This is a genomic window from Streptomyces sp. NPDC047014, assembly GCF_040644195.1.
GTDB lineage: Bacteria > Actinomycetota > Actinomycetes > Streptomycetales > Streptomycetaceae > Streptomyces.
Genome location: NZ_JBEYVX010000050.1, coordinates 1 through 42,511, shown reverse-complemented (window position 1 = coordinate 42,511; position 42,511 = coordinate 1). Strand labels below are relative to the sequence as shown.

Here is a 42,511-nt window from a genome sequence, read left to right as displayed (position 1 = left end):
CAGCCCGCCCTGCCCGGGCCCGCCGGCAAACGCCGGGCGGGCAAACCCAGCCCCGCCGGCGTTTGAGGCGCGGGGCTCGGGGCCGCGCCCCGCAAACTCAGCCCCGCCGGCCCCGGGCCCCGCGGGTTCGGCTATGCCGGCGTCAGTTCCGGGTGCCAGCGGCGGGCCACCGCGGGATGGGCCCGGACCCAGCCCTTGAGCTCGTTGCGCCCGTACTCCGCGTGCAGCGGATTCGACGCGTCGTGCGCCACCCCCGGCGCGTCCCGCAGATAATCCCCCGGCACCGTCTCGATCACCGCGTCCAGCCGCGGGTTGTAGAAGAACGGCACCGAATACCGCTCCACCGCCCCCGGCGGACTCACCACCCGGTGGTCGGTCGCCGTCAGATACCCCTCCGTCGCGATCTCCAGCAGCTCACCCAGGTTCACCACGAACGCCCCCGGCAGCGGCGGCACGTCCACGTACCCCCCGTCCCGGACCACCTGGAGCCCGCCCACCGCGTCCTGGAGCAGCAGCGTCAGGAAGCCGTAGTCCTTGTGCGCGCCCACCCCCTGGTCCGCCCCCGACGGCGCCGACCCCGGGTACCGGATCAGCTTCGTGTGCAGGTGCGGCCGCTCGGCGAAGGCGTCGTCGAAGAAGTCGGCCGGCGCGCCGATGGAGACCAGCAGCTCGCGCAGCAGCCGGTGCGCCACCGCCGCCAGCCGCGCCTGCCAGTCGAGCACCACCGTACGGAGCTCCGGCAGCGCGGCGGGCCACTGGTTCGGCCCCTCCAGCCACAGGTACGCCGGGTCCCCCGGCCCCAGCTCCGGCGCCGGCCGCTCCGCGCCGACGTCCAGCTGGTCGCGCCAGTCCGAGGCCCCGCCGGTCAGCTCGTGGCCGATCCGCGTGTAGCCGCGGAAGTGCGGGGAGTTCAGATTGCTCACGGCGAGCCGGTCGGCCTCCGGGAGGGCGAAGAAGGCCCGGGTCAACTCCAGGATGCGCGCGCTCTCGGCGGCGGTCACACCATGCCCGGTCAGGTGCAGGAAGCCGGTGTCCCGGGCGGCCGCGTGCAGGTTCTTGAGGAAGTCGGCCCGCTGGGCCGGGTCGTCGGCCTGCGAGAGGTCCAGGACGGGGAGGGAGTGCGCGGACGGCATGACGGCTCCGTTTCGGATGTCACGGGGTCCTGTTCCCCAGAGGTGGCGGGGGCCGCGGGTGGGTGGGGCCGCCGGCACGGGTGGCGCCGGGACCGCGTGGGCCGCGTACAGGACCAAGTCGGATCGGGGTGGATCAGGCTTGGGTTCGGTCCGGCGGCAGACAGCTCGTCGTCGTGACGCGCATGTAGTCCACATGGCGGCGCTTGACGAGGAGAACGGTCATACGGTGAGCGTACGCCCGTGCGAGCCGTCATCAGAACGGGTGATCCGGCCTGCCCGGACGGGCGGGCCGGCGGACCGGCTACGCTGGACCCGTGGCAGTCGTCGATGTTTCCGAAGAGCTGAAGTCCCTCTCCTCGACCATGGGGTCGATCGAGGCCGTCCTGGACCTCGACAAGCTGAGGGCAGATATCGCCGTGCTCGAGGAGCAGGCCGCCGCGCCGTCCCTGTGGGACGACCCGGAAGCCGCCCAGAAGATCACGAGCAAGCTTTCGCACCTCCAGGCCGAGGTCCGCAAGGCCGAGACCCTGCGCGGGCGCATCGACGACCTCGCGGTGCTGTTCGAGCTCGCCCAGGAGATGGACGACGCGGACACCCTCGCCGAGGCCGAGGCCGAGCTCGCCTCCGTCCGCAAGGCGCTGGACGAGATGGAGGTCCGGACCCTGCTCTCCGGCGAGTACGCCGAGCGCGAGGCCCTGGTCAACATCCGCGCCGAGGCCGGCGGCGTCGACGCCTCCGACTTCGCCGAGCGCCTCCAGCGCATGTACCTGCGCTGGGCGGAGCGCCACGGCTACTCCACCGAGATCTACGAGACCTCGTACGCGGAAGAGGCCGGCATCAAGTCGACCACCTTCGTGGTCAAGGCCCCGTACGCCTACGGCACCCTCTCCGTGGAGCAGGGCACCCACCGCCTCGTGCGCATCTCGCCCTTCGACAACCAGGGCCGCCGCCAGACCTCCTTCGCGGGTGTCGAGGTGCTGCCCGTCGTCGAGACCAGCGACCACGTCGAGATCGACGAGTCCGAGCTGCGCGTGGACGTCTACCGCGCCTCCGGCCCCGGCGGCCAGGGCGTCAACACGACCGACTCCGCCGTCCGCATCACGCACATCCCGACCGGCATCGTCGTCTCCTGCCAGAACGAGCGCTCGCAGATCCAGAACAAGGCCAGCGCGATGAACGTGCTCCAGGCCAAGCTGCTGGAGCGGCGCCGCCAGGAGGAGCAGGCCCGGATGGACGCCCTCAAGGACGGCGGCAGTTCCTGGGGCAACCAGATGCGCTCCTACGTCCTGCACCCGTACCAGATGGTCAAGGACCTGCGGACCGAGTTCGAGGTCGGCAACCCGCAGGCGGTCCTCGACGGCGAGATCGACGGCTTCCTGGAGGCCGGCATCCGCTGGCGCAAGCAGCAGGAGCAGACCACCGCGTAACGCGGACCGGATCACACAGGAAGGGCCCGGACACCTCAGGTGTCCGGGCCCTTCCCGCTGCATGTGATCGGTACGCGGCGCGGGCACCGACGAGCACCGGCGCCGGGCCCGCCCGGACGGCGTCCGCCGGACGGGGTCCGTCAGACGGTCTGCTGTGCCACCAGCACCAGGGCGGCCACGAGGACCACCATGAGCACGATGAGCGCCACGGGGTTCAGGCCGGAGAAGGGGCCCTCCTGCTGGAGGCGCTCCCGGTTCGCCCGGCACACCGGGCAGCGGCCCTGGCTGACGGGCGCGGCGCAGTTCGCGCACACGAGCCGGTCATATGTCATGCGCTCCTCCTCTCGTCCCCTCGGTCTTCACTGCCTATAACGGCAAGGGGAACCGGACCGTTCCCCCTACCACTGTGCCAGCTTCGCCGACATTCGGCGCGGCCCGTCCGGGCAATCACGGTCAGGACCCCCCGTACCCCGGGACAATACGGACAACTCCGGTGGCCGGGTCCCCACCTCGCGCCCGGTCGCGTATGGTCACGCACACCTACTCCCGGCGACCGTGGTGCACCCGTGATCCGATTCGACAGTGTCTCCAAGTCCTACCCGAAGCAGAGCCGTCCCGCACTCAGAGAAGTCTCCCTCGACATCGCGAAGGGCGAGTTCGTCTTCCTGGTCGGCTCCTCCGGCTCCGGCAAGTCCACCTTCCTGCGGCTGATCCTGCGCGAGGAGCGGGCGAGCCACGGCCAGGTGCACGTCCTGGGCAAGGACCTCGCCAAGCTCTCCAACTGGAAGGTCCCGCAGATGCGGCGCCAGCTGGGGACCGTCTTCCAGGACTTCCGCCTGCTCCCCAACAAGACGGTCGCCGAGAACGTGGCCTTCGCGCAGGAGGTCATCGGCAAGCCGCGCGGCGAGATCCGCAAGGCCGTCCCCCAGGTCCTCGAACTGGTCGGCCTGGGCGGCAAGGAGGAGCGCATGCCCGGCGAGCTCTCCGGCGGTGAGCAGCAGCGCGTGGCCATCGCCCGCGCCTTCGTCAACCGCCCCGCCCTGCTGATCGCGGACGAGCCCACCGGCAACCTCGACCCCCAGACCTCCGTCGGCATCATGAAGCTGCTGGACCGGATCAACCGGACCGGCACCACCGTGATCATGGCGACGCACGACCAGCAGATCGTGGACCAGATGCGCAAGCGCGTCATCGAACTCGAACAGGGCCGACTCGTACGCGACCAGTCGCGCGGCGTCTACGGCTACCAGCACTGAAAGGCCCTTGAGACGTCATGCGCGCCCAGTTCGTCATGTCGGAGATCGGCGTCGGCCTCCGTCGCAATCTCACCATGACCTTCGCGGTCATCATCTCCGTGGCCCTGTCCCTGGCCCTGTTCGGCGGCTCCCTGCTCATGAGCGAGCAGGTGGGCCGCATGAAGGGCTTCTGGTACGACAAGGCCAACGTCTCGATCTACCTCTGCAACAAGCAGGACGCCCTGGAGGCCAGTGAGGCCGCCGCGAAGTCCGGCGGCGCGGGGGCGGGCGTCTCCTGCTCCAAGGGCGCGGTGACCGAGGAGCAGAAGAAGCAGATCGAGGCCGACCTCAAGGCGATGTCCCTGGTCAAGTCGGTGGCCTACGAGTCGGCCGACGAGGCGTACAAGCACTACCAGGAGCAGTACGGCCACACGGCGCTGGCCTCCTCCATCACCCCCGACCAGATGCAGGAGTCCTTCCGGGTCAAGCTCAAGAACCCGGAGAAGTACAAGGTGGTCACCTCCGCCTTCACCGGGCGCGACGGCATCCACACCGTCGACGACCAGCGGCAGGCGATCGACGACCTCTTCCGCATCCTCAACTACCTCAACATGGCCGCCATCGGCATCATGGCGATCATGCTGATCGTGGCGCTGCTGCTGATCGTCAACACCGTGCGCGTCTCGGCGTTCAGCCGCAGGCGGGAAACCGGGATCATGCGGCTGGTGGGCGCCTCCAGCTTCTACATCCAGGTGCCGTTCATCATGGAGGCGGCGGTCGCCGGGCTCATCGGCGCGCTGTTCGCCTGCGCGATGCTCGTCTCCGGCCAGTACTTCGTGATCGACCACGGTGTCGGACTGCGCGACAAGATCCAGCTGATCGACTTCATGGGCTGGGGATCGGTGCTGGCCAAGCTGCCGTACGTGCTGTTCATCGGCCTCCTGATGCCCTCCATGGCCGCCTTCATCGCCCTGCGCAAGTACCTGAAGGTGTGACAAGCGCCCTGTGAGCGGACCGGGGCAACACCCCGTACCGCCGCGGGCCTTGTCCTAGACTCGGCGCCATGCCGGGTCTGCCCGCCCTCTGTCTCCGGCCCCGCGGCCCTCGTCGCGGGGCCGCTCTGACGTTAACGTTCGTCGCCGTCGTCGCGGTCGGCGCCGGCAGCGGCTGCTGGGACCGCGCGGACAGCGCCGAGGCCGCGTCCGCCCGTACGGCGCACCCCGCGCCCGGGGCCACCCGTACGGCCGGGACCGCGGACCGCGAGGCGGTGGCCCGGGCAGCCGCCGAGGCCGTCGCGGAGGGCAAGTCCGGCAAGAAGGCCGCCCAGGAGGTGGTCAGCCGCAGCGGCGACCGCTGGGGCACCGTCTACGACCGGGGCGAGTACGCCGCCTTCGCCGAGGACCTGGACGGCCACTGGACCGGCGTCGGCGTCTGGGCCGCCCGCTCCGGCGACGGCGCCATCGCGATCGACAAGGTCCAGCCCGGCGGCCCCGCCGAGCGCGCCGGGCTGCGCGAGGGCGACCGGCTGCTCGGCGTCGACGGGCAGCCGGTGACGGGCATGGCCGTGGCCGATGTGGTCGCCCTGCTGCGCGGGGCCGCCGGCACCCCGGTCCGGCTGGACCTCAGCCGGGACGGCGCGGGCCGCACCGAGACCGTGCTGCGCCAGCAGCTGCGGACCGAGGCGGTGACCGTGCGGCAGCTGGCCGGGGAGGTCACCGTGATCAAGGTCAGCTCCTTCACCCGCGGCACCGGCGAGCGGGTACGGGCCGCCGTGCGCGCGGCTCCTGCCGGGGGCGGGGTCCTGCTCGACCTGCGCGGCAACCGGGGCGGTCTGGTCGACGAGGCGGTCGCCGCCGCCTCCGCCTTCCTGGACGGCGGGCTGGTGGCGACGTACGACGTCCGCGGGGAGCAGCGCGTGCTGAACGCGGAGCCCGGCGGGGACACCGGCCGGCCGCTGGTGGCCCTGGTGGACGGCGGCACGATGAGCGCGGCGGAGCTGGTGACGGGCGCCCTGCAGGACCGGGGCCGGGCGGTCGCGGTGGGCAGCCGGACCTTCGGCAAGGGCTCGGTGCAGATGCCGACCGAGCTGCCGGACGGCTCGGTGGCGGAGCTGACGGTGGGCACGTACCGCACCCCGGCGGGCCGCAGCCTGGACGGCGCGGGCATCACCCCCGACGTGGCGGCGGGCGAGCGGGCGGAGGAGCGGGCCGTCACGGTATTGGGTGGCCTCGGGGTGGGTCCGTAGTGCGAAAATGACCGCACTATGGCTAAGGAAAAAGGGCGCAAGCTGATCGCCCAGAACAAGAAGGCGCGGCACGACTACGCGATCCTCGACACCTACGAGTGCGGTCTCGTGCTCACGGGCACCGAGGTCAAGTCGATGCGGCAGGGGCGGGCCTCGCTGGTCGACGGCTTCGTGTCGGTGGAGGGCGGGGAAGCCTGGCTCTACAACGTGCACGTGCCGGAGTACAGCCAGGGCACCTGGACCAACCACAGCGCGCGGCGCAAGCGGAAGCTCCTGATGCACCGGGAGGAGATCGACAAGCTGGAGCGCAAGGCCGACGAGTCGGGTCACACGATCGTGCCGCTGGCCCTGTACTTCAAGGACGGCCGGGCGAAGGTGGAGATCGCGCTGGCGAAGGGCAAGAAGGAGTACGACAAGCGGCAGACGCTGCGGGAGAAGCAGGACACCCGCGAGACGAACCGCGCGATCTCGGCGATCCGGCGCAAGCAGCGCGGCACGGTGTAATCGCCTGGCACGCGGTGGTCCACTTCGCGTACGATGGCGTCAGCACCGCCCCCCGGGGCGGAGCAGCTTGTTAACACAACATGGGGATGATCGGTTTCGACAGCGGATGTCGATGCAGGGGAAGCGAGCCGAGGAAGCGGCAATGATCTCGCTAACCACATGTCGCAAAAAATAATCGCCAACTCCAAGAGCGATAACTCCCGCTTCACCCTCGCTGCCTAATAACAGTGAGCTGAAGCCTCTGTGAGGAGCGTCAGCCCGGAAGTGGTCCCGGTCCGGATCCTGGCGTCAACTAGGGATCTAAACCTCTAGCCCCGGTCACGGGGGCCTGAGGGAAACCAAACAGTGACTGAGCCCGTCGGAGACTTGTCCGTGTGATCTCCGGGGCCGAGAAAAGCGCAGCGGACTGCGCTCGGAGAAGCCCTGCTTCTGCACCGTTGGACGCGGGTTCGATTCCCGCCATCTCCACTCATCCCATGTGGGCCAAGGCCCCGCAGCCTCCGGGCGGCGGGGCCTTTGTCATGCGCGGGGCCGGGGCGGGAGCCGGGGCCGAGTGCGGGCGAAGGCCCCGCAGGGGGTGGCTGCGGGGCCTTCGGTGGGTGGGGTGGGTCAGCAGAAGGGGATCTTGTTGAGGTTCAGGGCGTAGCGGGCGGCGATCCAGCCGGTGCCGTCAGCGAGCTTGTACCAGATCGAATTGCCGTCGATGTTCTGGCCGTTGACCTTGCACTGGAGGGCGACGACCGAGCCGGTCTGCAGCTTGCCCTTCTGGGCGTACTGGGTGCCGGGGCCGGAGCGGACGCCGAGGCCCTTGCCCGGGGAGACGATCTTGGCCTTCGGGGTCTCGGGGCCGTGGTCCTTGCCGCCGCCGCACTTGCAGTCGCCAGGCTTCCCCTTCGGCCCCTGCGGGCCGGCCGGGCCGGGCTTGCCGGGCTTGCCCTGCGGGCCCCTGGGGCCGGCCGGGCCGCGGTCGCCCTTGTCGCCCTTTTCGCCGCGCGGGCCCTGCGGGCCGCCCGCCGGGCCCTGGGGGCCGGTGTCGCCCTTCGGGCCTGCGGGGCCTCGGTGGCCCTGGGGGCCGGTGGGGCCACGGTTGCCCTGCGGGCCGGCCGGGCCGCGGTCGCCCTTCGTGCCCTGGGGGCCCGTGGGGCCACGGTTGCCCTGGGGGCCCGACGGGCCCGGGTTGCCCTGGGTGCCCTGCGGGCCGGACGGGCCTTGGGTGCCCTGCGGGCCTGCGGGGCCTGTCGGGCCCTGCTCACCCTGGAGGCCGGACGGGCCCGCCGGGCCTACCGGGCCCGGGTTGCCCTGCGGGCCTGCCGGGCCTGCCGGTCCCGGGTTGCCCTGGGGGCCGGACGGGCCTGCCGGTCCCGGGTTGCCCTGGGTGCCCGCGGGGCCCTGGGGGCCGGGGTCGCCCTGCGGGCCGGACGGGCCGGAGGGGCCCGGGTTGCCCTGGGGGCCGGACGGGCCCGTGTCGCCTCGGTCGCCCTTTTCGCCCTTCGGGCCCGGCTTGCCGTGGTGGCCTGGCTTGCCCGGCTTGCCTTCGGTGCCCGGCTTGCCGTCGTCGCCCTTATCGCCCTTGTCGCCCCTGTCGCCCTTCGGGCCCGATACCGGGGTGGAGACCGCGAAGAGGGCCGGGGCTTCTACCGTCGTGGCCCATTCGCCGCCAGTGAGGGTCGTGCCCTGCGGGGCGTCCGCGTCCACGCGGACCGCGACGGCCAGTTGGGTCTGTTCCCCGGCGGCGAAGCGGAAGCCCGTGCGGGTGTTCGCCTCGCAGGTCAGGCGGCGGGCGTCCGCCGAGCGCGTGCACGGGGCCGCCGCGCGGGTGCCGTTCCAGTAGAAGCGGGCCTCCGGGAAGGTGGTCCGCTCCGGGGCGGTGATGCGGAAGGTGCCGCTGACGGCCGGCTCCGCTCCGCCCCGGGCCGCGATGACCACGCGGCCCGTGGTGCCGGGGGCGATGGAGGGGACGTAGGGCTGGGAGAAGCGGATGCCCGGCGTGTCGGCGAGGGCGGGGACCGCCGGGACCAGGCAGCCGGCGGTGACCGCCGCGACGATCAGGGCCGCGGACACGGGGCGGGAAGAGGGCAGCAAGGGGTGTTCCTCCGCGAGGAGAAGGGCGCTGGGGGAAGGCACCCCCAGTTATCGCGGATCGCGGGCGGCGGGTACACGTACCACGCGGGCATGATCACTCGGGCGCCGTACGAATGGCCCCGCCCCGGTCGCCGGCAGCGCCGCCACCAGGCATCCGGCCGCCGCCGTCGCCGCCACCCCGTACGCCGCCACCGGACCCGCGCTCTCCACGGCCCACCCGGTGCCCGCCGAACCGCCCGCCACACCCGCGAGGATGGCGGTGACCGCGAGGGTCATGCCCTCGTTCAGCCGCCCCTGCGGGATGCGCGCGTGGACCTGGGACATCGCCGTGACCAGCGTCGGGGCCGTGGACATGCCGGCCAGCAGCAGGGCGCAGGCCAGGGCCGGTACGGAGCCGCTCGCGGCCGCCGCCCACGGCAGGGTCATGGCCACCGCGAGGGCGGCGACGCAGGTCCGCAGCGACCGGGCGCGCACGGTCCCGTAGAGCAGACCGGCGGCGCAGGAGCCCGCCGCCTGGAAGGCCAGGACCAGGCCGGAGGCGGCGCCCAGCCCGAGGGCGTCGAGATGGGCGATCGAGGCGATCTCCATCGAGCCGAACACCACCCCGGTGAGGAGGAACAGCGGCAGCAGCGGGCCCAGGACGCGCGGCAGCGAACCGCCGCCGCGGGGCGCGGCCGTGACCGGCGGCTGGGTGGCGCGGCAGGAGGTGAAGACGAGCATGCCGGTGAGCAGCAGCACCGCGCCGACGAGGGTGCCCGCCTCGGGGAACACCGCCCCGCACAGGAAGGCCGCGAGCACCGGCCCGAGCATGAAGCACAGCTCGTCGGCGGCCTGTTCGAAGGACATCGCGGTGTGGTGGGAGGCGGGGGAGTCGCGCAGCAGGTGGGTCCAGCGGGCGCGGGCCATGCCGCCGATGTTGGGGGTGGTGGCGGTCGCGGCGTAGGAGGCGAAGAGGGTCCAGGCGGGGGCGCCGGTACGGACGCACACGATCAGGGACAGCGAGCCGAGCACGGCGATCACGGTGGCCGGTACGGCGACCCGCGCCTGGCCGTGCCGGTCGACCAGCCGGGCGGTCCAGGGCGCGACCAGCGCGGTGGCGCCCAGACCGGCGGCGGTCACCGCCCCGGCGAGGGCGTACGAGCCGCGCTGGCCGGCGATCATCATCACCGCGCTGACCCCGAACATGCCCATGGGGAGGCGGGCGATGAGGTTGCCCGCGGTGAACCCGCGGCTGCCGGGGACGGCGAACAGCCGCCGGTACGGGCCGGGCGCGCGGCCCTTGCTCCGGCCCTCACGGGGGGCGCACGGGACGGATGAGGCGGCGGGTGCGGGAGAGGCGGCGAGGACCAGGGTGCTGCCGGTGACGGCCATGAGGGGCATGGTCCTCACCCTCCGCCGGAGCCCGCCCCACAGTCCAACACCTGTTCGAGACCTATTCACGCGTCCGCGTTGTTAGTCTCCGGGGGTGAATCCCCGCGATGCCGATCCCCGCCTGCTCCGCGGGTTCGTCGCGGCCGCCGAGGAACTGCACTTCACCCGCGCCGCCGCCCGCCTCTACGTCGCCCAGCAGGCGCTCAGCCGGGACATCCGGCGGCTGGAGCGGGCCCTCGGCGCCGCCCTGTTCGTCCGCACCACCCGGCAGGTCGAACTGACCGCCGACGGGCACCGGCTGCTGCCCCTGGCCCGCCGCGTCCTGCGCGCGCACGAGGAACTGGCCGCCGCCTTCACCGCCGGCGCAGGCTCCCGCCCGCTCCTGGTCGACGTGAACACCGACGGCCCCGGCACCGCCCGCACCGTCCTGGAACGCGCCCGCGCACTCGCCCCGGACTGCGAGCTGATGGCCCGCTTCGAGAGCGGCCTCACCTACGCCGCCGCCGAGGTCGCCGCCGGGCGGCTGGACATCGCCTTCGGCTACGCCGACGGGCTCGACCCCGCGCTGCGCGCCCCGCTCGCGCGGCAGCCCGTACGGTACGAGCCGCTGGCCGTGCTGCTGCCGCTCGGGCACGCGCTGGCCGCGGGGGACCGCGTACCGCTGGCCGCGCTGGCCGGGGAGACCGTCTACGGGGGCGACGGGAACCCGCGCACGCCGGAGTGGACCGGGCTCGCGCGGGAGCTGTTCGCCGGGCGGGGGATCCTGATGGCGCCGCCCGCGCCGGTGGCCGTCGGGCGGGAGGAGTTCGGCCGGGTGATGGCCAAGACGGGCCGTCCGGTGCTGGCGACCGTGGACTTCACCGACATGCCCGGCTGCGTGAAGCTGCCGCTGACCGACCCGGTGCCGCTGTCGCCGCTGTCGATGGTGTGGCGCAAGGGCTTCTCCCACCCCGGGCTGGACGCCCTGCGCGCCGCGGCCACCGCGCTGGCCGCCGAGCGCGGCTGGCTGGAACCGCCGCCCGGGAGCTGGCTGCCGGCGCGGCTCACACCCGGTCCGGGCGGCGGGTGAGAGCAAGGTTTCCCGGCGGTCATCGCGCGGGGACCGGGGCCGAAACGCGCCCTCCCTACGGTCGTGCACCACGGAGGCGACAGCCGTGGACTGTGGAGGCGTGTGATGACCGGTACGACCGCACCGCGCAGGCGGGGCCGCTGGATCGAGGAGTGGGACCCGGAGGACGAGACCTTCTGGAAGCGGACGGGGGAGCGGACCGCCCGCCGCAACCTCCTCTGGTCCGTGCTCTCCGAGCACATCGGCTTCTCCATCTGGTCGCTGTGGTCGGTGATGGTCCTCTTCATGGGGCCGCAGTACGGGATCGACCCGGCGGGCAAGTTCTTCCTGATCGCCACCGCCACCTTCGTCGGCGCCCTCGTCCGCGTCCCGTACACCTTCGCCGTCGCCCGCTTCGGCGGCCGGAACTGGACGGTGTTCAGCGCGCTGATGCTGCTCGCCCCCACGGCCGCCGCGATCGCCGTCATGGAACCGGGCACCTCCTACGGGACGTTCCTGCTGGTCGCCGCCCTCACGGGGGTGGGCGGCGGCAACTTCGCCTCCTCCATGACCAACATCAACGCCTTCTTTCCGCTGCGGAAGAAAGGCTGGGCGCTCGGTCTGAACGCCGGCGGCGGCAATATCGGCGTCCCCGTGGTGCAGCTCGCCGGACTGCTGGTCATCGCCACCGCCGGGGCCGGGCACCCGCGGCTCCTGCTCGCCGCCTACCTCCCGCTGATCGTGCTCGCGGCCGTGCTGGCGGCCGTACGGATGGACAATCTCGCGCCCGTCCGCAACGACACCGGGGCCGTCCGGGAGGCGCTGCGGGACGCGCACACCTGGATCATGGCCTTCCTCTACATCGGCACCTTCGGCTCCTTCATCGGCTACAGCTTCGCCTTCGGGCTGGTCCTCCAGACGCAGTTCGGCCGCACCCCGCTCCAGGCCGCCTCGCTGACCTTCATCGGCCCGCTGCTCGGCTCGCTGATCCGGCCGGTGGGCGGGGCGCTGGCCGACCGGTTCGGCGGGGCGCGCATCACGCTGGGGACGTTCACGGCGATGGCCGCGGCGGCCGGAGTGGTGGTGCTCGCCTCGCAGCGGTCCTCGCTGCCGGTCTTCCTCGTCGGCTTCGTGGCCCTCTTCGTGCTGAGCGGCCTCGGCAACGGATCCACGTACAAGATGATCCCCGGCATCTTCCAGGCGAAGGCGCTGGCCCGGGGCATGAGCGGCGAGGCCGCGGCGGCCTACGGGCGGCGGCTCTCCGGCGCCTCCATGGGCCTCATCGGCGCGGTCGGCGCGCTCGGCGGGCTGGGCATCAACCTGGTCTTCCGCGAGGCGTTCCTCAGCTCCGGATCGGGCACCGCGGCCTTCGTCACCTTCCTCGGCTTCTACGCCCTGTGCTGCGCGGTCACCTGGGCGGTATACCTTCGCCGACCGGCCCCGGCGGTGGCGCCGGTCGCAGGCGCCGAGGCGAAGCCCCAGCTCACGTCGGTGTAACCGGGGTGAAATACGGGTGAACCGAGCCGGACACGCCGGGTTGGCAGGCTCGGTCCGCCCGTACCGCCCCCATGGTCAGTAGGCAGGTCACGATGGACGTCACGCACACCGGCCCGCTCGCGGGCTTCACCGTAGGGGTCACCGCCGCCCGGCGGGCCGACGATCTGATCGCGCTGCTGCGGCGGCGCGGGGCGGCCGTCGTGCACGCGCCGGCGCTGCGGATCGTGCCGCTCGCCGACGACGGCGAACTGCTCGCCGCGACCAAGGAACTGATCGGCTGTCCGCCGGACGCCGTCGTCGCCACCACCGCCATCGGCTTCCGCGGCTGGATCGAGGCGGCCGACGGCTGGGGGGTCGGCGAGGAGCTGCTGGCGCGGCTGCGCGCCACCGAACTCCTCGCGCGCGGGCCGAAGGTGAAGGGGGCCGTCCGGGCCGCGGGGCTGGTCGAGGCGTGGTCCCCGGACTCGGAGTCCCTGGCCGAGGTACTGGACCGGCTGCTCACCGCCGGGGTCGCCGGGCGGCGGATCGCGCTCCAGCTGCACGGGGAGCCGCTGCCCGGCTTCGTGGAGGCGCTGCGGGCCGGCGGGGCCGATGTGGTGGTCGTACCCGTGTACCGGTGGATGCCGCCGGAGGACATCGCCCCGCTGGACCGGCTCCTGGACGCGATGACCGGCGGCCAGGTGGACGCCGTCGCCTTCACCTCGGCCCCGGCGGCGGCCTCGCTGCTGTCCCGGGCGCAGGAGCGGGGCGTGGGGGAGGCCGTACGGGAATCCCTGCGCGGCGGGCTGGTCTCCGCCTGCGTCGGGCCGGTGACCGCGCTGCCGCTCCAGGCGCTCGGCGTGCGGACGGTGCAGCCGGAGCGGTTCCGGCTGGGCCCGCTGGTGCAGCTGCTCTGCCAGGAGCTGCCGGGGCGGGCGCAGGTGCTGCGGGTGGCCGGGCACCGGCTGGAGATCCGCGGCCACGCGGTCCTGGTCGACGCCGAGCTGCGGCCCGTACCGCCGGCCGGGATGGCCCTGCTGCGGGCGCTGGCCCGGCGCCCCGGCTGGGTGGTGGCCCGCGCGGAGCTGCTGCGGGCGCTGCCGGGGGCGGGCCGCGACGAGCACGCGGTGGAGACGGCGATGGCCCGCCTGCGGGCGGCGCTGGGCGCGCCGAACCTGATCCAGACGGTGGTCAAGCGGGGCTACCGGCTGTCGCTGGACGCGGGCGGCGAGGGCAAGTACGGCGAAATTCCCGACACCGCCGCACACCGCGGCGTCTAGCATGCCCGGATGATCGTTGACGGGGTGGAGATGAGGGGCGTCGGGCTCGGGGACGCCGCCGGGCTGGCCGAGGCGTTCGCGCGGAACCGGGCGGCCATGGCCCATGTCGAGCCCGTGCGGCCCGACGCCTTCTACACGGAGCGCGGGCAGCGGGAGCGGATCGAGGGGGTGCTCGCCGAGCGCGACGCCGGGCGGATCGTGTCGTACGTGCTCGTGGAGGCGGCCGGCGGCGCCCCCGTCGGGGCGCTGAACCTCGGCTCCCTCATCCGCGGGCCGCTGTGCGGCGGCATCGTCGGCTACTGGGTGGACCGGGCCTGGCAGGGCAGGGGGCTGGCCACGGCCGCCCTGGAGGAGGTCTGCCGGATCGCCCGCGAGGAGCTGGGCCTGCACCGGGTCGAGGCCGGCACCCTCGTCGACAACCTGGCCTCGCAACGGGTCCTCGCCAAGGCGGGCTTCGAGCAGTACGGGCTCGCCCCGCGCTACCTCCACATCAACGGCGCCTGGCGCGACCACCGCCTCTTCCAGCGCATCCTCCACGACGACCCGCCGCCCGGCTAGGCCGTCCAAGGCGTCCGGGCCGGGCCCGCAGGCGGAGGTACCGGTTCGAGGGGTTCCCCCGCGGCCCGCGGAGCGGCACTCTGGGGAGGCGCCGACGACGCGAGGCGGTGACGGACATGCGGTTCGATTCCGGACGGGTCTGCCTGGACCTGCTGGCCACCTGCACCCCGCACGAGGGGATCCGGGACGGCGACGCGCTGCGGCTGTGGCTCGCCGGAGCCGGGCTCGTCCCCGACCGGACCCCCCTCGCCCGGGTCGGACCCGACTGGGCGGCGGCCTTCCGCGCCCTGCGCGCCGACGTCGAAAGCCTCGTACGGGCGGAGCTGGCCGGGACCGGGCCCGACGAGAGCGCCCTCGCCCGGGTCAACGCCCTGGCCGCCGGACCACCCCCGGGCCTGTGCGCGGTCCGGGACCAGGAGGGGCACCTCGTACGGGAGTTGTGCGGCGGCGTGGAATGCGGCGCGCTGCTCGCCGCCGTGGCCCGGGACGCCGTCGAGCTGCTGACCGACCCCGGCGACCGCGCCCTGCTGCGGGCCTGCGCCGGGGACGGCTGCACCCGCGTCTACCTGGACACCTCCCGCGGCCACCGGCGGCGCTGGTGCTCCAGCGAGCTGTGCGGCAACCGGGAGCGCGTCGCCCGGCACCGCCGCCGCGCCCTGGCGTCCGGATCGCGGTAGCCGGTGTACCACTGAGCGAGACGCGTTCCGGAACGGGCGTGCGGACAGGCCGCCGGTTCGCGTACGGTTGACGGTCGCCCACGCACGTCAGAAGGGGGCCTTGGTGGCCGCGCAGAATGCCGCTGTCGACAGCACGGCGGATTCCGTCCGCGATCGGGAGATCGTGGTCGAGCAGACGCATCTCGACCAGGTGTACCGGCGACTGGAGGAGAAGATCCACGAGGCCGAGTTCCTGATGAACGACGCCGCCCAGCGCGGCCAGGTCGGGACCCCGGGCGCCCTCGCGGAGCGCGACGCGCAGGTCTTCCGCGCGGGCATCCACCTCAACCGGCTGAACAACGAGTTCGAGGACTTCCTCTTCGGCCGCATCGACCTCGTCCTCGGCAAGGACGGCGAGCGCGGCCCCGACGGCGCCTACACCTCCGTCGAGCCCGCCGACGGCGCGATCCGCGAGGACCTCACCGCCGACATCGCCGAGACCCTGCACATCGGCCGCATGGGCGTGCTCGACGCCGACTTCTCGCCGCTGGTCATCGACTGGCGCGCGCCCGCCGCCGCGCCCTTCTACCGCTCCACGCCCAAGGACCCCGGCCGCGTCGTGCGCCGCCGCGTGATCCGCTCCAAGGGCCGCCGGGTGCTCGGCGTCGAGGACGACCTGATGCGCCCGGAGATCACCGCCTACCTGGACGGTACGGAGCTGCCCGCCATCGGCGACGGCGCCCTGATGGCCGCGCTGGGCCGGGCCCGTACCCACTCGATGCGCGACATCGTCTCCTCCATCCAGGCCGAGCAGGACCTCGTCATCCGGGCCCCCGCCGCCTCCGTGGCCGAGGTCGCCGGCGGCCCCGGCACCGGCAAGACCGCCGTCGCCCTGCACCGCGCCGCCTACCTGCTCTACCAGGACCGCCGCCGCTACTCCGGCGGTATCCTCATCGTCTCCCCGACCCCGCTGCTCGTCGCGTACACCGAGGGCGTGCTGCCCTCCCTCGGCGAGGAGGGCCAGGTCGCCATCCGGGCGCTGGGCTCGCTGGTCGACGGGGCCGAGGCCACCACGTACGACGAACCGCCCGTGGCCCGCGTCAAGGGCTCCTCGCGCATGCTCAAGGTCCTGCGCAAGGCCGTCCGGGGCACCCTGGAGCTCGGCGGCCCGCAGGGGCCCGCGCCCGAGCGGCTGCGCGTGGTGGCCTTCGGCCGCCGCCAGGAGCTGGAGGCCGAGGAGCTGAACCGGATCCGGCACAACGTCCTCGGCGGCACCGCCCCCGTGAACCTGCTCCGGCCGCGCGCCCGCAAGCTGCTGCTCGACGCCCTCTACGCCAAGACCGGCGCGTCCGGCCGGCACAGCGACCCGGAGCTGGCCGCAGAGCTGCGCTCCGCCTTCGACGAGGACATCTCCACCGAGGACGCCTTCCTCGACTTCCTCAACGCCTGGTGGCCCGAGCTGACGCCGCGCCGGGTGCTCGCCGCCATGGCCGACGAGCGGCGGCTCGGCCGCTGGTCGCGCCGCGACCTCAACCCGCGCGAGACCCGCCAGCTGGCGCGCTCGCTGCGCCGGGTCGGCGCGGACGGCAAGGGCCCCCTCTCGGTGCACGACGTAGCGCTGCTGGACGAGCTCCAGCAGCTGCTCGGCGCGCCCGCCCGGCCGAAGCGGAAGCGGGAGCTGGACCCGCTGGACCAGCTCACCGGGCTGGAGGAGCTGATGCCCACCCGCGAGGAGACCCAGTGGGAGCGGGCCGAGCGGCTGGCGGCGGAGCGCACCGAGTACGCGCACGTGATCGTGGACGAGGCGCAGGACCTGACGCCGATGCAGTGGCGGATGGTGGGCCGCCGGGGCCGGCACGGCACCTGGACGGTGGTCGGCGACCCGGCGCAGTCCTCCTGGACGGATCCGGAGGAGGCGGCGGCCGCCCGCGACGAGGCCCTGGGCTCCCGGCCGCGCCGCCGGTTCACGCTGACGGTGAACTACCGCAACCCGGCCGAGGTGGCCGAGGTGGCCTCCCGGGTGCTGCGGCTGGCGATGCCCGGCATGGAGCCCCCCACGGCGGTGCGCTCCACGGGCCTGGAGCCGCGCTTCACGGCGGCCGAGGGGGACCTCGGCGCGGCCGTGCGGGAGGAGACCCGGCGGCTGCTGGAGCAGGTGGACGGCACGGTCGGCGTGGTCGTGGCCATGGACCGGCGCGCGGAGGCGGCGGGCTGGCTCGCGGACCTGGGCGGCCGTGCGGTGGCGCTGGGCAGCCTGGAGGCGAAGGGCCTGGAGTACGACGCCACGGTGGTGGTCTCCCCGGCGGAGATCGCGGAGGAGTCCCCGGCGGGCCTGCGGGTGCTGTACGTGGCGCTGACGCGCGCGACGCAGCAGCTGACGGTGGTCTCGGCGGAAGGGGACCGGCCGGACGCGGACGGGGTGCCGGAACTGCTGCGCGGCTGACGGGCCGGGCCGCCGGGCGCGGTGGGGTCCGTACGCCGGGTGCGGTGGGGTCCGTACGCCGGGCGCGACGGGGGCCGTACGCCGGGCGCGACGGGGCCCGTACGCCGGATGGTCCGCGGCCAGGAGCGTGGTGCGCGAACCGAGCGCCACCAGGGGGGATCGTATTCGGCGATCCTTTGTTAGCCTGGGTACGGCACCGACTCGATCCAAGCCCCCGGGCCCAACCTTCGTCGCTCAGAGCGACCACTTGCCGCGAGGCGAGCATGGCGGGTCGGTGTCACAGACGTACGCAACACCAGGTCCGCGCCCTCCACCCCGGTGGAGGGCGCGGACCTTTTTGTATGGACCACCCATTCCGCAGACCTCTGGAATCTCGTATGGTGGAAGAGTCTTTCCGAAATTTGTAGCTGGTTACCTTTTACCGGCTGGTAGGTGGGACGATCGGACAACAGGTCCTGCCGCACCTGCTGTGCAGCGGGCCCCTGTGTGTGAAGCGAACCAGGGACAGAAGAGGAAACACGGCCATGGCAACGGCGCCCAGCGTCTCGTATTCGATGACGGTCCGCCTGGAAGTGCCCGCGAGCGGAACCGCGGTCTCCCAGCTCACCACCGCCGTGGAGTCCTCCGGCGGATCGGTCACCGGTCTCGACGTCACCGCCTCCGGCCACGAGAAGCTCCGGATCGACGTCACCATCGCGGCGACCTCCACCGCGCACGCCGACGAGATCGTCGAGAAGCTGCGCGGCATCGAGGGCGTCAGCCTCGGCAAGGTCTCCGACCGCACCTTCCTGATGCACCTCGGTGGCAAGATCGAGATGGCGTCCAAGCACCCCATCCGCAACCGCGACGACCTCTCGATGATCTACACCCCCGGCGTGGCCCGCGTGTGCATGGCGATCGCCGAGAACCCCGAGGACGCCCGGCGCCTGACCATCAAGCGCAACACCGTCGCAGTCGTGACGGACGGCTCCGCCGTGCTGGGCCTGGGCAACATCGGCCCGATGGCCGCCATGCCGGTCATGGAGGGCAAGGCGGCCCTCTTCAAGCGCTTCGCCGACATCGACGCCTGGCCGATCTGCCTGGACACCCAGAACCCCGACGAGATCGTGGCCGCCGTCAAGGCCATCGCCCCGGGCTTCGCCGGCATCAACCTGGAGGACATCTCGGCGCCGCGCTGCTTCGAGATCGAGGCCCGGCTGCGCGAGGCCCTGGACATCCCCGTCTTCCACGACGACCAGCACGGCACCGCCATCGTCGTGCTCGCGGCGCTCACCAACGCACTGCGCGTGGTGGGCAAGGCAGTTGGCGATGTCAAGGTGGTCATGTCGGGCGCCGGCGCGGCCGGTACGGCCATCCTCAAGCTGCTCCTCGCGGCGGGGGTCAAGAACGCGGTGAGCGCCGACATCCACGGTGTCGTGCACGCGGGCCGCCCCGACCTCGTCGACGCCGCCGCGGACTCCCCGCTGCGCTGGATCGCCGACAACACCAACCCCGAGGGCTACACGGGCACCCTCAAGGAGGCCGTGGTCGGCGCCGACGTCTTCATCGGCGTCTCCGCCCCGAACGTGCTGTCCGGCGAGGACGTCGCCGCCATGGCGGAGGGCGCGATCGTGTTCGCGCTCGCGAACCCCGACCCGGAGGTGGACCCGGCGGTGGCCCGCCAGACCGCCGCCGTCGTCGCCACCGGGCGCTCCGACTTCCCGAACCAGATCAACAACGTGCTGGTCTTCCCGGGTGTCTTCCGCGGCCTGCTGGACGCCCAGTCCCGGACCGTGAACACCGAGATGATGCTCGCCGCCGCGACCGCCCTCGCCGACGTCGTCGGCCAGGACGAGCTGAACGCGAACTACATCATCCCGTCGGTCTTCAACGACAAGGTGGCCGGAGCCGTCGCCGGAGCCGTCCGCAAGGCCGCCACGACGGCCCAGGCGGAGCCTGTGACGGGCCTCACGGCTCCCTGATCCCCGGCGCGTCGCGAGATGCGGGCCCGCCGGGCCGCCTCTAGGGTTTGCGGGGATGCCGACCAGCTCCGCTGTTCGCATCCCTCGGGTGCGACGGAGCGTCACCGGGGCGTGACTGTGGCGCTTTTCGTGTGACCCCGGCGGGTGCCGGATTGGCTTTCCCGCCGCTGGTGGGGGCAGGATGCGTAACCGGGCGAGAGGGTCTGACGTTCAGACCCGGGTCCGGGCACTGTCCTAGGGCCCTGGCAGCATCGGCTTCGATCTCACGCCTCTAAGGCAAGTTGAACACGGGAGTACAACATGAACCGCAGTGAGCTGGTGGCCGCTCTGTCCGAGCGCGCCGAGGTGACCCGCAAGGACGCCGACGCCGTTCTGGCCGCGCTCGCCGAGACCGTCGGCGAGATCGTCGCCAAGGGCGACGAGAAGGTCACCATCCCCGGCTTCCTGACCTTCGAGCGCACCCACCGTGCCGCTCGCACCGCGCGCAACCCGCAGACCGGCGACCCCATCCAGATCCCGGCCGGCTACAGCGTGAAGGTCTCCGCGGGCTCCAAGCTCAAGGAAGCCGCCAAGGGCAAGTAAGTCCTGCCCGCGCCCGGATGCCGCAGCGGCGTCCGGGGCGGCAGCAGTGCGCATGGCACATGCACGCCGAAGGGCGGCCACCCCCGCGGGGAGGCCGCCCTTCGGCCTGTCCGGGGCGTGTCCTGGGCCTGTCCGGGCCTGTTCCGGTCTGTCCGGGAGCGGTACGGAGCCCCGTGCGGGCTCCCCGGGCCCCCGGGACGGCTTCCGCGGGGCTGTGAGGGCCCGTCAAGGGCCTTGCGGGGGCTGTGCGGGGCCGGTGTGCCGGGCGGGGCGTGTGCGTGCGTACGGGAGAGCCCCCGGACCCTTGCGGGCCGGGGGCTCTCCCGTACGTGCTGCGGGCGGTCAGACGAGGTCGCCGCCGGGGAGCTCGACCTTCGCGCCGAGTTCCACCAGCTTCTCCATGAAGTTCTCGTAGCCGCGGTTGATCAGGTCGATGCCGTGGACGCGCGAGGTGCCCTCGGCGGCCAGCGCCGCGATCAGGTACGAGAAGCCGCCGCGCAGGTCGGGGATGACCAGGTCGGCGCCCTGCAGCTTGGTCGGGCCGGAGACGACCGCCGAGTGCAGGAAGTTGCGCTGGCCGAAGCGGCAGGCGCTGCCGCCCAGGCACTCGCGGTACAGCTGGATGTGAGCGCCCATCTGGTTGAGCGCCGAGGTGAAGCCGAGCCGGGACTCGTAGACCGTCTCGTGGACGATCGACAGGCCGGACGCCTGGGTCAGGGCGACCACGAGCGGCTGCTGCCAGTCGGTCTGGAAGCCGGGGTGGACGTCCGTCTCCAGCGCGATCGCGTTGAGCGGGCCGCCCGGGTGCCAGAAGCGGATGCCGTCGTCGTCGATCTCGAAGGCGCCGCCGACCTTCCGGTACGTGTTCAGGAAGGTCATCATCGAGCGCTGCTGGGCGCCGCGCACGTAGATGTTGCCGCCGGTGGCCAGGGCCGCGGAAGCCCACGAGGCCGCCTCCAGGCGGTCCGGGAGCGCCTTGTGGTTGTAGCCGCCCAGCCGCTCCACACCGGTGATCCGGATGGTGCGGTCGGTGTCCATGGAGATGATCGCGCCCATCTTCTGCAGTACGCAGATGAGGTCCTCGATCTCCGGCTCCACGGCGGCGTTGCTGAGCTCGGTGACGCCCTCGGCCAGGACGGCCGTCAGCAGCACCTGCTCGGTCGAGCCGACCGAGGGGTAGGGCAGGCGGATCTTGCAGCCGCGCAGCCGCTGCGGGGCCTCCAGGTACTGGCCGCCCTCGCGCTTCTCGATGGTCGCACCGAACTGGCGCAGCACGTCGAAGTGGAAGTCGATCGGCCGGCCGCCGATGTCGCAGCCGCCGAGGCCCGGGATGAAGGCGTGGCCGAGACGGTGCAGCAGGGGGCCGCAGAACAGGATCGGGATGCGCGACGAGCCCGCGTGGGCGTCGATGTCGGCGACGTTGGCGCTCTCGACGTGGGTGGGGTCGAGCACCAGCTCGCCCGGCTCCTCGCCGGGACGGACCGTCACCCCGTGCAGCTGGAGCAGCCCGCGGACGACGCGTACGTCACGGATGTCGGGAACGTTGCGCAGCCGGCTGGGTTCGCTTCCGAGCAGAGCGGCGACCATGGCCTTGGGCACGAGGTTCTTCGCGCCGCGGACCCGGATCTCGCCTTCGAGCGGGGTACCGCCGTGGACGAGCAGGACGTCATCACTGTCTGTGCCGGTCATGAATCTCGCGTTCCGGAGAGGGGGTGGGCAGGGGGATCAGAGAAAAGAGTAAGGGCCAGCACCCCTTTGTTCGTAAGGCCGACGTGGCCGTAGGACTGTCATGAATTCGGTACAACACCCTCCGTACCCACCACATGGCGGAGCGTGGCGTTCCGTCCGCTTCGTCCCGCTGCTCCGTCCGTGCGCGCTCCCGGCGCCGCCGTGCGCCCGGCCTGCGGGAAGATCCCGTACCGCCGTGGACGCCCGCGAACGGCGAATGTGCGGGATCATGGCGGCATGACCGAGGTGTCCTCCCTCACAGGGCGGCTGCTCGTGGCCACCCCAGCCCTCGCGGACCCGAATTTCGACCGCGCGGTGGTGCTGCTGCTCGACCACGACGAGCAGGGCTCGCTCGGTGTGGTCCTCAACCGGCCCACCCCCGTCGGCGTGGGCGACGTCCTGCTGTCCTGGGCGCCGCTGGCCGGGGACCCCGGGGTGGTCTTCCAGGGCGGGCCGGTCGCGCTGGACTCCGCCCTCGGGCTGGCCGTGATCCCGGGCGAGGAGGGGCCGCTCGGCTGGCGCCGGGTGCACGGGGCGATCGGGCTGGTGGACCTGGAGGCGCCGCCGGAGCTGCTGGCCGCGGCCCTGGGGGCCCTGCGGATCTTCGCCGGCTACTCCGGCTGGGGGCCGGGTCAGCTGGAGCGGGAGCTCGCGGAGGGCGCCTGGTACGTGGTGGAGTCGGAGCCGGGGGACATCTCCTCGCCCGATCCGGAACGGCTCTGGCGCTCGGTGCTGCGCCGCCAGCGCGGGGAGCTGGCGATGGTCGCCACCTATCCGGACGACCCGTCGCTGAACTGACGGGCGCGGGGTCAATTACCCTGGGTTCCATGAGCACTCTTGAGCCCGAGCGCGGGACTGGCACGGGGACCCTCGTAGAGCCGACGCCGCAGGTGTCGCACGGTGACGGCGACCACGAGCGCTTCGCCCACTACGTCCAGAAGGACAAGATCATGGCGAGCGCGCTCGACGGGACCCCCGTCGTCGCGCTCTGCGGCAAGGTCTGGGTACCGGGCCGGGACCCGAAGAAGTACCCGGTCTGCCCCATGTGCAAGGAGATCTACGAGTCCATGGGACCCGGCGGGGACAAGGACAAGGGCGGCAAGGACAAGTAGTCCGGGCCGGCCCGCCGCTCCTTCCTCCCGGCCGATCCCTGGGATCCCGGCCGATCCCGGGGACTCCGCAGGACCGAGGCCCCCGTACGCCCTCGTGCGTACGGGGGCCTTTGCCGTGCCCTCGGGGCGGGTTAGGGTCGGCGCGACGAGCACTCTGCGGAACGTGCGTTGCGCAGGGCGCAACCGCTCCCGCGAAGGGCTGACGCATGGACCCGATCCCCGCACCCCTGGACCTGATCCCCGCCCCCCGGACCGCCGTTGCCGACGAGGGCGGACGCCGCTTCACGCTCGGCCCCGCGCCGGCCCTCGCCGCCGGGGAGGGCGCCGGACCGGTCGCGGACTGGCTGCGGCGGGAGCTCGGCGCGGCCACCGGCTGGCCGCTGGCCGCCCCCGAGGGGCCGGGCGCCCCCGCGGAGCTGCGGCTGCGCGTGGACCCGGAGGCCACCGGGGGCCTGGGGCCGGAGTCGTACCGCCTCGACATCGGCCCCGACGGCGCCGAGCTGGCCGGTGAGACGGCCGCCGGGCTGTTCTGGGCCGCCCAGACGCTGCGTCAGCTGCTCGGCCCCGACGCCTACCGCCGCGCGCCGCTGCCGGGGCGGGCGTGGAGCCTTCCGTACGGGACGGTCGTGGACGGGCCGCGCTTCGGCTGGCGCGGGCTGATGCTGGACGTGGCCCGGCACTTCACGCCCAAGGACGGGGTGCTGCGCCAGATCGACCTGCTCGCCGCCCACAAGCTGAACGTGCTGCACCTGCACCTGACGGACGACCAGGGCTGGCGCATCGAGATCCGCAGCCGGCCGCGGCTCACCGGGACCGGCGCCTGGCGGCCGCGCAGCCGCCACGGGCACCGGGCCTCGCCCCTGTGGAACGACACCCCGCACGGCGGCTTCTACACCCAGGACGACATCCGCGAGATCGTCGCCTACGCCGCCGAACGGCATGTCCGCGTGGTCCCGGAGATCGAGATACCGGGCCACTCGCAGGCCGCCATCGCCGCGTATCCGGAGCTGGGCAACACCGACGTGGTCGACACCGCCGCGCTCGGCGTCTGGGAGGACTGGGGCATCAGCGAGCACGTGCTCGCCCCCACCGAGGCCGTGCTGCGCTTCTACGAGGGGGTGTTCGAGGAGGTGCTGGAGCTGTTCCCGGCCGAGGTCTCGCCCTTCGTGCACATCGGCGGGGACGAGTGCCCCAAGGCGCAGTGGAAGGCGTCCGCCGTCGCGCAGGCGCGGATCCGGGAGCTGGGCGTGGACGGGGAGGACGGCCTCCAGTCCTGGTTCGTCCGGCACTTCGACCGCTGGCTCGCCGCGCGCGGCCGCCGGCTGATCGGCTGGGACGAGATCCTGGAGGGCGGGCTCGCGCCGGGCGCGGCCGTGTCCTCCTGGCGCGGCTACGCGGGCGGGATCGCCGCCGCCGAGGCCGGGCACGACGTGGTGATGTGCCCCGAGCAGCAGGTGTACCTGGACCACCGTCAGGCGGACGGCCCGGACGAGCCGATGCCGATCGGCTACGTGCGTTCCCTGGAGGACGTCTACCGGTTCGAGCCGCTGCCGCCGAAGCTGTCGCAGGAGGCGGCGGCCCATGTGCTGGGCGCGCAGGCCAATATGTGGACCGAGGTGGTGCAGGACCGGGGCCGGCTCGACTACCAGCTCTTCCCGAGGCTGGCCGCCTTCGCCGAGGTGGTGTGGTCGCGGCTGCCGGAACCGCCCGAGCGGGACTACGCGGGCTTCGAGGCCCGAATGACCGCGCACTACCGGCGGTTGGACGCGCTCGGCGTCGACTACCGCCCGCCCGGCGGCCCGTCGCCCCGCCAGCGGCGCCCGGGGGTGCTGGGGAGGCCGCTCGACGGGGCGCCCCCGAACGTGTGACAAGCGGGCCGCGGCGGGCTCCGCGGGCACCCGGGCCGGGGAGCCGGAACTCTGTCTGAAATTCCTCCTATACGGGGAAAACGGGCGTTCGGGGCCGAGACCCGGCGAAGGGTGGCGGCCCGGGTCGTAGCGGCCTTAGGGGACGTACGGAATGTTCCGCGCGTACGGAGTGGTGGGCGCCCCGCGAAGGCGGCGTACGGGGCCCCGCGCGGGCCCGGCGGCGGGGGGTGCGGGCCCCGGGAGGACCCTCGCGGCGGGCGGCCCGGAAGATGTGCCAGAGTTGCCACGTCCCGGCGGTGAGCACGTACCGTACGGCGGACAGGCGTGAGCGCCAGGACCGGGACATCGGGAAGGGGCAGCTGGGTTGACCACGCACGCACCGCACGCACCGCACGCACCTGACTCACCTCAGGGGCCTCAGGGGCAGCAGGCGGGGCAGTCCGTGACGCTGCCGGCCTCGCTCGACGAGGCCGTGGCGGCGCTCACCGCCATGCCCGCCGCCGTGCCCGTCGCGGGCGGGACCGACCTCATGGCCGCCGTCAACGCCGGGCTGCTGCGGCCCGCCGCGCTGGTGGGCCTGGGCCGGATCAACGAGATCCGCGGCTGGCAGTACCAGGACGGCCACGCCCTCCTCGGCGCCGGGCTCACCCACGCGCGGATGGGCCGGCCGGACTTCGCCGCCCTGATCCCCGCGCTCGCGGCCGCCGCGCGCGCCGCCGGGCCGCCGCAGATCCGCAACGCGGGCACGCTCGGCGGGAACATCGCCACCGCCGCGCCCACCGGGGACGCGCTGCCGGTGCTGGCCGCGCTGGAGGCCGTACTCGTCATCGTCGGGCCCGAGGGCCGGCGCGAGATCCCGGTCTCCCACCTGCTGGCCGGGCGGGAGATGCTGCGGCCGGGCGAGCTGATCGGCCATGTGCGGGTGCCGCTGCTGCACGCCCCGCAGGTGTTCCTCAAGGCCACCGGGCGCACCGGGCCGGGGCGCGCGGTGGCGTCCGTGGGTCTCGTACTGGACCCCGCGCGCCGGGGCGTGCGCTGTGCGATCGGCGCGGTGGCCCCGATGCCGCTGCGGCCGCTGGAGGCCGAGCAGTGGGTGGCCTCGCTGATCGACTGGGACGGCGGGCGGAGCCTGGCCCCCGAGGCGCTGGAGGCGTTCGGCGAGTACGTCGCGGCCGCCTGCGTGCCGGACCAGGGGGAACCGGTGGCTCCGGGTGTACTGCATCTGCGGCGTACGGTGGCCGTGCTGGCACGCAGGGCCCTGGGGAGGGCACTGACCTCATGAGCGAGAACGAGAACGAGAACGTGACCCAGGGGAACGGTGCGGCGGGCTGGGGCTGGGAGCCCGTGCCGCAGGGCGGCGAGTACGACTCGGACGCCACGGCCTTCGTGAAACTGCCGCAGGACATGCTCGACGCGCTCGGCACCGGGGAGCCGCTGGCGGCGCCCGGGCACGGCTATGTGCCGCCGCCGATGATCGTCCCGCTGGGCTCGGCCAGTACGGATCCGGGGGCCACGGGGGCGTGGGGGCTGCCGGGGCAGTGGCCGGAGCCGGAGGCGCCCGCGGGAGGTGCGGTCGGCGGGCCGATCCCCGCCTCCGTGCCGATCCCGGCGGCGGTGGCGGCGGCCTTCGCGGGCACGGACGGGGAGGACCCGCAGGACTTCCCCGACCCGGAGGACCTGCGGGACCCGGCGGACCCGGCGGACCCGGTGGACCCGGGGGAGACGGCGGAGTGGCGCTTCCCGGAGGCGGTGCACGAGCCCGGCCCGGAGCCGGAGGCCGCGCCGTCGGCCACGGGGCAGTGGGCGGTGCCGGAGTACACCGCCGAGTACGCGACGGGTGAGTTCCGGCCGAGTGCGCTCGACGCCGACTGGAGCCAGGCCCCGGCGACCCTGCCCGGCGGCGCTCCCGCGCCCTGGGCCTACCTCACGCAGCAGCCCGCCGCCGCCGAGCCCTCCGAGGCCGCCCCCGCCGGCCGCCTCTTCGGCGCGCCCGGAGCGGGGGCCGCGGGGCGCGGTCCGCGCGTACTGGGCGGCCCGGGGGTGGGCACGGCCCTCCAGGAACCCGACCCGGCCCTCGCGCACGAGGCCGAAGCCGCTCATGCCCCGGCGGCCCCGGCCCCGGGCCCGGACCCGCAGGCGGAACGCCCGCGCCCGGTGGCTCCGCCGGACGCGGAGGGGGCGTACGCCGGGCCCGCACGGGGCGCGGAGGGGGCGTACGCGGGCGGCGCGTATGCCGATGAGGCGTACGCCTCGGCCGGGCATGCGACGCGCGTGGACCCGTCCGGGCCGGAGGCCCGGGAGGGGCGGCCCGCGCACGCGGAACCCGCAGGCCGGCGGGGGCACGCGCCGTACGGCACGCCCGCCGGACACGCCCCGCACGCCGACCGGCTGGACCACGCCGCGCACGACACCCATCCGGGCCACGCCACGCAGGCGGAACGGCCCGACGCGGTGGAGCGGGCGGAGCGCGCGGCGCACGCCGAGCGCGCGGCGGGGCTCGCGCACGCTCCGGAGGAGCGGTACGCCGCGCAGGGCGCGCAGGCCGGGCACGCGGAGCACTCCGACCGGCCCGCACACGCTCCGCAGGACCCGTACGCCGATCACGCCGCGCATGCCCCGCACATCGGGCACGCCGAGCACGGCGAACTCGCCGGCCAGGGCGGCCACGCCGAAGAGGCTGCGCACGCCGAGCAGTCGGGGCACCCCGAGCGCGCCGCGCAGTCCGGGCACGCCCAGGACGCCGACCAGCCCGCGCAGGCTGCGCACGACCCGCACGGCGGGCAGCCGAACCATGCCGAGTACGGCGGGCACGCCGCGCGCGCGGAGCAGTCGGAGCACCCCGACCAGCCCGCGCACGGTCCGCAGGACCCGCAGGACCCGTACGCCGCGCACGGCCCGCAGGCCGGGCACGCCGGGCACGCCGGCCACGCCGAAGAGGCCGCGCATGCGCAGCAGTCGGGGCACCCCGAGCGCGACGCGCACCCCGAACAGGGCGCGCGCGCCGAGCAGTCCGGGCACTCCGAGGGCGCCCCGCAGCGTCCGCAGGGCTACGCCGTCGACACCGACGGCCACGGCTTCGCCGCCTTCGGGCCGGGGGAGGGCGCCCACGGCAGCCGGCATGCGGAGGTGCCGGACGCGTCCGCGCCGGACGCGGGGGGCGCCGACAGCGCGCCGGAGGCACCGCACGCGGAGGACGGCCAAGGGATCCCGGGCGAGGGGCCGACGTACGAGGAAAGTGCCTCGCACGACGCCGCCGTCGCCGCGCACGAGCACCCGCACGCCTCCTACGTCCTGCGTGTCAACGGCGCCGACCGCCCCGTCACCGGCGCCTGGATCGGCGAATCCCTGCTCTACGTGCTGCGCGAGCGCCTCGGCCTCGCCGGCGCCAAGGACGGCTGCTCGCAGGGCGAGTGCGGCGCCTGTGCCGTGCAGGTGGACGGCCGGCTCGTCGCCTCCTGCCTGGTCCCGGCCGCCACGGTCGCCGGCAGCGAGGTGCGTACCGTCGAAGGTCTCGCCACCGACGGGGAACTCTCCGACGTGCAGCAGGCGTTGTGCAGGTCGGGCGCGGTGCAGTGCGGGTTCTGCGTGCCCGGCATGGCCATGACCATCCACGACCTGCTGGAGGGCAACCACGCCCCCAGCGAGCTGGAGACCCGCCAGGCCCTCTGCGGCAACCTCTGCCGCTGCTCCGGCTACGCGGGGGTCGTCGACGCGGTCCGCGAGGTCGTGGCCGGGCGCGAGGCGGCGGCCGCGGCCCCGGCAGCCGAGGCGCCCGCGGCCCAGGCCCCCGCCGAGGCCCGCATCCCGCACCAGGCAGCGCCCGGCGAGGGCGGCATCCACCACGGAGGCACGGCGTGAGCGGCCAGGACGCGGCGACCGCGACGACGGTGAACACCACGGTGACGGCCATGGCCGCCGCCCCCGGGGCCGAGGCCCCCGCCCAGCAGGTGCCGCGCGGCATCGGGGCCTCCGTCCCCGCCGCCGACACCCGCGCCAAGACCGAGGGCACCTTCCCCTACGCCGCCGACCTCTGGGCCGAGGGCCTGCTCTGGGCCGCCCTGCTGCGCTCCCCGCACGCGCACGCCCGGATCCTCTCCGTCGACACCTCGGCCGCCGCCGCCATGCCCGGCGTGCGCGCCGTCGTCACCCACGCCGACGTGCCCGGCGCCACCACGCACGGCCGCCGCATCGCGGACCGGCCGGTGTTCGCGCACGACGTCGTACGCCACCACGGCGAGCCCATCGCCGCCGTCGCCGCCGACCACCCCGACACGGCACGGCTCGCCGCCGCCGCGATCATCGTGGAGTACGAGCTGCTCGACCCGGTCACCGACCCCGAGCAGTCCTTCGGCGCCCCCGCCCTGCACCCCGACGGCAACCTGTTCCGGCACATCCCGCTGCGCTACGGCGACCCGGAGGCCACCGGCGAGGTGGTCGTGGAGGGCCTGTACCGGATCGGCCGGCAGGACCCCGCCCCCATCGGCGCCGAGGCCGGACTGGCCGTGCCGCGGCCCGACGGCGGCGTGGAGCTGTACACCGCCTCCACCGACCCGCACACCGACCGTGACCTGGCCGCCGCCTGCTTCGGCCTGGAACCGGACCGCGTGCGCGTGGTCGTCACCGGGGTCCCGGGCGCGACGGCCGACCGCGAGGACGCCGCCTTCCAGCTGCCGCTCGGCCTGCTGGCGCTGCGTACCGGCTGCCCGGTCAAGCTCGCCGCCACCCGCGAGGAGTCCTTCCTCGGCCACACCCACCGGCACCCGACCCTGCTGCGCTACCGCCACCACGCGGACGCCGAGGGCCGGCTGGTGAAGGTGGAGGCGCAGATCCTGATGGACGGGGGCGCGTACGCGGACGCCTCCTCCGAATCCCTCGCGGCGGCGGTCGCCTTCGCCTGCGGCCCGTACGTGGTCCCGCACGCCTTCGTCGAGGGCTGGGCGGTGCGCACCAACAACCCGCCGTCGGGGCATGTGCGCGGCGAGGGCGCGATGCAGGTGTGCGCGGCGTACGAGGGCCAGATGGACAAGCTGGCCGCCAAGCTCGGCATCGACGGGGCGGAATTGCGCCTGCGCAACGTCCTGGCGACGGGCGACCTGCTGCCCACCGGGCAGACGGTGACCTGCCCGGCGCCGGTGGCGGAACTGCTGCGCGCGGTACGGGACTTCGAGCTGCCGGGGCTGCCGAAGGACACCCCCGAGGACGAATGGCTGCTGCCCGGCGGCCCGGAGGGCGCGGGCGAGCCGGGCGCGGTGCGGCGCGGCGTCGGCTACGGCGTGGGCATGGTGCACATGCTCGGCGCGGAGGGCACCGACGAGGTCTCCACGGCCACGGTGAAGGTGCTCAACGGCGCGGCCACGGTCATCTGCGCCGCCGTCGACACCGGCCAGGGCTTCGCCACCCTCGCGCGGCAGATCGTCCAGGAGATCCTGGGCGTGGAGGACGTGACGGTGGCCCCCGCCGACACCGACCAGCCGCCGGCGGGCGCCTCGGCGCACGGCCGCCACACGTGGGTGTCGGGCGGCGCGGTCGAGCGCGCGGCGAAGATGGTACGCACCCAGCTGCTCCAGCCGATGGCGCACAAGCTCGGCATGTCCACCGAGCTGCTGCAGATCGCGGAGGGCCGCATCACCTCGTACGACGGCGCCTTCTCGATGCCGGTCGCGGAGGCCATCGAGGGCAAGGAGCTGTGGGCGACGGCCCAGTGCCGCCCCCACCCGACGGAGCCGCTGGACGGCGACGGGCAGGGCGACGCCTTCGTGGGGCTGGCCTTCTGCGCGATCCGGGCGGTGGTGGACGTGGACATCGAGCTGGGTTCCGTACGGGTGGTGGAGCTGGCGGTGGCCCAGGACGTCGGCCGGATCCTCAACCCGCGCCAGCTGGAGGCCCGTATCGAGGCCGGGGTCACGCAGGGCGTGGGCGCGGCGCTGACGGAGAACCTGCGCACGGTGGCGGGCCTGGTCCGCCACCCGGACCTCACGGGCTACGCCCTGCCGACGGCGCTGGACGCCCCGGCGGTGCGGATCGTGAAGCTGGTGGAGGAGCGGGACGTGGTGGCGCCGTTCGGCGCGAAGGCGGCGAGCGCGGTCCCGGTGGTGACGACACCGGCGGCGGTGGCGTCGGCGGTGCGGGCGGCGACGGGGCGTCCGGTGAACCGGCTCCCGATCAGGCCGTCGGCGGCGGTGGCGGGGGCGTGAGGCGGGCCTGAGGCGGGCTTGGGGTGCTCCGCATTGCTTGTGCAATGCGGAGTTGGGCCTGTCGGTGCCTGTCGCTAGAGTGATCCGCGAGACTGCGCGCGCAGGTGCGAACGGGGACGGGGAACCGGGGCGCCGGGGATTCGGGGGAGGCCATCGTGGCGGAGGACAAGGTCGGGTTCCTGTCGGTGAACGTGGCGGCCGAGGTCGAGGCGTCGATCAGAGCCCAGGCGGTCGCCCAGGCCAAGGCCGCGGCGCTGCGCGTCCAGTACGACGACCTGAGCCAGTACAAGAAGCTGGTGGACGGCCTCCTGTCCACCCTCCAGGAATCCCCGGCCCACCACGGCAATCTCGCGGACGGCACCCTCCCGACGGGCGCCCTGGGCAAGGGCTTCCCGCAGGCGGACAAGCTGTACGAGGCGTACAAGACGGTCCACACGGAGCTGCAGAAGCTGTCGAAGGGGCTGGCGGGGCAGATCGAGGGGCTGGGGATCGCGGTCCAGTCCGCGAGCGGGGGGTACAGCGAGGTGGACGAGGAGGCGAAGCGCCGGATGGTCGCCATCGCCAAGCAGGCCCACACCGACTACGTCGAGAAGCGTGATCCGTACGCGGAGAAGACGCACGGAACTCCGCAGCCCGCGCAGCCGGACGTGCCGAGGAAGGGCGGTGCCTTCTGATGACGGACTTCGAGGGCTACACGCACGCGCAGCTCTACGCCATGGTCGCGTCGATCGACCCGGAGAAGGTGGAGTCGCTGGGCACGCAGCTCGCCAACGCGGCCGACACGATCAGGGAGATCGGCAAGAAGCTCAAGGACCACCAGGTCAAGGGCTGGGAGGGCGAGGCGGCCACGGCCTTCCAGGAGTGGGTGAACCAGGCGGGCAGCGCGACGCTGGAGCTGGCCAAGTACAGCACCAACGGTGGCAAGTACATGACCGAGGCCGCGACGATCATGCGCGAGGTCAAGCCGACGGCGGACGGCGGCGGCAACATGCCGCAGTACAGCGCGGCGGCGGAGACCCAGCTCAAGGAGAACCTGGCGACGTCCCGCAAGTACCACAACGACCCGGACGCGGTGCAGCTCGGCCAGGAGGCATGGTCGAAGCTGAGCGGCGACCACGCGCGGGCGGTGGACGCGATGAACAAGCTGGCCGGGGCGTACGAGCAGTCGACGACGCAGATGAACAACGCGAAAATCCCGACGTTCCCACCGCCGCCGCAGGTGCTTGTGCCGCCCGATTACTACAGCAGTTCGGAAGACATGGCGAGGCCGGGAGGCGTTTCTGGCGGTAGCCCCTCGTCCGCCTCCGCGTACACCGGGCACGGGCCGTCACATGGCACACCCTCGGATGATTCAGCAGCGGTGCTGGGGCGTTCGGCGCATCCGGACGGCCGCGTCCCGTCGGCGCCCGTGTCACCGATCCCGGACCGTCAGATTGGGGTGGACCTGGACAGCGTCGCTACGCTGCCGCACCCTACGGCACCGGTGATCCCTGGTCCCGGTGGCCCGCCGACCACGGGGCCCGTGGGGCCCGCGCCAACCCCCTTCATCCCGCCTGTTGGCATGCCGCCGATGGCAACGGTCAAGACGCCCGGCCCCCTTGGCCCTGGCATCGGGCCGTATCCGACTCTGGGCGGCCCCGGTGTCCCCGGCGGCAGGGCCATCGGTACGCCCGGCCTCCCGCCCCGCGACAGCGGAATCGTCGGCGGGAGGCCGGTGTCCACCACCGGCCCCGGTACGGGTGTTCCGCGCGGCACGGTCATCGGCGAAGGACCGCACCAGACGGGCCGCCCCATGGGCGGCGGTGTCATGGGCCCCGGCGTCGGAGGCGGCCACTACGGCGGCCAGAGCGGGATCCCCGCCGGGCGTCGGCTGGCTTCGGAGCCGGGAGGCGTGATCGGCGGTCGGCAGAGCGGTGTGGTCGGGCAGCCGTTCACCCAGGGTGGTTCCGGACTCGTGCGCAACGGGGCCGGAGCGGTGGGCCCGATGGGCGCGCACGCTCAGCCCCCGGCCCCGCGACGCGGTGGCCGGCAGGGCGAGCGCCCCGACTACCTGGCCGAGGACGAAGAGACCTGGCAGGGCAACCGTCGTGTTGTCCCCCCGGTGATCGACTGAGCGGAATGGACACAGCGCGGGTGCACATGCGTAAGGCGACCTCGGTCCTGATGGGTCTCCTGCTGGCCGGGGTCGCCGCGACCCCGGCCCATGCGGAGTCCATTCGATCGCAGCAGTGGCATCTCGACGTGATGAAGGCCGACGAGATCTGGAAGACCAGTACGGGAACAGGGATCACCGTCGCGGTGATCGATGACGGGGTCCGGGAAATCCCCGAACTGGCAGGGCAGCTCGTCCCCGGTAAGCGTTTCACCCCCGAGGGGGGTGACGGCCCCACTGACCAGGGCAGTCACGGCACGAGCATGGCGGCCTTGATCGCCGCAACGGGAAAGCACCCGAGTGGCGACGGTAGCTACGGCCTCGCACCCGGCGTCAAGGTCCTTCCGATTCTCGTCTCCAGCATGGAGAAGGCAACGCCGACGTGGGTCAAGGCAATTCGCTACGCGGCAGACTCGGACGCCAGGATCATCAATATGTCCCTGGGGATCAGCGGAACGCCCGAGGACGATCGGGGCAGAGCGGAAGCGGTGAAGTATGCCCTGTCCAAGGGCAAGTTGGTCTTCGCTGCTGTGGGTAATTACGGCGATTCCACGAACGAGCTCAATTACCCGGCCGGAACCCCCGGAGTAGTGGGCGTCGGGGCGGTGGCCCAGACCGGGGAGCCGACCAAGGAATCTCAGCACGGTCCTCAGGTGGACATGGCCGCACCGGGCCTTGACATCGTGACGGCGTGTGCCGGGAAGTCCGGGTTGTGCAAGTCTTCCGGAACCAGCGACGCCTCCGCCCTCGCCTCCGCCTCCGCCGCCCTCCTCTGGTCCGCTCACCCCGACTGGACCAACAACCAGGTGCTCCGCGTGCTCCTCAACACCGCCGGTAAGCCCGTGGACGGGTCCGCGCGCAATGACTACATCGGCTACGGCGTCGTACGCCCCCGCGTCGCCCTCCAGACCCCCGGCGACCCCGGCCCCGCCGACGTCTACCCGCTCCCCGACCTGGCCGCCGCCACCGCGCCCCCCACCCCGGCTACCGCCCCCGCCCCCGCGAACAAGGCAGCCACCGCCCCCAAGAACGACAACGACGACAGCACCACCCCCTGGACCGGCCTCGGCCTCGGACTCGCCGCCTGCGTGCTCATCGGCGGCGCCGTCACCGCAGCCCTCGTACGCCGCAGTCGTTAACCGAGCATCAGCCCAGCCCGGCCCCCACACCGGCCACCCCGCCCACGCCCCCCCCGGAGGTCCCCGCGATGTCGTTCGACGAGGAATGGTCGGCGGCCCGCGCCACGGCCCGTTCCCACGCCGCCCTGCGCCTCAACCAGGCCCCCGCCGCCCCCGGGCCCGGGTCGGGCCCCGGGGCCGCCGACCTCGCTCTCCCCCAGGACCGTATCGGCGCCATCGGCAGCGAGGCGTACGCCCTCCACCACCGCCTCCAGACCGACGCCCGGCATGCCGCCACCGCCACCTCCGAAGCCGCCGCCGCCCTCACCAAGGAGGGCTTCGCCGCCGGGGCGGCCCTGCTCACGGCGCACACCCGCTGGGAGAGCCAGGTGAAGACCCTCGTCGCCGCCTGCGCGAACATCTCCAACGGGCTCAGCTACTCCTTGCAGTCCCACGCCAAGGACGAAGCGCAGCTGCACGCCGACCTCACCGCGTCCGCCGTCGACTCCTACCTGAAATAGGCCGCCCGCATGCTGACGTACGAGAACGTCATGAACGCCCCCCTCGACCGGCTCCAGACCGCCGTCACCGACTGGACCGCCATGGCCGGCAAGCTGGACGAGCTGGCCCGCACCGCCCGCGACGGCATGAAGGCGAAGTCGGACAAGGCCGACTGGAGCGGGATCACGGCCGGGGTGGCGCGCGGGTTCGTCGACAGGACGGCCAAGGAGTTCGAGGACGCGGCGAAGGCGGCCAAGGGCATGCACCTCGTCCTCGCCGACGCCCACGCCACCCTCACGGCGGCCCGTGCCCAGCTCGCGAAGCTGGCCGAGGAGGCCCCGGCGGCCGGGTTCCGGATCGACGCGGCCGGGCGGGTCACCGCCGTCCCGCTGCCCACCGAGGCGGACCGCAACGCCGCCCGCCACGACCCGGACTACCAGCGCACGCTCACCGAGAACCGCAACGCCTGGCAGGCCCGCGTCAACCGCGCGGTCGAGGACGCCCAGGACGCCGACGACTCCCTCGTCCGCGTCCTGCAGGCGAACAGCGCGGACGCCCACGATTTCAGCGCGCCGGCCCACACCACCCTGGACGCCGAGCAGGCCGCCCGCGCCGCCGGGCTGATGAAGACGGTCACCGGCCCCGGCGGCACGGCCCGCAACGTCGAGGCGCTGCGCGAGCTGGAGGACCTGCTCGACGACAACCGGGCGGACCCGGAGTTCGCCACCGGCTTCTACCGGACGATCGGCGCCGAGGGCACCCTCGCCATGTACTCCGCGATGTCCCTGGACGCCACCTCCCTGGGCGCCCCCGGCAAGGACCGGGCCCTGATGGTCTCGAACATCCAGAGCGACATGGGCGCCATGCTCGGCCTCGCCACCCACAAGGACGTCCCCGGCCACTTGGACGCGGCCTGGACCACCCAGCTGATGAAGGCGGGCCGCAAGGAGATGGACGTCTTCGGGGGCGTCCGGCAGATCTACGGCTACCAGGCGCTCGGCGCGCTGCTGCGCGAGGGATCGTACGACACGGAGTTCCTGACCTCCGTCGGCCGCGACATGATCGCCATGGACCGCAAGGACCCGCGGGCCTGGGAGTTCCACACCCCGGTCGGGCTGGAGACCGTACTGAACCAGAGCGCGGAGGGCGGCCGCGGCTTCTACCCGCTGACCGGCCTCATGGAGGCCCTGGCCCACAACCCGGACGCGGCGACGGCGCTGTTCAACGAGCCGGTGCGGGAGGACACGGACAAGGACGGCCTGGTCACGGCGCACGACCGCCCGGTCGCGGGCCAGCACGGCAAGCCGCGCGGCATGGTCGACTACATGCTCGACAAGCCGCCGTACATGGACAGCTTCGACATCACCCGCACCGGCCCCCTCCACCCGGCCCAACAGGCCCTCGGCGACGCCCTGATGACCGCGGTCTCCCACCGTCCCCCGGGCGCGGAGGACACCCCGCCGGTCGCCCACACGAAGGACATGGCGGCGGTGATGGAACGCATCGTCGAAAAACTCGGCGACAACCCGGACCTGGTCGCGGCGAAACCGGGCGCACCGGCGGGCCCGCTGAGCGAGCTGTCCGGCCACTTCGGCCAGATGGCCGCCGAGTACATGCCGGACATCCAGGCGTCCGCCGAAAACGGCAGCGGCCGCATCCACGCCCACGGCGAGATGGCCGAGTTCAACAAGTCGCACATGGCCCGCTTCCTGGGCGCCGTCGGCCAGGACCCGGGGGCGTACGGGGCCATCACCAACGCCAACCAGGCGTTCACGGCGGTCCTCGTCAACGACGTCGTCGTCAACCACGCCAAGGTCGGGGACCTCGGCACGGCCGTGGAGAACGCCGTCCATCCCGGCGGCCAGATCGCCGGCATGCTGACGGAGGCCCGCGCCCAGAACATGCACGCCGAGACGGCCCACAAGAACGAGGAGTACGTCAAGGGCGTCGAGGACAACGCCAAGTGGATCAACCGCGGCATCACGGCGGCGGGCGGCAAGTACCTGGAGCTGGTCCCGCTGGCCGGTGACCTGGTGGAGTGGGTCCAGGAGGACGTGACCGAGCACTTCGTCGACAAGGCGAAGGAGGAGGGCGAGGAGAAGACCGGCGCGACGGCGCAGCAGGTCTCCGAGATGTACGCCACCGCGCAGACGCAGTCGAGCAGGTCGGCGGCGGACGCGGTGCGCAACGCGGCGGCGGGTACGGGGATGTCGGCCACCGAGGTGGACGTCATGGCGGGTGCGGCGTCCAAGGAGACGGCGAACGCCCACTCCGTGGGCCGGGACCAGGTGGCCTCGGCGGCGGCGGCCCGCCCGTGAGCCGGGGAGCCGCGGAGCGGGTGCGTGCCGGCACGAGGGGGAGGCGGCTCATGAGCCGTCCGGCTGGGGGAGCGGTGCGTTCCGCGGGCTGGGTGGCCTGCCTGGTGCTGGCCGCCGGATGCTCCTCCTCGGGGCCCGCGCCCGAGCAGCGGACGGCCGCGCCGCGCACGGTCGAGATCGCCGAGGCGTGCCCCGGTCTGCTGAACGAAGCGGCCGCCCAGGCGGTGGAGCGTACGCTCCAGTCCTCCGCCCTGGTCCGCGACGAGGGGCAGGCGGTCGGGGCCGAGGGCATAGGCGCGGCGCTGGAAGCGGCGTACAAGGCAGGACCGGCGGCGGGCGAGACGGCCGTCACGCCGTGTGTCATGACCGGCCAGGTGGGCGGCGGGGACCGGAGGGCGGAGCTCCGCCTGGGCGCGGACAGCGGCGGGCCGGGCGTCCGGGTACGGGCGGACGCGAGGCAGGCGGCCGTGAGCTTCGACTGCGTGAGCACCCGCGTCGGCTCGACCACCGACCTCCCGCTCCGCATCACGAGCACCTTCACCGACCACTGGCAGAAGACCGCACCCACGGAAGGCCCGCCCGACACCTACCTGACGGTGGCCCACTCGGCCGCCCTGGCCATGGCGCAACACCTCTCCTGCGACAACACGGGCAATCTCCCACCCCGGCCGACAGCCCTCCCACCGCCGTCGGCGCCGTAGCGTCCCGCGCATGCGGAGGTGGGGGCCTAGGTCCGCGGACCGAGGGGTGGATCCGTCGAACGGACAGGGTCTAAACGTGGGTGCGCACCTTACGCTGGGGCGATGAGTGCCCTCGAACGCCGCGTGCCGCAGAAGACCGCCCCGCCCCCCGCCCCGCCGCGGGACGGCGGGGTCATGGGGCCCGCGTACCGGACGCTCAGCATCGGGATCATCTCCGTCGTCTTCCTCATCGCCTTCGAGGCGACCGCCGTCGGGACCGCCATGCCGGTCGCCGCCCGGGAGCTCCGAGGCATCGGGCTCTACGCCTTCGCCTTCTCCGCCTACTTCACCACCAGCCTCTTCGGCATGGTCCTCTCCGGCCAGTGGGCCGACCGGCAGGGTCCGCTGCGGCCGCTGACCGTCGGGATCGCCGCCTTCGCCTCCGGGCTCGTGGTGTCGGGGACGGCCGGCGCGATGTGGGTGTTCGTGCTCGGCCGGGCCGTGCAGGGGCTCGGGGGCGGGCTGGTGATCGTCGCGTTGTACGTCGTCGTCAGCCGGGCCTACGAAGAGCGGCTGCGGCCCGCGATCATGGCGGCCTTCGCCGCCAGCTGGGTCGTCCCCTCCATCGTCGGGCCGCTGGCCTCGGGGACGGTCACCGAGCACCTCGGCTGGCGGTGGGTGTTCCTCGGGATCCCGGCGCTGGTCGTCGTCCCGCTCGCGGTCGCGCTGCCCGCCATCCGGCGGACGGCCTCCGGGCCGGTGGGCGGGGAGCCCGTCGCCTTCGACCGGCGGCGGATCCGGCTGGCGCTCGGGATCTCGGTGGGGGCGGGGCTGCTCCAGTACGCCGCCCAGGACCTGCGGTGGCTCTCGCTGCTGCCGGGCCTGGCCGGTGCGGCGCTGCTGGTGCCGGCCGTGCGGGGTCTGCTGCCGCGCGGTACGTACCTGGCGCGGCGCGGGCTGCCGTCCGTGGTGCTGCTGCGGGGGGTGGCGGCGGGGTCGTTCATCGCCGCGGAGAGCTTCGTTCCGCTGATGCTGGTCACCCAGCGGGGGCTGAGCCCGACGCTGGCCGGGTTCTCGCTGGCGCTGGGCGGGCTGACGTGGGCGGGCGGCTCGTGGGTGCAGTCGCGGGGGCGGGTCGCGCCGTACCGGGAACGGCTGATGGTGCTCGGGATGGTGCTGGTGGCGCTGTCCATCGCGGCCGCGCCGGCGGTGCTGATCGCCTGGGTGCCGGTGTGGACGCTGGCGGTGGTGTGGGCGGTGGGGTGCCTGGGGATGGGGCTGGTGATCGGCTCAACGAGCGTGCTGCTGCTCCAGCTGTCGGCCCCGACGGAGGCCGGCGCCAACTCCGCCGCCCTCCAGATCTCCGACGCCCTCGCGAACGTGGTCCTGCTGGCCGGCGGCGGCGCGGCCTTCGCCGCGCTGGGCGGCGGAGCGGTGGGCGCCGCGCACACGCTCACGGCGGGCACGGCGACGGCCTCCCACCCCGCCGCGTTCGTGGTGGTCTTCCTCCCGATGTCCTGCGTAGCCCTGGCAGGCGCCTGGATAGCCACCCGCCTCCACGCCCGCCCGCAGACCACTCCCGCCGCACCGTCCCCCTGAGGGCCGGAGGCCCGGCCCCGGTGGACGGCCCGCAGGGCCCCGAGGGCGGGGCCGGGAGGAGGAGCCCCGAGGACGGGGCCGGGGGAGGAGCCCCGAGGGGGCGGCCCCGTCGACCCTGCCCGCATCGGCCCAGGACGCCGCCCACGGCCTCGTCGTCGGTGTCGCCTCCGGTGCCCTCGGTGACGTGGCGGTGATCGCCGTGCGGCTGCGGGAGTTGGTCCCGGTGTGACGCTCGCCGCACCGGCCGAGGTCACGGGCCTGTCCCTCCGCGAGGGGTGGGCCCGCCCCGGTAGGGTGGCCCGGTTGTCCTACGTACGACCGCCTGCCCCCGTACCGAGTACGCCGAGAGCACGAACCGGAGACCGTGACTACTACCGCCTCCCACCACCTCTCACCCGCCTTCCCCGGCCGTGCCCCCTGGGGCACCGCCAGCAAGCTGCGCGCCTGGCAGCAGGGAGCGCTGGACAAGTACATCCAGACCCAGCCCCGCGACTTCCTCGCGGTCGCCACCCCCGGCGCGGGCAAGACCACCTTCGCCCTGACCCTCGCCTCCTGGCTGCTGCACCACCACGTGGTCCAGCAGGTCACCGTCGTCGCACCCACCGAGCACCTCAAGAAGCAGTGGGCCGAGGCCGCCGCCCGGATAGGGATCCGCCTCGACCCCGACTACTCGGCGGGCCCGCTCAGCCGCGACTACCACGGTGTCGCCGTCACCTACGCCGGTGTCGGCGTCCGCCCCATGCTGCACCGCAACCGCTGCGAGCAGCGCAAGACCCTCGTGATCCTGGACGAGATCCACCACGCCGGTGACTCCAAGTCCTGGGGCGAGGCGTGCCTGGAGGCGTTCGACCCGGCGACCCGGCGCCTGGCCCTCACCGGCACCCCCTTCCGCTCCGACACCAACCCGATCCCCTTCGTCACGTACGAGGAGGGCAACGACGGCATCCGCCGCTCCTCCGCCGACTACACCTACGGCTACGGCAACGCCCTCGGCGACGGCGTCGTGCGCCCGGTCATCTTCCTCTCCTACAGCGGCAACATGCGCTGGCGCACCAAGGCGGGCGACGAGATCGAGGCCCGCCTCGGCGAGCCGATGACCAAGGACGCCATCTCCCAGGCGTGGCGCACCGCCCTCGACGCGCGCGGCGACTGGATGCCGAACGTGCTGCGCGCCGCCGACCAGCGGCTGACCGAGGTGCGCAAGGGCATCCCCGACGCGGGCGGCCTCGTCATCGCCTCCGACCAGGACTCGGCGCGCGCCTACGCCAAGCTGATCCGCGAGATCACCGGCACCAAGGCCACCCTCGTCCTCTCCGACGACACCGGCGCCTCCAAGAACATCGACACCTTCAGCGGGAACGACGACCGCTGGATGGTCGCGGTCCGCATGGTGTCCGAGGGCGTCGACGTCCCGCGCCTGGCCGTCGGCGTGTACGCCACGACCATCTCGACCCCGCTGTTCTTCGCGCAGGCCGTGGGCCGTTTCGTACGGTCGCGCAGGCGCGGCGAGACGGCCTCCGTGTTCCTGCCGACCATCCCCTACCTGCTCGGCTTCGCCAACGAGATGGAGGTCGAGCGCGACCACGTCCTCGACCGGCCGAAGAAGCAGGGCGAGGAGGACCCGTACGCCGAGTCCGAGAAGGAGATGGACGAGGCGAACCGGCAGGAGGACGAGGACACCGGCGACGAGGAGCAGATGTCCTTCGAGGCGCTGGAGTCCGACGCCGTCTTCGACCGGGTCCTCTACGACGGCGCCGAGTTCGGCATGCAGGCGCACCCGGGCAGCGAGGAGGAGCAGGACTACCTCGGCATCCCCGGGCTGCTGGAGCCGGACCAGGTGCAGATGCTGCTGCAGAAGCGGCAGTCGCGGCAGATCGCGCACAGCCGCCGCAAGCCGGACGCGGAGGCGGACCTGCTGGAGCTGCCGGCCGACCGGCGGCCGGTGGTTTCGCACAAGGAATTGCTGGAGCTGCGCAAGTCGCTCAACACGATGGTCGGCGCGTACGTCCACCAGAGCGGCAAGCCGCACGGCGTGATCCACACCGAGCTGCGCCGGGTCTGCGGAGGGCCGCCGAGCGCGGAGGCGACGGCGGGGCAGCTGCGCGAGCGCATCAAGAAGGTGCAGGAGTGGGCCACCCGGATGCGGTGATTCCACCAGGGATGCAGACGAGTGAGGGGACGGGGTCCGTGCGGAGTTTCGCACGGACCCCGTCGCTGTCCGGTGTGGTCGGAGTGTGGTCGGAGTGTGGTCACGAAACGGCACCGAGTGCGGTCAGGAAACGGCATAAAGGGGTAGTGCGCGCCCGGATTCTGGACGAGCCCTTCCGCTGAGCGGACCTGCTCGCTACTGTCCCCGCATCGAACGCACCGTGGCAGCGCCGCCGCGGGAGCGCAGCCGGTGCAATGGCCGCTACCGGCGGCCTCTCCTGTGCGCCGCCACGGGACCGGCGGCGCACCTTTGCGAGAGTCACCGCCGCTCACCGAAAGAGGGAGAGGCGTCGTGACCGCGGAAACCTCCCAGACTCTCGACCGAGGGCTCAGAGTCCTCAAACTCCTCGCAGACACCGACCACGGTCTGACCGTCACCGAGCTGTCCAACCGGCTCGGCGTGAACCGCACCGTCGTCTACCGCCTCCTCGCCACCCTCGAACAGCACGCGCTGGTACGGAGGGACCTCGGCGGGCGGGCCCGGGTCGGGCTCGGGGTGCTGCGGCTGGGGCGGCAGGTGCATCCGCTGGTGCGCGAGGCGGCCCTGCCCGCGCTGCGGTCCCTCGCCGAGGACATCGGGGCGACGGCGCATCTGACGCTCGTGGACGGTACGGAGGCGCTGGCGGTCGCGGTGGTCGAACCCACCTGGACGGACTACCACGTGGCCTACCGGGCCGGGTTCCGCCATCCGCTGGACCGCGGGGCCGCGGGGCGGGCCATCCTGGCGGCGCGGCAGGGCTCGCTGATCGAGCCGGGCTACACGCTGACGCATGGCGAGCTCGAAGCGGGGGCGAGCGGGGCTGCGGCGCCGCTGGTGGGGATATCGGGGCTGGAGGGGAGCGTGGGGGTCGTGATGCTGGCGGACGCGGTGCCGGAGCGGGTGGGGCCGCGGGTGGTCGATGCGGCTCGGGAGGTGGCGGACGCCCTTCGCTAGGCCGCGGGCTTGGCCGTTGCTCCTGGGGTGCCGCTGATCTGCCGGGTGCGGCGCCGTTGCGGGGGCGCTGCCCCCGGGCCCCCGCGCCTCAAACGCCG

General features: G+C 73.6%; 33 protein-coding genes and 1 other RNA gene. 29 read left to right on the top strand and 5 right to left on the bottom strand.

What is annotated here, in order from left to right:
• Positions 1-131: 131 nt before the first annotated feature.
• Entirely contained in the window at positions 132-1,133 is a 1,002-nt protein-coding gene (locus ABZ873_RS23535) for a 2-oxoglutarate and iron-dependent oxygenase domain-containing protein (RefSeq protein ID WP_360875388.1), read from the bottom strand.
• A 314-nt stretch (positions 1,134-1,447) separates the two neighbouring features.
• Here ABZ873_RS23535 and prfB point away from each other — a divergent pair, with 314 nt between their 5' ends.
• A complete protein-coding gene (prfB, locus tag ABZ873_RS23530) occupies positions 1,448-2,560 on the top strand; it encodes a peptide chain release factor 2 (RefSeq protein WP_360875386.1) in 1,113 nt (370 codons plus the stop codon).
• 140 nt (positions 2,561-2,700) lie between these two features.
• Here the strand turns inward: prfB and ABZ873_RS23525 are convergent, their stop codons facing one another.
• The gene (locus tag ABZ873_RS23525) at positions 2,701-2,892 is read right to left on the bottom strand and encodes a hypothetical protein (RefSeq protein WP_360875384.1); all 192 of its coding nucleotides are present in this window, start codon (positions 2,890-2,892) and stop codon (positions 2,701-2,703) included.
• A 234-nt stretch (positions 2,893-3,126) separates the two neighbouring features.
• Here ABZ873_RS23525 and ftsE point away from each other — a divergent pair, with 234 nt between their 5' ends.
• The 5 genes from ftsE (at position 3,127) to ssrA (ending at position 7,015) form a co-directional block, all read left to right on the top strand.
• Entirely contained in the window at positions 3,127-3,816 is a 690-nt protein-coding gene (gene ftsE, locus ABZ873_RS23520; protein ID WP_030011324.1) for a cell division ATP-binding protein FtsE, read from the top strand.
• 17 nt (positions 3,817-3,833) lie between these two features.
• The gene (gene ftsX / locus ABZ873_RS23515) at positions 3,834-4,790 is read left to right on the top strand and encodes a permease-like cell division protein FtsX (RefSeq protein ID WP_360875382.1); all 957 of its coding nucleotides are present in this window, start codon (positions 3,834-3,836) and stop codon (positions 4,788-4,790) included.
• A gap of 68 nt (positions 4,791-4,858) precedes the next feature.
• Positions 4,859-6,040 (top strand): S41 family peptidase, encoded by a 1,182-nt coding sequence (locus ABZ873_RS23510; RefSeq protein ID WP_360875380.1) that lies wholly within the window; start codon positions 4,859-4,861, stop codon positions 6,038-6,040.
• Positions 6,041-6,058: 18 nt separating this feature from the next.
• Positions 6,059-6,544 carry an SsrA-binding protein SmpB gene (gene smpB / locus ABZ873_RS23505; protein ID WP_360875378.1) on the top strand — a complete coding sequence of 162 codons (486 nt, stop codon included), beginning with the start codon at positions 6,059-6,061 and terminating at the stop codon, positions 6,542-6,544.
• 82 nt (positions 6,545-6,626) lie between these two features.
• Positions 6,627-7,015, top strand: a transfer-messenger RNA (tmRNA) gene (gene ssrA / locus ABZ873_RS23500).
• Positions 7,016-7,153: 138 nt separating this feature from the next.
• Here the strand turns inward: ssrA and ABZ873_RS23495 are convergent.
• Both ABZ873_RS23495 and ABZ873_RS23490 read right to left on the bottom strand, forming a co-directional pair.
• Positions 7,154-8,626 carry an SH3 domain-containing protein gene (locus tag ABZ873_RS23495; RefSeq protein WP_360875377.1) on the bottom strand — a complete coding sequence of 491 codons (1,473 nt, stop codon included), beginning with the start codon at positions 8,624-8,626 and terminating at the stop codon, positions 7,154-7,156.
• A gap of 48 nt (positions 8,627-8,674) precedes the next feature.
• Complete coding sequence (locus ABZ873_RS23490) at positions 8,675-9,997, bottom strand: MFS transporter (protein WP_360875392.1); 1,323 nt, start codon at positions 9,995-9,997, stop codon at positions 8,675-8,677.
• 94 nt (positions 9,998-10,091) lie between these two features.
• Between ABZ873_RS23490 and ABZ873_RS23485 the strand changes: the two genes are divergently transcribed.
• From ABZ873_RS23485 to ABZ873_RS23450, 8 genes are all read left to right on the top strand, one after another.
• Positions 10,092-11,066 carry a LysR family transcriptional regulator gene (locus ABZ873_RS23485; RefSeq protein WP_360875375.1) on the top strand — a complete coding sequence of 325 codons (975 nt, stop codon included), beginning with the start codon at positions 10,092-10,094 and terminating at the stop codon, positions 11,064-11,066.
• A gap of 105 nt (positions 11,067-11,171) precedes the next feature.
• A complete protein-coding gene (locus tag ABZ873_RS23480) occupies positions 11,172-12,542 on the top strand; it encodes a nitrate/nitrite transporter (protein ID WP_360875373.1) in 1,371 nt (456 codons plus the stop codon).
• A gap of 92 nt (positions 12,543-12,634) precedes the next feature.
• Positions 12,635-13,801, top strand: coding sequence for a uroporphyrinogen-III synthase (locus ABZ873_RS23475; protein WP_360875371.1), 1,167 nt, complete (start codon positions 12,635-12,637; stop codon positions 13,799-13,801).
• A 9-nt stretch (positions 13,802-13,810) separates the two neighbouring features.
• Positions 13,811-14,359, top strand: a complete 549-nt coding sequence (locus ABZ873_RS23470; RefSeq protein ID WP_360875369.1) for a GNAT family protein — start codon at positions 13,811-13,813, stop codon at positions 14,357-14,359.
• 116 nt (positions 14,360-14,475) lie between these two features.
• A complete protein-coding gene (locus tag ABZ873_RS23465; protein WP_360875367.1) occupies positions 14,476-15,036 on the top strand; it encodes a CGNR zinc finger domain-containing protein in 561 nt (186 codons plus the stop codon).
• Between the two features lie 103 nt (positions 15,037-15,139).
• The gene (locus ABZ873_RS23460) at positions 15,140-17,458 is read left to right on the top strand and encodes a UvrD-helicase domain-containing protein (protein ID WP_360875365.1); all 2,319 of its coding nucleotides are present in this window, start codon (positions 15,140-15,142) and stop codon (positions 17,456-17,458) included.
• Between the two features lie 524 nt (positions 17,459-17,982).
• Entirely contained in the window at positions 17,983-19,419 is a 1,437-nt protein-coding gene (locus tag ABZ873_RS23455) for an NAD-dependent malic enzyme (protein WP_360875363.1), read from the top strand.
• A 300-nt stretch (positions 19,420-19,719) separates the two neighbouring features.
• A complete protein-coding gene (locus ABZ873_RS23450; protein ID WP_007264399.1) occupies positions 19,720-20,001 on the top strand; it encodes an HU family DNA-binding protein in 282 nt (93 codons plus the stop codon).
• A gap of 342 nt (positions 20,002-20,343) precedes the next feature.
• On the opposite strand, the gene murA is transcribed toward ABZ873_RS23450, so the two are convergent.
• Positions 20,344-21,690 carry a UDP-N-acetylglucosamine 1-carboxyvinyltransferase gene (gene murA / locus ABZ873_RS23445; RefSeq protein ID WP_360875361.1) on the bottom strand — a complete coding sequence of 449 codons (1,347 nt, stop codon included), beginning with the start codon at positions 21,688-21,690 and terminating at the stop codon, positions 20,344-20,346.
• A 276-nt stretch (positions 21,691-21,966) separates the two neighbouring features.
• On the opposite strand from murA, the gene ABZ873_RS23440 reads away from it, so the two are divergent.
• The 15 genes from ABZ873_RS23440 to ABZ873_RS23370 all read left to right on the top strand — a co-directional run bounded on the left by ABZ873_RS23440 (position 21,967) and on the right by ABZ873_RS23370 (position 42,413).
• On the top strand, positions 21,967-22,527 hold the full coding sequence (locus ABZ873_RS23440; RefSeq protein WP_360875359.1) for a YqgE/AlgH family protein: 561 nt from the start codon (positions 21,967-21,969) through the stop codon (positions 22,525-22,527).
• 29 nt (positions 22,528-22,556) lie between these two features.
• Positions 22,557-22,841, top strand: a complete 285-nt coding sequence (locus ABZ873_RS23435; protein ID WP_030010729.1) for a DUF3039 domain-containing protein — start codon at positions 22,557-22,559, stop codon at positions 22,839-22,841.
• Positions 22,842-23,047: 206 nt separating this feature from the next.
• Positions 23,048-24,709 carry a beta-N-acetylhexosaminidase gene (locus ABZ873_RS23430; protein ID WP_360875357.1) on the top strand — a complete coding sequence of 554 codons (1,662 nt, stop codon included), beginning with the start codon at positions 23,048-23,050 and terminating at the stop codon, positions 24,707-24,709.
• A 442-nt stretch (positions 24,710-25,151) separates the two neighbouring features.
• Positions 25,152-25,991, top strand: coding sequence for an FAD binding domain-containing protein (locus tag ABZ873_RS23425; protein WP_360875355.1), 840 nt, complete (start codon positions 25,152-25,154; stop codon positions 25,989-25,991).
• On the top strand, positions 25,988-28,567 hold the full coding sequence (locus ABZ873_RS23420; protein WP_360875354.1) for a 2Fe-2S iron-sulfur cluster-binding protein: 2,580 nt from the start codon (positions 25,988-25,990) through the stop codon (positions 28,565-28,567). Before ABZ873_RS23425 ends, ABZ873_RS23420 begins: the two co-directional genes overlap by 4 nt.
• A gap of 50 nt (positions 28,568-28,617) precedes the next feature.
• Positions 28,618-30,903, top strand: coding sequence for a xanthine dehydrogenase family protein molybdopterin-binding subunit (locus tag ABZ873_RS23415; RefSeq protein WP_360875390.1), 2,286 nt, complete (start codon positions 28,618-28,620; stop codon positions 30,901-30,903).
• 155 nt (positions 30,904-31,058) lie between these two features.
• Positions 31,059-31,577, top strand: a complete 519-nt coding sequence (locus tag ABZ873_RS23410; protein ID WP_360875352.1) for a hypothetical protein — start codon at positions 31,059-31,061, stop codon at positions 31,575-31,577.
• A gap of 41 nt (positions 31,578-31,618) precedes the next feature.
• Complete coding sequence (locus ABZ873_RS23405) at positions 31,619-33,016, top strand: WXG100 family type VII secretion target (protein ID WP_360875350.1); 1,398 nt, start codon at positions 31,619-31,621, stop codon at positions 33,014-33,016.
• Between the two features lie 5 nt (positions 33,017-33,021).
• On the top strand, positions 33,022-34,194 hold the full coding sequence (gene mycP, locus ABZ873_RS23400; protein ID WP_360875348.1) for a type VII secretion-associated serine protease mycosin: 1,173 nt from the start codon (positions 33,022-33,024) through the stop codon (positions 34,192-34,194).
• 68 nt (positions 34,195-34,262) lie between these two features.
• Positions 34,263-34,694: a hypothetical protein gene (locus ABZ873_RS23395; RefSeq protein WP_360875346.1), complete on the top strand. Its 432-nt coding sequence runs from the start codon at positions 34,263-34,265 to the stop codon at positions 34,692-34,694.
• Positions 34,695-34,703: 9 nt separating this feature from the next.
• A complete protein-coding gene (locus tag ABZ873_RS23390; RefSeq protein WP_360875344.1) occupies positions 34,704-36,992 on the top strand; it encodes a hypothetical protein in 2,289 nt (762 codons plus the stop codon).
• 50 nt (positions 36,993-37,042) lie between these two features.
• A complete protein-coding gene (locus ABZ873_RS23385) occupies positions 37,043-37,693 on the top strand; it encodes a hypothetical protein (RefSeq protein WP_360875342.1) in 651 nt (216 codons plus the stop codon).
• Between the two features lie 102 nt (positions 37,694-37,795).
• Entirely contained in the window at positions 37,796-39,271 is a 1,476-nt protein-coding gene (locus ABZ873_RS23380) for an MFS transporter (RefSeq protein WP_360875340.1), read from the top strand.
• A gap of 364 nt (positions 39,272-39,635) precedes the next feature.
• A complete protein-coding gene (locus ABZ873_RS23375; protein ID WP_360875338.1) occupies positions 39,636-41,420 on the top strand; it encodes a DEAD/DEAH box helicase in 1,785 nt (594 codons plus the stop codon).
• 351 nt (positions 41,421-41,771) lie between these two features.
• Complete coding sequence (locus tag ABZ873_RS23370; protein ID WP_030662724.1) at positions 41,772-42,413, top strand: helix-turn-helix domain-containing protein; 642 nt, start codon at positions 41,772-41,774, stop codon at positions 42,411-42,413.
• Positions 42,414-42,511: the final 98 nt, after the last annotated feature.

Bases quoted from the DNA above. Each gene is read 5' to 3' on its own strand.
- ABZ873_RS23535 (WP_360875388.1), bottom strand. From the start codon at position 1,133: ATGCCGTCCGCGCACTCCCTCCCCGTCCTGGACCTCTCGCAGGCCGAC.
- ABZ873_RS23525 (WP_360875384.1), bottom strand. From the start codon at position 2,892: ATGACATATGACCGGCTCGTGTGCGCGAACTGCGCCGCGCCCGTCAGC.
- ftsX (WP_360875382.1), top strand. From the start codon at position 3,834: ATGCGCGCCCAGTTCGTCATGTCGGAGATCGGCGTCGGCCTCCGTCGC.
- ABZ873_RS23510 (WP_360875380.1), top strand. From the start codon at position 4,859: ATGCCGGGTCTGCCCGCCCTCTGTCTCCGGCCCCGCGGCCCTCGTCGC.
- smpB (WP_360875378.1), top strand. From the start codon at position 6,059: ATGGCTAAGGAAAAAGGGCGCAAGCTGATCGCCCAGAACAAGAAGGCG.
- ABZ873_RS23490 (WP_360875392.1), bottom strand. From the start codon at position 9,997: ATGGCCGTCACCGGCAGCACCCTGGTCCTCGCCGCCTCTCCCGCACCC.
- ABZ873_RS23480 (WP_360875373.1), top strand. From the start codon at position 11,172: ATGACCGGTACGACCGCACCGCGCAGGCGGGGCCGCTGGATCGAGGAG.
- ABZ873_RS23475 (WP_360875371.1), top strand. From the start codon at position 12,635: ATGGACGTCACGCACACCGGCCCGCTCGCGGGCTTCACCGTAGGGGTC.
- ABZ873_RS23470 (WP_360875369.1), top strand. From the start codon at position 13,811: ATGATCGTTGACGGGGTGGAGATGAGGGGCGTCGGGCTCGGGGACGCC.
- ABZ873_RS23465 (WP_360875367.1), top strand. From the start codon at position 14,476: ATGCGGTTCGATTCCGGACGGGTCTGCCTGGACCTGCTGGCCACCTGC.
- ABZ873_RS23455 (WP_360875363.1), top strand. From the start codon at position 17,983: ATGGCAACGGCGCCCAGCGTCTCGTATTCGATGACGGTCCGCCTGGAA.
- ABZ873_RS23450 (WP_007264399.1), top strand. From the start codon at position 19,720: ATGAACCGCAGTGAGCTGGTGGCCGCTCTGTCCGAGCGCGCCGAGGTG.
- murA (WP_360875361.1), bottom strand. From the start codon at position 21,690: ATGACCGGCACAGACAGTGATGACGTCCTGCTCGTCCACGGCGGTACC.
- ABZ873_RS23440 (WP_360875359.1), top strand. From the start codon at position 21,967: ATGACCGAGGTGTCCTCCCTCACAGGGCGGCTGCTCGTGGCCACCCCA.
- ABZ873_RS23435 (WP_030010729.1), top strand. From the start codon at position 22,557: ATGAGCACTCTTGAGCCCGAGCGCGGGACTGGCACGGGGACCCTCGTA.
- ABZ873_RS23430 (WP_360875357.1), top strand. From the start codon at position 23,048: ATGGACCCGATCCCCGCACCCCTGGACCTGATCCCCGCCCCCCGGACC.
- ABZ873_RS23420 (WP_360875354.1), top strand. From the start codon at position 25,988: ATGAGCGAGAACGAGAACGAGAACGTGACCCAGGGGAACGGTGCGGCG.
- ABZ873_RS23415 (WP_360875390.1), top strand. From the start codon at position 28,618: ATGGCCGCCGCCCCCGGGGCCGAGGCCCCCGCCCAGCAGGTGCCGCGC.
- ABZ873_RS23405 (WP_360875350.1), top strand. From the start codon at position 31,619: ATGGTCGCGTCGATCGACCCGGAGAAGGTGGAGTCGCTGGGCACGCAG.
- mycP (WP_360875348.1), top strand. From the start codon at position 33,022: ATGGACACAGCGCGGGTGCACATGCGTAAGGCGACCTCGGTCCTGATG.
- ABZ873_RS23395 (WP_360875346.1), top strand. From the start codon at position 34,263: ATGTCGTTCGACGAGGAATGGTCGGCGGCCCGCGCCACGGCCCGTTCC.
- ABZ873_RS23390 (WP_360875344.1), top strand. From the start codon at position 34,704: ATGCTGACGTACGAGAACGTCATGAACGCCCCCCTCGACCGGCTCCAG.
- ABZ873_RS23385 (WP_360875342.1), top strand. From the start codon at position 37,043: ATGAGCCGTCCGGCTGGGGGAGCGGTGCGTTCCGCGGGCTGGGTGGCC.
- ABZ873_RS23380 (WP_360875340.1), top strand. From the start codon at position 37,796: ATGAGTGCCCTCGAACGCCGCGTGCCGCAGAAGACCGCCCCGCCCCCC.